Here is a 56,082-nt window from a genome sequence, read left to right as displayed (position 1 = left end):
ACCCGGTGGGCACGACCAACATCTTCGGTGACCCTGCCTCGCTCGCGGGCTTCGCGCCGAACGGGCTGCCGGGCATCGCGGCCGGGCTGCTGGTCGTCGTCTTCGCGTTCGGCGGTATCGAGATCGTGACGATCGCCGCGGCCGAGGCGCGCGACCCGCAGAAGGCGATCGTCACCGCGACGCGCTCGATCGTGTGGCGCATCCTCTTCTTCTACGTCGGCGCGGTCGCGATCATGGCGCTCGTGCTGCCGTGGGACGCCCCCGAGCTGCTGAGCGGCCCGTTCGTCGCGGTGCTCGACCTCGCGGGGCTGCCGAGCGCAGCCCGGCTCATGGAGGCCGTGGTCGTCGTGGCGCTGCTGTCCGCGTTCAACGCGAACGTCTACGGCACCTCGCGCATGGCGTTCTCGCTCGCGGGCCGCGGCGACGGCCACCCCGCGCTGACCAAGGTCTCGCCGACCGGGGTCCCCTGGGTCGCGGTGCTGCTCTCGGTGTTCTTCGGCCTCGTGTCCGTGGGGCTCAACTGGCTGCTGCCGGGCGAGGTCCTGGGCATCCTGCTCAACGCGGTGGGCTCGGCGCTGCTCGTCGTCTGGGTCTTCATCGCGGTGTCCCAGCTCCGGCTGCGCCGTCGCCTCGAGGCCGCAGCGGGCGGCGCGGACCGGATGACGCTGCGCATGTGGGCGTACCCGTGGCTCACGTGGGCGACGTTGGCGGGGTTGGCGGGGCTCGTGGTGCTCATGCTGTTCGACGACGCCGCGCGCGTCCAGCTCGTCTCGACCGTGGTGCTCGTGGGCGTGATCGTGGCGGTGTACGGGGTGCGGTCGTGGCTCCGGAAGCGGACCGCCTGACCCCTGAGGCGCCGAGAACGAGGTTGCGGTCGTTCTGGGCCCCAGAACGACCGCAACCTCGTTCTCGACGTGGCGTGGGGCGCGGGTCACCAGTCCCAGATGCCCTCGCCGATCACGAGCTTTCCGTCCTGGCCGATCACGTAGGTCGTCGAGTAGCGCAGGTCCCGTTCGTAGCTGTAGGGGGTGGGCTCGGTCTCGGCGAACCATCCGCCGCCAGGGGGCATGGTGCCCGTGCGGGTGACCTGGCCGTCCCGGACCTCCACGGTGATCGACGGCCCGTCGTCCGTCGCCGTGAACGTCGGGTCGGTCGTCACTGCCCACGCAGCGCCCGTGACCTCGTCGGCACGGTAGGAGAAGTCCGCGAGCTCGCACCCCTCGGGCTCGGCCTCGGGTGAGGCGACACATGCGTCGAGGTCTGCCCGAGCCGCTGCCTCGGCCGCGTCGAGCGCTTCCGACGTGAACGAGTAGCCGAGGACCTCGTCATCGGGCCCGTCGGACCAGACGTCCCCAGGCCCGCCGACGGTGAACGTCAGCGTGGGTGCGCTCTGGAGCTCTCCGACGTCGGGCAGTGTGACTTCCCACCGGCCGGGGAGCGCGCGGAACGCCGGTGAGCCGCTCGGCGCCAGGTCGACGTCCACGCCGTTCACGACGACGGTGCCCAACTGTTGGTTCGCGACCGATGCGAGGTCGACGACGGGGACCTCCGGAGCGACGAGCTCCCAGCGGTCGAACACGAGGAGCTCTGCTCCCGTGCGGCGGACCGTGAACGTCTGGGTCGACTTCCGGCCCTCCTGGTCGTAGGTGGCGGTGATGGTCGCGATGTCCTCGAAGCGCTCGATGTCGGTGATCGTGGCGCCGGTCGGCCGTTCCGCGACCCCTCCGTACACGTCGTTCGTGAGCAGGGTGCGCTCGCTGTTGGGCACGTCCGGGTCGGCGAGCGCGAGGGCAGCCTGGGCGTCGCCGCGCTCGAGGGCGTCGAGATAGGCCTCGACGGGGGCGGAGGGGGAGTAGACGGTGCTCGCGACGACGTTCCGTGCGACGGCGGCGCCGACCACCACGATGATCCCTGCGCCGACGGTCCCGAGGACGATCAGCGCCTTCTTGCGGTCGACGGCCGGGAGCGTGGGCGGACCCGCCTCGGGAGTGGTGGGGAGGCTCGACGGCGCCGAGCCCGCAGGCACGTCGTCCGCCCCGGGGTGCGGGTCGGCTCCGGACGGGGCGCTCTGGACGGCAGGCGCGGGAGGGGCGGTACCGTCACCTGCGGTGCCGCTGTCGCTGCCACCCGGGGGCTCGGTGGTGGTGCGGGTGGTCGACAGGAGGTTCACCAGTCGAGGCGGGAGCACCGCGACCACCCACGGGGCGAACCGGCGGGCCACGACCTCGACGAGCAGACCCCACGCTGCGGCGACGAGAGCCGTCCAGACGGCGAGATGCAGTGCGGCCTCGCCTGCTGCGGAGCCGAGGAGTCCTGCGGACGCGCTCCCGACAGCGCGCACCCCCGACACGAGGGTGGCGAGCAGCGTGACCGCTGCGAGGACCAAGGGGGTCGCCCAGGCGGCCGACCAGGGCAGGGGGTCGCGTGCGACGAGGCGCAAGCGGGTGCCGGCGGCGACGACCGCGATGACGGGAATCAGGACGGCGAGCCAGGCCCAGGCCGGCACGCCCTCGCTGGACAGCGTGGCGACGTACCCCGCTGCGGCGCCGCCTCCAGAAGCGCTCGCCTGGATGCCGCCGAGCGAGGCGACACCCAGTCCCAGGACCAGGACGTTGGGCAGGACGGTCAGGACGCCGGTGATCGTCTCACCCAGGCCGAGCCGTGCGACCCCGGCGATGAGAAGGATGATCAGGGTGAGGCCGACCGCGGGGACGGCACCGACGAGCAGCGCGTCGGCCGAGCGTCGGACGACGGCCGGCACGGGGATGCCCAGAGCAGTGAGCCCCGGCTGTGGCGAGCGGAGCGCGAGGCCGAGCGCGGCAGCAGTCGTGCCCACGAGGATGCCGCCCGCGAAGACTCCGAACGCGTTGACACCGGTCGTGAACGCATACTGGAACAGTCCGTCGCCCGTGCTCTGTGAGAAGCGGAAGACTGCCGCGAGGATCGCGCCCCCGAGCCCGAGGACGCCGCCCGTCACGAGGGACTCGAGCCACAGCGTGCGGGGTGCCCGAGGGGCGACCGCGTCGGTCGTGCGGCGCCGGACGACCGTCCACAGCAGGATGCCGGCCATGATGACGGCGGTGATCGACAGCGGCGCGAGGAAGACGCTCGCGGATCCCTGGCCGACCAGTGAGGCGTTGAGCGGGCCGAGCAGCGCCATGCCGACGAACAGGAACGGAAGCGTCAGTACCGCGCCGAGTCCGTCGACCGACACGTCGCTGCCCCCGCTCCAGGACGAGGCGTCGGTGGTCGCCATGCTGATCCCGAGCGCGACGACGGCGAGCAGAGCCACGACGAGTCCTGCCGCGTAGCCGATGCCCGCGCGGGCCGCAGCGGCCGTGAGCTGTTGACGGGTCAGAGGGAGCGTGGGCGGTGGCGCATGCCCGGCGGGCTCTCCCGTGGTCGCTCCCTCGGCGGACGAAGGGTTCGAGGCGATCGTCTCTTCTGGCATTGTCCTGGCGTCCCCCTGGGGCGCCGTCGTGGTCTCGATCGACCGAACCCAGAGACGCCCCCTGCTCTCTGGTGAATGTGGCGCCCCATTCGTAGCAGGTCGACCCCCCACGTAGGCACTTGTCCACAGGTTGGCTCCGCTCGCCCAGGCGATCAGAACCGTTGACACCCACCCCCTCGTGGGTGTGCGCTGGAATCTCGCGCCGAAGTGCACCGGGAGTCTCGGGGAGAACCCATGTCTCGCATCGCCGGCTGGATCACGCACCGTTACGCCAAGTGGGTCGTCATCGCGTTCTGGGCGGTCGTCCTGGCACTGACCGCGCCGCTGGCCGGCAAGCTCACGGGAGCGCAGGACAACGACGCCAAGTCCTGGCTCCCGGCGAACGCCGAGTCGACCCAGGTGCTCGACGTCGCGAGCAGCTTCACCTCGCCCAACACGATCCCCGCGGTCCTGGTCTACGTGCGCGAGTCGGGCCTCACGCCCGAGGACCTCGCGGCGGTCTCCCAGGACGTCGCGACGTTCGGTGAGCTCGACACGCTGGACGGGGACGTCGTCGGGCCGGTCCCGTCGGAGGACGGGCAGGCCGCCCAGGTGATCGTGCCCCTCGACCTGGGCAGCGAGGGGTGGAACCTCGCGGCCGACGCGGTCGCGGACCTGCGCGCGACCGCCGAGGACGGCGCGAACGGCATGGACGTCTACGTGACCGGTCCGGCCGGGTCGGCCGCGGACTCGTCCGCCGCGTTCGAGGGCATCGACTCGACGCTGCTGTACGCGGCGGCGGGGGTCGTGATCGTGATCCTGCTGCTGACGTACCGCAGCCCCACGCTGTGGCTCCTGCCCGTGCTCTCGGCGGGCGTCGCCCTGACCGTGTCGCAGGCCGTGATCTACGTCCTCGCGGACACCACGGGCCTGACCGTGAACGCGCAGAGCGCGGGCATCCTCACGGTCCTGGTCTTCGGGGCGGGGACGGACTACGCCCTGCTGCTCGTCGCGCGCTACCGGGAGGAGCTCCGTCGTCACGAGGACCGGCACGAGGCCATGGCGCTCGCGCTGCACCGCGCGGGCCCGGCGATCGTCGCGAGCGGTGCGACGGTCGCGATCGGCATGCTGTGCCTGCTGTTCGCGCAGATGAGCTCGACGGCCGGGCTGGGGCCGGTCGCGGCGGTCGGGATCGTGGTCGCGCTGCTGGTCATGCTGACGCTCCTGCCCGCGCTCCTGGTCGCGACGGGCCGGTGGGTGTTCTGGCCGCGCGTGCCGCACCTGGGCGACGACGAGCCGACCGAGCACGGCGTCTGGGCGCGGCTGGGCAACCGCATCGCGAGGCGCCCGCGGCGCGTGTGGGTCGTGACGTCGATCGTCCTGGCCGTGCTGGGTCTGGGGATCACGCAGCTCGACGCGAACGGGCTGTCGAGCGCCGAGTCGTTCCGGGGGGAGCAGCCGTCGATCGTGGGGGAGCAGGTCCTCAGCGAGCACTTCCCGGCCGGGTCGGGGTCTCCCGTGGTGGTCGTCGCGGACGCGTCGTCGCCCACGGCCGTGGCTGCGGTGCACGACGCGTTCGCGGGGACCGAGGGGATCGACGCGTCGACCGTGACCGAGCCCGTGACGAGCGGCGGCTACGCGTACATGGAGGGCACGCTCACGTCCGAGCCGGACTCCCGCGCCGCCTACGACACGGTCGACCGGGTCCGGGACGCGGTCCACGCCGTCCCGGACGCCGACGCCCAGGTGGGCGGGGTGAGCGCGATCACGCTCGACGTCCAGCGCGCCTCGGCCGCGGACAACATGCTCATCATCCCGATCATCCTGCTGACCGTGCTGGTCATCCTCGCGCTGCTCCTGCGTGCGATCACGGCGCCGCTCATCCTCGTCGCGACGGTCGTGCTGTCGTTCACCGCAGCCTTGGGCGTGAGCGCGCTCGTGTTCAGGTACGTGTTCGGGTTCGAGGGCGCCGACACGTCGCTGCCCCTGTTCGTGTTCGTGTTCCTCGTCGCGCTCGGGATCGACTACAACATCTTCCTCATGACCCGGGTGCGCGAGGAGTCGCTGCGCGTCGGGACGCGGCGAGGTGCGCTCGTCGGGCTGGCCGCGACGGGCGCGGTCATCACGTCGGCCGGGCTCGTGCTCGCGGGGACCTTCGCGGTGCTGGGCACGCTGCCCGTGGTCGCGTTCGCGGAGATCGGGTTCGCGGTCGCGTTCGGCGTCCTGCTCGACACGCTCGTCGTCCGGTCGGTGCTCGTCACGGCCCTCAACCTCGACGTGGGACGGCACATGTGGTGGCCGAGCGCCCTGGGCCGCAAGGAGGACGTGCCGGTCGAAGAGGCGCCCGCGCTCCCGTCGGGCGCACCGGTCCGCGAGTAGCACCCGGCCAGGAAGACCCACGCCCGACGGCGGAGCGCACCTCCCGAACTCCCGTAGGGACCCCACACGGGTTGCGACCGACCCCTATCGACCGCTGGGCCGGACCGAGACTCGTCGCCCGCTCAGGGCCTTTCCGACCTTCGGGGGGCGCGAGGCACGAGTAATGGTCCTGGTACCGACGGGGGCGAAGAGGTAGGAGGAGGACACTGCGCCGATGAGCGCGCACAGGATTGGGAGCAACCACAGCGTGCCGGACCACCGGAACTCCATGCCGGCGTACGCCGCGAAGGCGACGCTGACCGCAACCGCACCAAGGGCTCCGATGGTGACTGCTGGCAGGATGGATCCGAGGCTGCGAAGGACCAAGACCCATCGCAAGAGGACGGGTCTGGCCCCCAACGCTCCCATTATGCGAAGTTGTGGGGCGCTGTCTTCTGCCCATGCGGCAACGAGCAGGAGAACGACGAAGAGCACGAGGGACGACCCGAAGAGCACTGTTCCCCGGACGAACGATTCGAGCGCCTTGACGTACGGTGGGCCGCTCTCGACAAGAACCTCGGTGCCATAGGCGAGATCAGAGGGAAGTTCGGCGCGAATCACGGATTCGTCCAGGGATCCAGTCTGGGGGACAGCGACATAGTGGCCCGTCGGGTCCGTATCCTCGAAGAGACCCCATTCTTGCATCGCCGCCGGAGAGATCAGCAGCGCCGGTAGTCGTGAATGGTTGGCAAATCCATCGACCGCCAACGGGTGGATCTCTCGTCGAAAATCTTCCGAACTCTCGGAATAGCCAGGCGGTGCGACCAGCGCGACAAGGGCCGTGGACCCGGCGAGAAGGAGCCCGTCGCCCTTCTCAAGAGCCTCGCGCTCCGCAGCCGACAGCTCGCGATTCATCAAGGCAGCGGCATCTGCGCTGTCGACGGCTATCGTCGACCGACCGTCCATGATCGACATCGCGTCGATGCACGGGTCGACGCCCTGTTCTCGGGCGCATTCTGTGAACGGGCTGTCGATGTAGACCGGCACGGCCCACCCGGCCTGATCGACAGCAAAGGCAGCGCGTCGGTCCTCGATCAGCCGGACGTTGGCTCCTGCTTCCAGCGCCGAACGCTCGGAGTCCGTGAGGACACGACTCGTACCGAGGACGGCGTCGCCAGCGCGCACTGCCGGCACATAGGACGCGATAGCTCGTTCCTGCGCAACATCGACAGTGACGAGGCTCGCGCAGCTCAAGGCAACGGAGGCGGCGATGGTTACCATTCCAACGAGCCGTACCCCGCGCGATCTACGGCGCATGCGCCGCGCTATCACGGAAGGAAAACCCCCGAAGTGAGAACGTGCTAACTGCTGCGCGCCCACGGGCTTCTCCGGCGCAGACGCCCGGCGTGGGAGTGGAACGGTGCCTGCGCTGACCAACAGGACGACGAGCGATGCCCCTGCGGCGATGACCGCTGTCGACCCCCACGCGATCGCGAGGGGCCCCATGTCCTGGTTCAGCGAGCGGGAGAACCACCAGACGCCCGAGACCGTCACGACATATCCGGCCACGATCCCGACCGCACAACCCAGCACAGCAGAAATCGCGGCATGAATCACCCATACGGCCCGGATTGATCTCACATCGACCCCGACGGACGTGAGGACACCGTTCTGGCGCCGCCGAGCTTGGGCCAGGGAAGCGGTCGCGGCTGCCAGTAGCCCGAACCCGACGAGGGACACCCCACCGAGGAACACGTCGGTATCAACTAGGCTGGTTGCCGCTTGAGGGCTGAACCCCGACGGTGTGACCACAGTGAGACCAAGGCTTCGCAGATAGTGTGCGGCCGTGGCCACATCAGAGCTTTCGATCAACCACCTCGGTGTGCCGACGTCGATCCCGGACTCGATCTGATTCACCTGTTCAGCGGTCACGGACTCTCGCTCAACGAGAAAGAACGGGGAACTCGTGTCTCCTGCGTAGCGAACCTCATCGGTGTAGGTCAGCGAGATCGTTCCACCATCGGACGCGATCTCGACCTCATCGCCAAGCGCCACGTCGAGCTGCGCTGCTGCAGTCGGCGACAGTGCGAGCTGTCCCTCTCCGGCGAGCTGTCGATCGAACTTCACGATGCCTTGCGTGAGTGGGTCGCGGAACGGGACCACTCGGCCGACCAGGGAGTGCGCGCCGCTGTCGCCGGAGAGTGTCGTCTGCACGTCGGTGTCCACGAGAACGCGTTCGATCCCGTTGTCGTGACTTGGTTCAGGGTGGACGATCGATGAGATGTCACCGCCCCCGAAACGTGCCTGGAGGTCGGCGTCGCCCATCGCGATGCTGGCGATCTCCCGTGCCGAGAACTGCGCGGTCGCTCGAACGGAGAGGATGCCCATGGAGGAGGCGACGACGAGCCCCACGACGGTCAGGAGCAGTGCAGTCTGGGGCCAGAGCTTGTAGACGTTGCGCAACCCGAGAGCCACGGGCGTGGAAGCGATCATTGAAGGATGCCATCGTGAAACGTGAGAACCTGGTCCGCGCCGGCCGCCACCAACGGGTCATGAGTGACGACGATGCAGCATTTGCCTGTTGCAGAAAAGTGCTTGAACTGATCGATCACGATCCTCGTGTTCGTCTCATCGAGTGCTCCGGTCGGCTCGTCTGCCAGGACCACGGAATGGGGTCCAGCCAAGGACCGTGCAATGGCGACCCGCTGCTGTTCGCCACCTGAGAGAGTTGCCGGGAACATGTTACGCACGCCGTCGAGACCGAGACGTTCCAGCCATTCGTCAGCCGTGGCGTGCGCGTTCTTGATCCCCGCAAGTCGAAGACCGAAGAGGACGTTCTCCCATGCCGTGAGGGACTCGACAAGATTGAGGTCCTGATGGATGGTGGTCACGGTCGATCGTCGCAATCTCGAACGTTCAGACGCGCTGAGTGTCGCTATTTTGCGTCGTCCGACAAGGATCCTCCCCTGCGTTGGTGACACCTCGCCGAGGATTGCGCGCAGAAGACTGGTCTTGCCGCTTCCGGACGGGCCGACTATTGCGGTCACGCTCCCAGAAGGGAAGACGTGTGTGAAGTCGTGCAGGATTCGGCGCGACACTCTCCCGTGCCCCAGGATCAGGGTCGCGCCATGGAACTCAACGTCGACACGCATGGCGCGACCCCCTCGTCTCTCGGTCTTAGACTTCTGCGAGTTCGTAGGAGAATCCGCGGGCACCGAACAGGCAGTAGCCGCCTGTGGACGACTGGTAGGCGCGAACCCAGGCCGTCTTGGTGTCGGGTGCTGCGGTGCAGTCCATCTTGCCCCGCGCCTTGGTCGTGGTGCCCATGGTCGTGCATGAGATGCGGGGCTTGCTCTGACCGGCACCGTTGGTCAGAGTCTGGCCCGAGCAGTTGGCCCAAAGGCCTGCGGCCTGGGCGGGTGCAACGGACAGCGCGGTTCCGACGAGAACCCCGACCAGAACTGTAGCGAACGTCTTCTTGCGATTCACTGTGCCTCCTGCGAACTGGCCGATATCTTGCGCATTGGCCTGTGGAGACTATAGGGACATTTCGGTCGACGGGCAAGGTAAAGTTTGGATGTTCTCGGATCGTGGGATCGAGTGTGATGAATCGGTGCGGTGAGGTCGCGGCCGGGTCCGGCCCGTATGCCTCGACCGTCGTCGCCAACGTGCGCGCGATGGAGGCAGCGCTCGCGCTGGCCGACCGACTGGACGATACCGCGATCCCCGCCGTGCAGAACGGCCTGCTCTCCGGGCAGCGCGGTTGGGAACAGCACGCAGGTCGATACCGCGACGGGCTGGTCTGGGTGGGGACGAGCAGCATCAGCCCGCGAGGAGCCTCGCACGTCGCGCCTCAGCCCGAGCTGGTCGCGCCTGAGATGAGCGACCTGGTGGACTTCATGCACCGGGACGATCTGCCTGTCCTGGTCCAGGACGCCGTCGTCGACGACCTGGCGGCGCAGATCTCGCAGGCGAAGGAGCAGCTGGGGAGCCTGCGTCCGCAGGCCGCGGCGTGGAAAGTCGTGCCTCACCTGGTCGCCCACCCCGTCGTCAACGCGGCGTTCCTGACCGGCAGGTTGGGGATGAACGCTGTGACCGCGCAACGCGCGTTGGTCCAGCTCTCCGACGCCGGTGTGCTCCACGAACGCACCGGCAAGCAGCGCAACCGCATCTGGCAGCACGACGGCATCCTGGCCGTGCTGGACGTGTTCGCGCAGGGCATCCGACGGCGCTGACCCTCGCCAGGGAGGCGGATGCCAGACGGCGGAGCGCACCTCCTGGGGGAGCGGCGCCGTCGGGCGGGTCGCGTCAGACCACGTCCTCGCGCTGCAGCAGGCGCAGCGTGATCCAGCCGAGCAGGACCGGGACCCAGCATGAGACCACGCGGTAGAGCAGGACCGCGGGCAGGGCGACGGTCGAGGCGATCCCGAAGTTCACGAGCCCGCCCGTGAGCGCGGCCTCGACCACGCCCACGCCGCCCGGGGTCGGAGCCGCGGACGCGAGCGTCTGCCCGACCATGGTCGAGAACGCCGCAGCGATCGGGTCGTTGCCGGCTCCCAGGGCCAGGAGGCAAGCCCACAGGGTCGCGGCCGACGACAGGGTGGTGCCCATCGCCCCCAGGACCGCGAGGCCGAGCCGCCGCGGGTCCTTCGCGAGGCCGCCGAGCTGGCGGAACGCCGGGAGGACGTCGTCCCGCGCGTACCGCTGGACGGTGTGCCGGAACCGTGGCACCACGAGCAGCGTGACGCCCGTGAGGACGACCGCGACCCCGGCCGCGAGCAACGCCCACCGGGCCCAGTCGGGCACGTGCTGCCCGATGCTGCGCCCCGCGACCAGCGCCAGCACCGCCAGGAGCGCGACGTGGACCAGGACCTGCACGATGCTCTGGAGCGCGACCGTGCCGGTCGCGAGCGCGGTGCTCATCCCGGACTTCGACAGGTAGCGCACGTTGAGCGCGAGCGACCCGACGCTCGCCGGGGTCGCCGTGCCCGCGAACGCGTTCGCGAGCTGGACCCGGGTGGTCCGCAGGAACGGCAGGTGCATCGGCGAGCACGCGGCGAGCGAGGCCGCCGCCGCGAAGAAGCCCGTCGCGGCGAGGAGCGCCGCCAGGATCGCCCACGCGGGCTGGGCGTCGCGCAGCGCCTCGCCCATGCGGGGGATCTCGCTGATCTCCGGGATGACGACGTACGTGAGGCCGCCGATGAGCACGAACCACACGAGGACGCGCAGGGCGTGGCTCTGGGGCGACCGGGCCGCCTTCGGGGAGTCGGCGGCGTCGGGTGCCTGCGTGATGACGAGCTCCTTGCCGAGGAGGGGGCGGGCGTCTCGCGACCCTACCGACGTGCGAGGGCTCGCGCACCGGTGTCCCGCTCCACGGTCCGGTAGTCATGCTCCGCGGTCCGGCGGTCCGGCCCGGCTCAGTCGTTCGGCGTGACCTCGGGCAGCGGGTGCGGGCCGTCCTCGGGCACCCAGCCCTTGGGCGGCCGGATGGTCGGGACGTCGCCCACGATCGGCACCGGGCGGCGGTGGAACGGGAACCCGTAGCGGGTCACGAGGCCCGCGAGGGTCGTGAGGCGGTTGCGCGGCCCGATGAGGCTCATGATGTGCACGAACAGCCACGCCAACCACGCGGTCCCGCGGGTCAGTCGGAGCTTCCCGGCGATGTCCGCGACGGCCGCGCGGCGCCCGATGACGGCCATGGTGCCCTTGTCGAGGTACCGGAGCGACGTCGTCGGGCGGCCTTGGACGAGGGCGCGGATGTTGCGCCCTGCGACCTTGCCCGACTGGATCGCGGGCTGGGCGAGCTGGGGCAGGCCTCCGGGCGAGATCGCGACGTCGCCCGCCGCGAAGTGGTCCGGCAGGCCTTCGACCTGCAGGTCGTCGCCCACGCGGATGCGGCCGCCCTCGCCCAGGGGCAGGTTCCAGCGGGCGACCTCCTCGTGCGGGGCGACGCCCGCGGCCCAGATCGTGAGGTCGGAGCGGATGAACGCGCCGTCGGTGAGCTCGACGCCGTCGGGCAGGACCTTCGCGACGCCCGCACCCAGGTGCAGGTCGACGCCGCGCCGCTGGAGCTCGCGCGCCGCGTAGGCGCGGAGCTTGGCCGGGAACGGCTTGATGAGCTCGGTGCCGCGCTGGACGATCTTGACGCTGAACGCGTCGCCGTGGATCTCCGGGTACGCGGGCGCGAGGCCCGCGGTGCGGAGCTCGGCGAGCGCTCCCGCGACCTCGACGCCCGTCGAGCCACCGCCCACGACGACGACGCGCAGGCCGTCGTCCGTCTCGGGTGTGGCTGCGGAGTTCTCGAGGCGGACGAACAGGGTGTCGCGGATCTTGAGCGCCTGGGAGCGCGAGTACATGGCGAACGCGTGCTCCTTGGCGCCGGGCGTCCCGAAGAAGTTGGTCGTGACGCCGTTGGCCAGGACGAGGTAGTCGTAGCGGATCTCCTCGTCGTTGAGCAGGCGCAGGGTCTTGTGCTGGGGGTCGAGGCCCACGAGGTGCTCGTGCACGACGCGCACGTTGCGCTGCCCCAGGCGCAGCGCGCGCAGGAAGTACGTGACGTCGCCGGGGTTCAGGCCGCCCGTGGCCACCTGGTAGAGCAGCGGCTGGAACGTGTTGTAGACGCGGCGGTCGATCAGCGTGACGCGTACGGGGGCTCCGGCGAGCGCCTTGACGGTCGCGAGCCCGGCGAACCCGCCGCCCACGACGACGACGTGGGGGAGCTGCGCCCCGGTGGGTGCGGGGTGCGCGGCGCTGCCGTCGTTCACTGTGTGCCTCTCGATGTGCGGGGTGGGTGCGGTGTCCGAGCGTATGTCGCGCGCGGGGTGGTGGCGAGACGGGTGCTCCGGCCCGAGCCTGGTGGTCCCGCCCCTGACGCGAGGGCCCGTCTGGGGCCGGACCGCCTGTCTCGTGGCGGACGCGTGACGGGAATCACGGGCCCGAGGATCTGGGGTCGTGTGGACAACCTGGCGCACGGGCGCGTAACTTCGAACTGACCGGTCAGTCTAAAAGAGTGACCGGACTCGGAACTCTCGGAGGAACCCCCATGAACCAGCCCGTCGCACGGCACGGCAGCGACGAGGCCACGCACCTCGCGCAGGCCCGGGCGCACGCCAGCAGGCCCGACGACGTCGCGCACCTCCCGCACGGGACCCTCGCCGCCGCGGACATCGCCGACGACCTGACCCTGCGCAGCCCGCTCGGCGGCGAGGTCGCCGAGGTCGCCGAGACCGCAGCACCCGCCGACGGTGCGCCGCACCCGGCCGCGACCCCGCACGCGATCAGCGCCTACGACCTCCAGCTCCACGGCCCCCGCGGCCTCGTCTACGGACCCGTCGACCTCGAGATCCCCGTCGGCGAGGTCGTCGTCGTCCAAGGACCCCAGGGCGCCGGCCGCTCGAGCCTCCTCCTGACCCTCGCGGGCCGCATGGCCCCCGACCACACCCCCGACGGCTGGCTCGTCGTGCTCGGCGAGAACCTCACGGGCCGCCGGGCACGCCGCACCGCGGTCCAGCGCCGCGCAGCGATCGCCGGCTTCCACGGGATCGACGAGCTCGACGACGCCGTCACGGTCGGTGACTCGGTGCGCGAACGCCTCACCTGGCTCGCCCCCTGGTACCGCCGCACGCCCAAGGTCACCCCGGAGGTCTACGAGCGCGTGGCCCGCCCCGTGTTCGGCCCGCGCGAGCTGCCCCCGCTCGACTCGATGGTCTGGGACCTCGACGAGGTCGACGCGATGCTCCTGCGCATCGCGATCGCCATGGCACAGGGCCCCGAGCTCCTCGTGGTCGACGACCTCGACCAGGTCCACGACTCGGACCGCCGCCAGATCGTCTGGGAACGTCTCGAGGCGCTCGCGGCCACGGGTGTGACCGTGATCGGCTCGGTCGCGTCGGCGGGCGAGGTCGGCGCGATGCGCTGGAACCGAGCCCCGCACGTCGTGCGGCTCGCGACCGGCCCCCAGCTCGTCACCACCTGACCCACCACCCGGGCGACGGTCGTCGCCCCGCCCACGCTCCGCCGTCGGGCCCCCTCTCGCACGTACAGAACGGAAAACACCTCTCGTGATGTCCTGGACCTCCACCGGTACGGAGCTGCGGCGCTTCCGCCGCGGCCTCCTGCCCAAGCTCGCCGTGGGCGCGATGATCTTCGTCCCCCTGCTCTACGGAGCCATGTACCTCTGGGCCTTCTGGGACCCGACCGGCAACCTCGACAAGCTGCCCGTCGCGATCGTCAACGCCGACGCCGGCACCGAGGTGGACGGTGAACGGCTGGACGCGGGCGAGGAGGTCACGTCCACCCTGGTCGACTCGGGCGACCTCGAGTGGGCGCGCGTCGACGCGACCGAGGCCGAGAAGGGCGTCAAGGACGGCACGTACTACTTCGCGCTGACCATCCCCGAGGGCTTCTCGGAGGCCGTCGCGAGCGCCGCGGGCGACGACCCGCAGTCCGCACGGCTCATGGTCACGTACAACGACGCCAACTCGTTCCTCGCGACGACCCTGGGCCGCAGCGCCATGACGCAGGTCCAGGGCGCGGTGCGCGAGGAGATCGGCGCGCAGGCCGTCGACAAGGTCCTCGTGGGCCTCGGAAGCGCGCGCGACGGGTTCGCGCAGGCCTCCGACGGCGCGCTCACGCTCACCGCGGCCAGCGGCCGGCTCACCGACGGCGCGACCCAGGTCGCCGACGGCGCCACGACCGCCGCCGACGGCGCGGGCACGCTCGCGGACGGGATCGACCGCCTCGCCGACGGCGCAGGGTCGGCCGTGGCAGGGGCCGGGCAGCTCGCGACCGGTGCGGGCGCGCTCTCCGACGGCGCGTCCTCCGCGAGCGCCGGAGCCTCGCAGCTCGCCGCGGGCGCCGCGACCGCGGCCGACGGCGCCTCCGCCCTCGCCTCCGGTGCCGCCACGACGCAGGCCGGCATGGTCCAGCTCGCCGACGGCTCGCAGCAGCTCGTCGCGGGCTTCACGGCCCCCGACGGCCTCGTCGCCGGGGCGGAGAAGGCCGCCGCAGGTGCCCAGCAGGTCGCCGACGGCGTCACGCAGGTCCAGGGGCAGGTCACCTCGCTCACGGGCAGCGTCCCGACGCTCCGCGCGCTGCTCCAGCAGAACGCCGCCGTGCTCGGCGCCTCCGCCGACCCCCAGGCGCAGGCGCTCGCGGCCGCGAACGAGCAGGCGCTCGGCCAGCTGCCCTCGGACGGCGAGCTCGCGCAGAGCGAGGCCGGTCTCCAGGCGCTCGTCGACGGGTCGCAGCAGGTCGCGGCCGGGCTCCCCGCCCTCTCGGAGGGCGTCAAGGCGGCCTCGGCCGGTGCCCAGCAGATCGATGCCCAGCTCCACCCGGGCTCGGGCACGCAGACCGTGCGCGACGGCGTCGACGGCGTGGCCGCCGGGGCGTCGACCCTGAGCAGCGGGCTCTCGACGCTGCGTTCCGGGGCGTCCGACCTCGCGGCGGGCAACGCGTCGCTCGCGTCCGGCGCGGGCACCCTCGCCGCCGGGACGTCGTCCCTGTACTCGGGCGCGCAGCAGCTCGCCGACGGCGCGCAGTCGGCCGCGACCGGGGCGGGCGCGCTCGCCGACGGCACCCAGACCCTCGCGGACGGTGCCACGCAGGTCGCCGACGGCGGGTCCCAGCTCACCGACGGTGCGCAGACCCTGACCGACAAGCTCGCCGAGGGGTCCGAGGCCATCCCCGACGACGGCACGGCCCTGCGCGAGCAGCGCGCCGACGTCATCGCCGCCCCCGTGACCGTCGCGGACCACGACCTGGCCGAGGCCGAGGGCTTCGGCGAGGGCTTCGCGCCGTTCTTCATCCCGCTCGCCCTGTTCGTGGGTGCGCTCATCACGTGGCTGCTCATGCGGCCGCTGCCCTCGCGGGCTCTCGCGACCCCGGCGTCCGGCCTGCGCACGACGCTCGCCGGGTTCCTGCCCGCGCTGTGCATCGGGTTCGCCCAGGTGGCCGTGATGCTCGCGGTCATCCACTGGGGCGTGGGCCTCGACATGACCCACGCGCTCGGGACGCTCGCGTTCACGACGCTCGTCGCCGCGACGTTCCTCGCGCTCCAGCAGGCGCTCATGGCGCTGCTCGGTCCGGCCGCGGGCAAGGTCGCGATCCTGGCGCTGCTGATGCTCCAGCTCGCGTCCTCGGGCGGCACCTACCCGGTGCAGACCACGCCCGCGTTCTTCCAGGCCATCCACCCGCTGCTGCCCATGAGCTACGCCGTGGACGGGCTGCGCCAGACGATCACGGGCGGGGTCGACGGACGGCTCTGGTTCGCGGTGGTCTACCTCGGCGTGCTGCTGCTAGCGTCGCTGGCGATCAGCGCCTGGCGGGCGGGGCGCATGCGCACCTGGACCCTCGACCGCCTGCACCCGGCGCTCGAGATCTGACGACGAAGAGGCTGGACGAACGATGACGACGACCAAGGCGGACCCGACGGCGGACGGACCGGACGCCGTCGGGCCCCTTGGGCCGGGCGCCACCGCGGAGTCCGGCGCCCCGACCGGGACCCGGCGCGAGCAGGCCTTCGCGGCCCGCCGCGCCGGGACCCGGCAGCAGATCATCGACGCGGCCGTGAGCCTCATCGCCGACCAGGGCTTCACGGCCACGTCCGTCGAGGACATCGCGTCCGCGGCGGGCGTGGCCAAGGGCAGCGTCTACTACAACTTCGGGTCCAAGTCCGACGTGTTCGAGGCCGCGCTCGCGGGCGGCCTCGAACGACTGACCCTCACGCTCTCCGAGGCCCGCGGGGGGCTGCGCGGCAAGGAGGCGCTCGCGGCGCTCATCGCGTCGCTGCTCGAGCAGATCCGCGCCCACCCGGACTTCGCCAAGCTCCTCGCGGCCGAGGTCTTCCGGGTCGGGCGCGAATGGCAGGAGACCGTGGGGCACATCCGCGCACGCGTCATCGAGTTCTACGCGGCCGCGCTGCGCGAGGAACGGCCCGGCGCGGACCTGTCGCTGCTCGCGGCCTCGGTGTTCGGGGCGACGCTCGTCGCAGGGCTCGAGTGGCTCGTGTTCCAGCCCGAGCGCGAGTTCGACGAGGTCCTGGCCGCGGTGCTGGAGCTGATCGCGGGCGTGTAGGGCGGCGGACGGTGCCGGCGGGGGCGCCAGAGTGTTGGTCCCGGTACGAATGTCCACTATCTTCCTCGCAGCGCCACCGTCGGCGCCCTGCGGAGAAGCGAGCGCACATGGCCAGGAAGTTCAACCGACCCCCCAACTGGCCCGTGCCCCCCCAGGGGTGGAAGCCCCCGCGGGGATGGGAACCGGACCCTGCCTGGGGCCCGCCGCCCTCCGGATGGGTCCTGTACACCCGCGCCCCGATGCCTGCCTGGGGGTGGTGGCTGATCGCCCTGGGCGTCGTGCTTCTCCTTGTCCTGTGGTCCGCGGTCGAGAAGGCGTTGGGCCTCGCGCCGCTCACGTGCGAGTCGGCGATCGACGAGGTCGTCGCCATGACGGCCGGCCAGCCGGCGTCCGGGCAGGTCCTTGACATCACCGACGCGTCGTTCCTCGAGGACCGCCAGGACGAGCTCGACGACGGCGTGTTCACGGTTGCCGCCGGCCGCGAGACCGACGAGGTCCTGGTCTGCCGCGGGGCCGGCGAGTGGGGCGACGGGTCCTACGGAGCGATCGAGTTCGGCTACACGGCTGACGCCGCCGGCAACCTCTTCACGTACGTCGCGCCCGTGGGGTGACCCGACACGCCCGGCGGCAGGGCGCTCGCTCCGCCGTCGGGCCGGCACGGCTCAGCCCAGCAGCAGCTTCCAGCAGCCCACACCGATGACCCCCGCGATCAGCGGCGCGGCGACGGGTACCCACGCGTAGCCCCAGTCGGACGGCCCCTTGTGCTGGAGGGGCAGGAGCGCGTGCACGATGCGCGGCCCGAGGTCACGGGCCGGGTTGAGCGCGGGCCCCGTGGGTCCGCCGAGCCCTGCGACGAGCCCCCACACCAGGAAGCCGAGCGCGAGGTGCGCCAGGCCGGGCTCGGTCGTCGTCAGGGGCGAGTTGATGATCGCCAGCGCGCACGAGAACAGGACGACCGAGCCGAGCAGCTCGTTCGCGAAGCCGTTCACGCGGCTGTGCGCGGCGTTGACGGTCGAGAAGGTCGCGAGGACGTCGGCGGAGCTCTCGGTGCGGTCGTAGTACGGCTTGTGGGTCGCGACGATCGCGAGCTGGCCCGCCATGGCCCCGAGCATCTGCGCGACCACGTACGGCGCGACGTCGGCCCACGGGAACATGCCCCACGTCGCGAGCCCGATCGTGAACGCCGGGTTGATGTGGTTCCCGCTGATCCCGCCGAACATCAGGGCCGGGATCATGACGCCGAACCCGTAGCCCATCGCGATGAGGCTCCACCCGCCGCCGTACCCCTTGGACCCCTTGAGGTGCACGTTCGCGACCGTGCCGTTGCCGATGATGATGAGAATCGCCGTGCCGATGAACTCGCACGCGGCGCGCACCGCCAGGGAGTAGTCCGGATCCATGCGCACACCCTGCCAGGGGCGGGGCGCGCGCGGGCCGCACGACACCCCGCGAGACGGGGGCCTGGCGCGCGGCGGGTGGGTCGGGGACACTTGCCGGTCATGGAGGATCTTGCGACGGTCGGGACCACGGTGCACCAGGCCCGACGGCGTCGCCCGCCGCGATCCGTCGGCGCACCCAGGGCGGTGGTCGTCGTGCTGGGCGGGATCCTCGCGGCCTGGGCGCTCGGGGCGTGCACGGCGACGGAGTCCTGCGTGTCCTGGGCGGACTTTCCGGACGACGCGTCGCGGACCGAGCAGGCGACCCTGGTCGTCGATGCGACCGTGGTCGAGCAGGCGGGCACACGATCGATGTTCGGCGACGAGGCGAACGTGTGGGAGGTCGAGGTCGACGCGGTCCTCACGGGGGACGTCGACCCGGGCGAGCGGATCGAGGTCGTCTCGACACCGCCGACGTGCTCGAGCGAGACGTACCCCGAGGGCGACCCGCTCGACGTCGAGGGCGAGGTGCGCCTCTACCTGCAGGATGCCGCGTCCTTCCAGATCCCCGGGTCGGGGACGGGGTGGGCGCTCATCACCCCGTTCGACGGGGTCGGCGAGGTCCCGGAAGTCCCCTGAAAAGGGACGGCGCGGTAAGTATCGTGTTAAGTCGCCGCTTTCCTCTGTCGCGACCAGGCATCTGCCCCTACGCTCGCGTCAACCGAACTCCCCGCAGCGTCGCGTCGAGTGTGCGTCCGCCTGCGTTGGGGGACCAGTGGAGGAGAACGAGTGTGAGAACACGTCCGATCGTCCCGTCCGTCGCCGCGCTGAGCCTGGGGCTCGCCGCGCTGTTCGTCCCGCAGGCCGCAGCCGCGCCGCCTGCGCCACCTGCCCCGCTCGAGGATCGTGTCTCGGGCGCGGCCGTCATGGAGCACCTGGAGCAGTTCCAGGCCATCGCGGAGGCCAACGGCGGCAACCGCGCCCTGGAGACCCCCGGCTACGAGGCGAGCGCCGCGTACGTCGAGCAGGTCCTGACCGACGCCGGGTACACGCCCGAGCGCCAGTACTTCTCGTTCGACGACCAGCGCACCGACGCGCTGTCGCTCACGGCGGGGGGACACGCGGTCACGGAGAACATCTTCCCCGCGGAGTTCGCGCCGGACACGCCTCCTGAGGGCGTCACGGGGCCCGTGGTCCAGCCGGCCGACGCCCTCAAGCAGGGGTGCACGGCCGACGCGTGGGCCGGGGTCGCGGCCACGGGTGGTGTCGCCCTGGTCAGTCGCGGTTCGTGCAACTTCTCGCTGAAGGTCCAGTTCGCGGCCGAGGCGGGTGCCGCGGCCGTCCTGATCTACAACAACACGGCGGGTCCCATCAGCCCGACGCTCGGTGAGCCGAGCGACGTGTGGGTGCCGACGGCCGGCATCACGCAGGCGGACGGTCAGGCCATCATCGCCGGGGTCGCGGGGGGCGAGACCGACGCGACGTACGTGCTCCAGACCTCGACCGTCACGCACACGACGTTCAACATCCTCGCCGAGACCGGCACGGGTCGTGCGGACAACGTCGTGATGCTGGGCGCGCACCTCGACGGGGTGCCGGAGGGGCCGGGCATCAACGACAACGGGTCGGGCTCGGCGGCGATCCTGGAGACCGCGGTCCAGCTCGCGAAGCACGGCGGCCCGCTCGACAACCAGGTGCGGTTCGCCTGGTGGGGGGCCGAGGAGGTGGGCCTCGTCGGGTCGACGCACTACGTCGACGACCTGGTCGCGAACGACCCGACGGCGCTCGACCAGATCGCGACGTACCTGAACTTCGACATGGTCGGCTCGCCGAACTACGTGATCGGGGTCTACGACGCCGACGAGTCCACGTACCCGGCTCCGGTCGAGGTCCCGCCGGGCTCCCCGGAGACGGAGGACGTCTTCACGGACTACTTCGACTCGATCGGGCAGGCGTGGGTCGACTCGGAGTTCTCGGGTCGTTCGGACTACCAGGCGTTCATCGCGAACGGGGTGCCGGCGTCTGGCCTGTTCACGGGGGCCGACGACGTCAAGACCGAGGCCGAGGTCGCGCTGTTCGGCGGCACGGCGGGGATCTGGCAGGACCCCAACTACCACTCGGCGGCCGACGACATCGACAACATCGACCCCGTCGCGCTCGACATCAACGTCAAGGCGATCGCTCACGCGACGGCGTCGCTCGCGGCGGACACGTCGGCGATCAACGGTGTGGTCTCGCCCGTCGACCCCGAGCTGACGGGGCTCAGCGCGACCGCTCGCTGCACGGGCAAGGTGGCCTCGCTCAAGGTCGTCGCGACCAACGGTGAGGACCGGCCGCTCGACGTGCTGGTCACGACGCCGTTCGGGACCAAGACGTTCAACCACGTCAACCCGGGCAAGATCGCGCACCAGACGTTCAGCGCCCGGTCGGGCACGCTGCCCGCAGGCAGCGTGACGGTCAGGGCGTGGGACGACGCGGGGTCGCAGGAGACGTACACGCTGGACTACGCGGCCCTCACCTGCTGATCTCGTGAGACCGAGGGACCCTGTCCCGGTGGTCCCGCACGACGGCGCCCCCTCCTCCGGTGAGACTCTCGCCGGGGGAGGGGGCGCCGTCGTGCACGGGACGGTCAGGACGGCGGGGCCCGGTCGCCCTCCGCGGCCGCGGCCGCCTCGCGCGCCGCGACGTTGCGCTTCGACAGGAGCGAGTTCCGGTACCCGAACGACGCGTAGATCACGAGCCCGATCACGACCCACACGAGGAACCGCAGCCACGTGAGCGTCGTCAGGTTCGTCATGAGCCACAGGCACGCGACACCCGAGACGATGGGCAGCACGGGCGACCACGGGACGCGGAAGCCGCGCGCGATGTCGGGGCGGGTGCGACGCAGGATCGGGATGCCGAAGCTGACCAGCACGAACGCCGACAGGGTCCCGATGTTGATCATCTCCTCGAGCAGCTCGACCTGCGCGAGGCCCGCGATGAGCGCCACCACGACCCCCATGCCGACCTGGAGCCGCACCGGGGTGTGGAACCGCGGGGACGTCCGGGAGACGCCGCGCGGCAGCAGGCCGTCGCGGCTCATCGAGAACATGACGCGGGTGAGCCCCAGGAGCAGGACCATGATCACGGTCGTCAGGCCCAGGAGGATGCCGACCGAGATGACCTTCCCGGCCCAGTCCGCGCCGACCAGGATGAACGCCGTGGTGAGCGACGGGTCCTCGGAGGCCGCGAGGTCCGTGTAGGGGACCATGCCCGTGACGACGAGCGTCACCAGGATGTACAGGACCGTGACGACCGCGAGCCCGCCGAGGATGCCGCGGGGGATGGTGCGCTGCGGGTCCTTGGCCTCCTCGGCGGTGGTCGCGACGACGTCGAACCCGATGAACGCGAAGAACACGAGCGCCGCGCCCGCGAGCAGCCCCATGACGCCGTACGTCGTGGGTTCGAGGCCCGTGAGGAAGCCGAACAGCGGCTGCTCGAGCGCCGACTTCTCCGGCGCGGGCTGCGACGGCGGGATGAACGGCGTGTAGTTCTCGGCCTTGACGTAGAAGAAGCCGACGACGATCACGAACAGCGTGATCGCGACCTTGATGATCGTGAACACGCTGTTGATGCGGCTGCTGAGCTTGGTCCCGATCGCGAGGAGCGTCGTGAACACCCCGACGATGAACACCGGTCCCCACTCGAGGTCCACGGGCCCGATCGGGATGGTCAGCGGCAGGTCGACGCCGAACAGCCCGAACGCGTCCGACAGGTAGATGCCCCAGAACTTCGCGATCACGGCCGACGCGAGCAGCATCTCCAGGATCAGGTCCCACCCGATGATCCACGCGACGAGCTCGCCCATGGTCGCGTAGGAGAACGTGTACGCGGACCCGGCGACCGGCAGCGCCGACGCGAACTCGGCGTAGCACATGACGGCCAGCGCGCACACGATCGAGGCGATGACGAACGAGATGATGACGGACGGCCCGGCGAAGTTCGCGGCGGCCGTCGCACCGACCGAGAAGATGCCCGCCCCGACCGCGACCGCGACCCCCATGACGGCGAGGTCCCAGGCGGTGAGGTCGCGCTTGAGCGAACGTTCCGGGTCGTCGAGCGATGCGAGGGACTCCTCGACGGACTTGAGTCGTAGAACACCTTTGGCCATCGGCCCAGTCTGTCCGGCGTGCCGACTTCACGCGCGCCGGGGCGACTGCCCGACGGCGCGGCCCGGGTCCGCGGGGTGCCGTCGCCCGGCCGGGTCCCGCGCGGGGCGACGGGAACCACCCGCCCGGTGCGGCGCCGTCGGGCCGGGGGACCGCGCCGACCTGGGAGAATCTTCCGGTGACCCCAGCACTCCCCGCCCCTGCCCGTCCCGGCGCGACCGGTGAGCTCCTCGCCGTGTGCCGCGTGCACGTCCTGCTGCCCGACGCGGGCACGGTCGGCGTGACCGCGATCGACAAGCGACCCGTCGAGGGGCCCGTCAAGGTGCGCCCGCTGGGCCTGTACGCCGACGTCCAGGCCGACCGTGCGCACCACGGCGGCGAGGAGCAGGCCGTGTACGCGTACTCGCAGGAGGACGCCGACCACTGGTCGGCCGAGCTCGGCTACGAGGTCGTGCCCGGCCTGTTCGGCGAGAACTTCCGCACGCGCGGGGTCGCGGCGAGCGGGGCGCTGATCGGTGAGCGCTGGCAGGTCGGGAGCGCTGTCCTGGAGGTCACGCAGCCGCGGACGCCGTGCGCGACGTTCGCGCGCCGCCTGGGCGAGGACCGCTGGGTCAAGCGCTTCACCGACGCGAACCGCACGGGTGCCTACCTGCGGGTCGTGACGCCGGGCGAGGTGCAGGCCGGGGACACGGTCGAGGTCGTGCGCTCGCCCTCGCACGGCGTGAGCATCGCGGACTGGTTCGGGTCACGGGCGGCCGGGACGGCGGCCGACCTCGCGGCGCGGCTGCTCGCGTCGCAGGAGGCGGGCGAGGTCCGGCTCTCGGCGGAGATGCTCGAGCGCGCCGAGCGGGCGGTCCGCTGACCCCTCGCCGGGTGCGGGGCGAGAGGCCGCCGCGGGGCGGGGCGGCTCAGGCGCGCTGCGGCTCGTTCGGGGGCCACTCGCCGTCGTCCGAGCCGTCGTCGGCCGCGAACAGCAGCTCGTGGAGCCGGACCTGGACCTCCTCGACGCGCGGGACGTCGGGCAGCGTCATGCCGGGCTTGGCGGTCGCGTCCGAGATGATGAGCGTCCCGCAGCCGAACAGGCGGTCGACGAGGTCCTTCTCGTACGTCACGTCGTTGATGCGGTAGAGCGGGATGTCGCGGCCCGTGCGCGTGAGGATGCCCGTGCGCGTCGAGATGCGCTTGGTCGTCACGGTGTAGCTGGTGGTCAGCCAGCGCAGGTGCGGCACGACGACCCAGACGACCGCCGCGACCGCTGCGACGCCGAGCGTCCCCCACAGGATCACCGGGTGCTCGGGCGAGAACCAGAGGATGGCCGTCGCGGCGGCGACGATCAGCACCAGGACGAGGACCGGCAGGAACAGGGCCTTGGGGTGGGTCCGCAGCTCCATGACGACGCTCTCGCCCTCGGCGAGGTTCTTGTTGACGCTCATGGGGAGCATCGTGCCACCTCGGGCGAGTCCTCCGGGACGGCGGTCCGGGGGCGGCCCGGGCGTCCACGCCCGGGGGAGCGGTGCTGAGAGAGGTGCTCCCCGACCAGGGTCCAGGGCGCGATCGCGAGCGGGGCGAGCCCGTACCGCTCGTAGAGCCGCACGTGGTTCGCCGACGCGGCCTGCACCACGACCGTCTCGCCCAGGGGCACGGTCGCGCGCACGTGGGCCGCGACGACCGCGAGGCCGCCGTGCGGCAGGCGTGAGGTCACCGAGTCGACGGTCCAGCGGGTGGACCTGACCGTCGCGAGGTCGGCGGCGGCCTGTTCCGTGCCGAGCCGTCGCCGCGCCTCGGCACCCACGGCCCAGATCCGGGCGAGGATCGGCGTCAGCAGCGCGAGGGCCGTCAGGAGGCTGGTCACGAGCCAGGCGCCCAGGCAGCCCAGCACCACCCAGGTCATGGCGGGTGCCCACCAGACGAGCACCTCGGGGAGGAGCAGGATCGCGAACACGGCGACCTCCAGGCCGACGACGGCGACGACGATGCGTCCGGCGATCGCCACCTGGGCGCCGAAGGAACGGCGTCCGACCCGTGCGACGACGAGACGGTCGTGATGCCTCATGCCGGGCAGCACCAGGACGGTCGCACACCAGTAGAGCCAGGTCGCGGCGGACAGCAGGCGGGCACGGCGCCCGCCGTCCCGGGCACGTGGAGCGAATCCGACCGCTAGGGTCCAGGCCACGCCGGGGACGTCGCGGAGCCTGACCTTCGACAGGGGCGTCGTCCCGACGCGGGGTGCGGTCGTCGTCACCCGCACACGGTAGTGGCCCGGCGAACGGGGACGTGCTCAGCCCGTCGGCTGGTTCCACCCCTCCAGGGTGCGCAGGCCGTGCCCGTGCCCGAGCACGCTGATGCTCGCGGTCCCCAGCTCGAACCGGGCGGCCGCGTCGGGTTCCATCTCGAGCCACACGGCCGTGAGCACGCGCAGCAGGTGGCCGTGCGCGACGAGCAGCACGTCGCCCCCGTCGCGCAGCACGGGTTCGACGCGCTCGACGACGGCGCGCGCCCGGGCGGCGACCTCGTCGAGCGTCTCGCCGTGGCGTCCGCCGGCGTCGCCCGGGGCCGCGGCGCGGGGACCGACGTGCACGCCGTCGCGGAAGATCAGCCAGTCCCGCCCGATCTCCCGGCTCACGTCGTCGGCCGTGCGCCCCTCGACGGGGCCGTAGTCCCACTCGGCGAGGTGGGGGTCGGTGACCGCGTCGGCGTGCCCGGCGAGCTCGGCGGTCCGCCGGGCGCGGAGCAGGGGGCTGCACAGGGTGAGCGCGAAGTCGCGTCCGGCGAGGGTCCGCCCGGCGGCCCGCGCCTGGTCCTCACCGAGCGCCGTGAGCGGGATGTCGCTCGTGCCGGTGTGCCGGCCGGTACGGCTCCACTCGGTCTCGCCGTGCCGCAGGAGCACGAGCTGGGGGTCGGGCATGGTGGCCTCCGTGGTGGGCGTGGTCCTCCGAGCATCTCCCAGGCCCGACGGCGGAGCACGCGCAGGGTACCGGGTCTCGCCGAGGGGAGGGGGGAGCGGCGACTGTGATCCTGTCGGGGGTCGTCTCGGGGCGGGGTATGGCTCTAGGCTCGTCCGTCATGACCACCTACTCGATCCTGACGGCGACCGCTGCGCTGCGAGGCGAACCGTTCGAGGCCGAGAGCGACGAGGCGGCGCTCGACGTCGTCCGGTCTCGCAAGCGGAGCGGGAACCTGCCGCTCACGTCGTTCTCGTTGCAGACCTCGGACGACCGCACGGTGGCGTCGTGGACCGGGTCGCACGAGGTGGTCTGAGCCGCTCTCAGGCGACGCCGTCGATCCCGACGATCGACAGGAACACCACGAGCGAGCCGAGCAGCACGGCGGCGATCCCTGCCGAGACGAGCAGGACGGTGCGGGGACGGACGGGCATGAGGCTCCTGCCGGTGCGGGGTCACGCCCGGGGGGCGTGGCGGACCCGACCATCGTAGGCAGCCCGCGCGGAGGCGACCGCCGCGCCCGGACGGGCCGACGAGGACCGGCCCCCTTGCCCGGGGGCCCGGGCGGGCGGAGGCCGTCCTGCCCTCGCCCGCCCGGCGCGCCGGTGGGTCAGGCCTCGGTGGACGCGAGGTCCTCGGCGTGGGCTGCGCGCCGTGCGAGCGTCCCGTCGCGCCACGTGAGGTAGCCGCCGTCGAGGTTGCGCACGTCGTAGCCGAGCTGGGTGAGCAGGCGCGCGGCGGTGTGCCCGCGCTGCCCCACCTGGCAGTGCACGACGACGGGTGCCCCGGCCGGGATCTCGGCAGCGGCTCGTTCGCGCAGCTCGTCGAGCGGGACGTTGAGCGCGGGGCGCGTGCCCGTCTCGGCGAGAGCGTCGTCACGGCCGACCTCGACCGTCCCGCGCGCGTGCTCGCCCGGCGTGCGGACGTCGACGACGGTCGCGCCCTGCGCGACGAGGTCGTCGAGCTCGTGCCACTGGACGCTGCGGGTCTCGCCCGTGCGCAGGTTGTCGGCGACGTACCCGAGCATGTTGACGGGGTCCTTGGCCGAGCCGTACGCGGGGGCGTACGCGAGCTCGAGGTCGGCGAGGTCGGAGGCCGTGAGGCCGCCTGCGACGGCGGTGGCGATCACGTCGATGCGCTTGTCGACGCCGTCGCGGCCGACGCCCTGCGCCCCGAGGACCTGGTCGGTCTCGGGGTCGACGAGGATCTTGAGCGCCATCTGGGTCGCGCCGGGGTAGTAGCCCGCGTGCTGGGCGGGGTGCGTGTGGATGGCCCGGTAGGGCCGTCCCTCGGCGCGCAGGCGCTTCTCGCTGCGTCCGACGCTCGCGGCCGTCAGCCCGAACACCCCGACGACGGCGGTCCCCATCGAGGGCCGCATGCCGCTGCGGCGACCCAGGATCACGTCGGCGACGTGCCGCCCGTGCCGGTTGGCGAGGTTCGCGAGGGGGATCAGGGTCGTCGGCTCGGGGCCCGCCGACCCGGCACCGGCGGTGTCGTGGGGCGCGAGGGCGTCGCGCTTGGTCGCGGCGTCGCCCACGGCGAACACGTCGGGGACGGTCGTGCGCAGGTCCTCGTCGACGACGATGCCACCGCGGGGGTCGATCCGTGCGCCGGCGAGGACCGCGAGCTCGACGTCGGGGCGGACGCCGATCGCGGCGACCACGAGGTCGGCCGGGACGGTCCCGCGCGGGGAGCCGTCGGGGGTCGCCAGGTCGGCCGTGTCCGGACCGAGCGCGCTGACCTGGGTCGAGGTGCGGACGTGGACGCCGTGGGCCTCGAGCTCCTGGCGGACGCGGATCGCCATCTCGGGGTCGAGCGGGGCGAGGACCTGGTCGCCGAGCTCGACGAGGGTCACGTCGAGTCCGCGGTGGACGAGGTTCTCGGCGACCTCGACGCCGACGAACCCGGCGCCGATCACGACGGCCGAACGGGCGGGTGCGTGGGCTGCTCCCGTCGTCGAGCCGGCCGTGCCGTCGATCGCGGCGACGATCCGGTCGACGTCGGACACGTCGCGCAGCACGAGGGCGCGGTCCATGCCGGGGGCGGGCGGGACGACCGGTCGGGCGCCGGGGCTCAGCACGAGGCGGTCGTAGGTCTCGACGGTCTCCTGGCCGGTCGTGAGGTCACGGACCGTGACGGTGTGGGCCGAGGCGTCGACGCCGGTCACGCGGTGGCGGACGCGGACGTCGATGCGGAAGCGGGCGGCGAGCGACTCCGGGGTCTGGAGCAGGAGCGCGTCGCGGTCCTCGATGACTCCGCCCGCGTAGTAGGGCAGGCCGCAGTTGGCGAACGAGACGTGCTCTCCGGCGTCGAGGACGACGATCTGGGCGTCCTCCGACAGGCGGCGCAGGCGGGTGGCGGCGGACATGCCGGCCGCGACGCCTCCGACGATGACGATCTTCATGCTTTCCTCCTGGGGTTCGGGAAGCAGCATACCCCCGGGGGTATAGTGGAATCACATCCACCAAGGAGGACGAGCGTGTGCAGAGCTGTGACCTGCAAGAAGTGCGGAAAGACGACGTGGGCCGGCTGCGGCCAGCACGTCGACCAGGTCATGCGGGGAGTCCCCCGCACCGACCGCTGCGAGGGCCACGCGGCAGAGCCCAAGGCACCCGCGGCCGGTGGCTTCCTGTCGCGCCTGTTCAAGCGCTGACCCGCCCCACCACCCGCCCGCGGCCTGCGCGCCGCACCCACCCGACCTGAGGAGAACCACCATGTGCAGCCCCGCCCGCTGCGGCACCTGCCGCAAGATCACCTGGACCGGCTGCGGCCTGCACGCCGAGGAGGTCCTCGCCGAGTTCGAGCCCTCCGAGCGCTGCACCTGCCCATGACCCCGGTCCCGCTGCCCGTGCGGACCCGGCGCCCGGCCCGGGCGACGTGGGGACGGCGTCGGCTCGTCGTCGGCGCCGTCCTCGTCCCGGGCCTGCTCGCGCTGCTCGTGCAGGCGGGCGGCGGCTGGACGGCCGCCGTCACGCCCGCATGGCTGGGACTCGTCGTCGCGGTGGCCGTGACCGGGGCGCTCACGCTCGCGAGCTACGTCCCTGCGAGCGGCGAGACCTGGCGGGATACCCTCGGGTGCTCGCCGTGCGCGGTCGTCTCGGGCGGCACCGTCCTCGCGGCGGCGTTCCTGCTGGGCCAGGCGCCGCACCAGGTCGGGATGGTGTTGCCCGCGCTGGCCGTCGTCCTGTTCGGGCTGGTGCAGCGCACGAGCAGCACCCGCGACGTGTGCATGCGATGAGAGGAAGAGTCATGGAGCTCGACAAGGACGAGATGAAGAAGGTCTCGAACCGGCTCAAGCGCGCCCAGGGGCAGCTCGCCGCGGTCGTGCGGATGGTCGACGAGGGCGGTGACTGCGCCGACCTCGTGATGCAGCTCTCCGCGGTGTCCAAGGCGCTCGACCGTGCCGGGTTCGCGATCATCGCGTCGGGCATGAAGCAGTGCCTCACGGACGACGAGAACGGCCCGGCCGACGTCCAGAAGCTCGAGAAGCTCTTCCTGTCGCTGACCTAGTGCGAGGGCATCTCGAGGCAGCCGCCGTCGGCGATCGGGCCGCCTGACTCCAGGGCGAGCGCGCCCGGCCGGACGTCTCCGAACACGCACCCGCCCGGGACGCTCACGCCGATCCCGAAAGCGGTCGCGCCGTCTCCCCAGACGTCCGTGTCGCCCGTGGTCTGGACCGTCGTGAAGCCGGCAGCGGTCAGGGCGTCGACGACGTCCTGCGAGCGGAACGTCGCGCCCGACCCGGTCAGCGCGGTCAGCGCCGCCTCGACCGCCGGGACCGAGCGCGCCGCGAGAGCCGCGTCCTGCGGGCTGGAGCTCCGTTGCCGGTACGCGTCGTTCGAGCGCATGAGCGCCTCGGGGTCGTACGGCAGGCAGCCGGTCGGCATGTCGTCGTCGGTCGCCGGGCAGGCTCCGGTCGGAGACGGCGAGACGGTCGGGGAGGCCGAGGACCGGTTCGGCGAGCGGTCGACCCCGGCGTCCAGCTGCAGCCCGACCGCGCCCAGCACGAGGACCGCCCCGAGCGTGCCGACCGCCAGGATCGTGACCAGGCCCCCGAGCACCCAGCGTCCCGCGCTCACGAGGCCACGACGAGACGGGTGATCGCGGCGACCGCCTCGTCGTCCCAGGTCGCGCTCGGAGAGTCCGTGCGGGTCATGACGACGAGTGTCGTCGGCTCGACGGCGGGCCGCCACAGGACGCCCGCGTCGTTGACGACGCCGTAGCCTCCTGCGCCGGTCTTGTCCGCGAGCTCGTAGGTGCCGTCGAGTCCGGCGCGGAACCGCTTGCCGGACGTGGTGCTCCGCAGCATCCAGTCCCCGAGCCGTGCCGCGGTCAGGGCGCCGGCCCTGCGCTCGAGCAGCAGTGCGCCGTAGATGCGCGCGACGTCGTCCGGCGTCGAGGTGTCGCGGTCGTCTCCCGGCGTCGCCTCGTTGAGCTGGGGCTCGATCCGGTCGAGGCGCGTCGCGCGCGCGCCGAGCGAGGCGGCGAAGCTCGTGACGGCCGTCGGGCCGCCGATCTCCCGCAGCAGGAGGTTGCCCGCGGTGTTGTCGCTGAAGCGGAGCGCGGCGTCGGCGAGCTGCGTGGGGGTCATGCGCCACGTCGTCGTCGCGGACGTCACGGGAGAGTTCTCCACGACGTCCTCCGGGCCGAACGCGATCTCGCGCGCCCAGTACGCGTCGTCGTAGGCCCTGTCTGCGAGCAGCGCCCCCACTGCGAGCGGCTTGAACAGCGAGCACATCGGGAAGCGCTCGCCCGCACGGTAGCCATAGTCCGCCCGGCCGCCGCCACGCACGCTCACCCCGACCGTGAGCGCCCGCGACCGTTCGAGGTCGCGCAGGGCCTCGTCGAGGTCGGGTCGTGCGGCGGTCGGCGCTGACCCGGAGGCCGTGGCGGCGACCACGGGGTCCGTGTCCTGCGGGGAGCAGGCGGCCGTGAGCCCCGCAGCGGCGAGCAGGGCGAGGACGGATCGGCGGGAGACCAGCGGGGCGGTCGCGTCTCGAGGAGTCATGCCACGAGTCTCGGAGCGGTGATCGATGCAGACAAAGCACGAAATCCCCCTATCGATGCGAGAGTGGCATCCATGGGTCGATCACTCGATGTCCTGGCGGCGTGCGAGGTGTTCGTCGCCGTCGCCGACCGGGAGAGCTTCACGGCCGGCGCCCTGGCAGCGGGCGTCAGCCAGTCCGTCGCGAGCCGACGCATCGGGGCCCTCGAGGCCCATCTGGGCGGACGGCTCTTCGACCGGACGTCGCGGCGGGTCGCGCTCACCGCGTTCGGCCGCGGCGTCCTGCCCGGAGCGGCCCGGCTCGTCGGTGCAGCCGCCGACCTGGTCGACGACGCCAGGCGCTCTCGTTCGCGCCCGCTGAGCGTGGGCGTCCCTCCGTCGGTGCCACCGCTCGTGCTGGCGGAGCTGTGCGCGGCCGGTGCCGCCGGTCGGCTCCCGCTGGCACCCGTCGCGGGCAACCCTGCGGAGCGCGCCGAGGCCTTCCGGTCCGGAAGCACCTCGCTCTTCCTCGAGAACGTCCCCCCGGACCGGGCACGCTGGACGGCGTCGCTGGGGGTCGGGTCCCACCCGGACGACGACGCGACGGGGACCTTCCGCCTGGGTGAGCTGCGTCCCTCGCGCGGACGACCGATGGGAGCGCTGCGACGGCTCTGGCTCCAACCCGAGGACGACGTACCCCACGTCCGCGACCGGTTGGAGCGGGCCCGGGACGAGGCGGGGCTCGCGCCCGTGCAGGTCCGCGTCGCGGAGTCGACCGTCCGCGCACTGTCCGAGATCCTCGTCTCCGACGACCTGGTCCTGTGCACCCCGTCCGAGGCCCGCACCTACGACCTGCGCTGGCGACCGCTCGGCGACCAGCGGCTGGTGCGGGCGCACACTCTGGCCGCAGGGGACGAGAGCCTGGCCGAACGCTTCCTCGCCTCCTGCTCGCCGGCGGTCGCGACGTTGCTCGGCGCCGACGGCACGGGCGTCGCCCGGGAGCCCCAGACCGAGCAGGAGCCCGCCCGTGGGTGACGGCTCGGTGGTCAGGGACGCCGTCCGGGTGCTCGAGGCCGCGGGCCTGCGGGCATCGGTCCTCGTGCAGGACCTCGGGACCGGCAGGGAGCTCGCGATCGAGCCGGACGTTCCCTACCCGCTCGCATCGGTCGTCAAGCTCCCCCTCGCGGTCGCGGTCCTCGAGCGGGCGGCGGCGGGGAAGGTCGACCTGTCGATGGTGGTCACGATCGACGGCCCCGAGCGGACGCCGGGGCCGACAGGGCTCTCGCAGTTCGCCCACCCTGCGAGCGTCGCTGTCGAGGACCTGCTCTACCTCGCGACGTGCCTGAGCGACGACACCGCGGCCGACGCCTTGTTCGCGCTGTGCCCACCGGACGCCGTCACAGGCATGCTGCGCACGCTCGGTATCACGGACGTCACGCTCAGACACCCGATCCACGAGCTCCACCGCACGCTCGCGAGCCGCCTCGGCCCGGGCGAGCTGCATCTCGCGCTCTCGCTGGCCATCCGGTCGACGACCGAGGGGCGCGGGCACCTCGTCCCCCAGCTCGACGTCACGCAGGCGAACGCGGGCACGGCCCGTGGTCTCGTCCGGCTGCTCCAGGAGGTGTGGACCGGACAGCGGCTCGCTCGCACGACGGTCGAGAGAACCCGGGCGCTCCTGGCCAGGAACGTCCTGCGGAACCGGCTCGCACCGGACCTGGAGAGCGACGTCTCGACCTGGTCGTCGAAGACCGGGACGTTCCTGCACCTGCGGCACGAGGTCGGGGTGCTCGAGCACCCCGACGGCGCCACCTTCGCGATCGCCGTGCTGAGCGAGTCCACCGTGCCCGCACGGATCCAGCCCGCGGCCGAGCAGGCCCTCGGGTTCGTCGCCCGCTCGCTCCACGACGAGCTGCGCTCGCACCGCTGACCGTCGCTCCCGCAGGCGGGCCCCCGGGCCCCGGGGGATGATCGCGGGGGAGAGCAGGACGCCCGGGGCGAGCGGCGCCGTCGGGCAGGAGCGAACCCCCTCAGGAGCGACCCATGAGCGACGACGCGACCTACGGCAGCCCCGCCTTCGACTGGTCCCTGCTGACCGTCCCCACCCCGCTCGCGCTCGTGCGCGGCCAGCTCGGCTTCTCGTGGCTCGAGGTCCTCGGACGGCTCGTGACCCTCGACCAGGACGAGTTCGAGTGGGAGCCCGGGCCCGACGCCCTGCGCGTCGTGCGCCGCGGGGAGGAACGCTCGCCCCGCACGCTCGGGGTCGGCGAGTGGGTCATGGAGTGGCCCGAGGGGTCGGACTCCCCGCAGCCGCGGACCATCGCGTGGCTCGTCGCGCACCTCACCGAGGCGTTCTTCGAACGCTGGGAGTGGACGTTCGGCGACCGCATCGCCCGCCGCGACGCCGTCGCGTTCTCGGGCGAGGTGGACCCCGCGATCGAGGGGCTCACCCGGTGGGTGGACCTGTGGCGCGACGGCGTCGACTCGCTGCCCGACGACGAGGTCTTCACGGTCGGCCTCGGTCAGGCGACCGAGATCGACGCCCAGGCACCGTTCGGCCACCTCGTGCTCCACATGAACCGCGAGCTCATCCACCACGGTGCCGAGATCATGGTGCTCCAGGACCTGTACCGGGCGCGGCACGCGGGCTGAACCGGCCCACCAACGGACCCCGCGCGGCCGGCCGGCACGCCCCGCGTCGGCAGGATCACACCGTCCCGGGGAATCCTCGGGGCGTCCTGGTCGTTGATCCCGGTCATGAGCGAAAAGGTGAAGGTCGACATCTGGTCCGACGTGGCGTGCCCCTGGTGCTACGTCGGCAAGCGCCGCTTCGAGACGGCGCTGGCCGGGTTCTCGGGCCGCGAGGACGCTCCCGAGGTGGAGATCGAGTACCACTCGTTCGAGCTCGCTCCGGACACCCCGGTCGACTTCGAGGGCACCGAGGTCGACTTCCTGGCCAAGCACAAGGGCATGCCCGCGGGCCAGGTCGAGCAGATGCTCGGGCAGATGACGACGGTCGCGGCGGCCGAGGGGCTCGCGTACGACTTCGACGCGCTCCAGCACACCAAGACGCTCAAGGCGCACGAGCTGCTGCACTTCGCGAAGTCCCGCGGCAAGCAGGTCGAGATGAAGGAGCGCCTGCTCAAGGCGTACTTCGAGCAGGGCCGCCACGTGGGCCGCATCGACGAGCTCGCGGCGCTCGCGACCGACGTCGGCCTGGACGCCGACGAGGTCCGCGCGGCCCTCGAGAGCGGCGAGTTCGAGGACGCCGTCGAGCAGGACATCGAGCAGGCGCGGGCCTACGGCATCAGCGGCGTCCCGTTCTTCGTGTTCAACGGCAGGTACGGGGTCTCGGGTGCTCAGGACCCGGCCGTGTTCACGCAGGTCCTCGACCAGGTCGTCGCGGACGCCGCGGAGTCCGTGGCCTGACACCCCGTCCCGGGGCTTCGTCCGACCTCCTCCCGATCACGTCCACCTACCACGTGGAATGCGACCGAGATCACAGGAGGAGCGGTAGCGAATGCGACCGGGTATCAGCCAGACTGTCGGAAACCCGCAGCGTCGCTGGTCCCGGTGGCCTCGCGACCGTCCGCCCGTCGAGACGGCGCCCCGCCCCACCACCCACGAGCACCGCAGCACGTGACATCAGGAGATCCCATGACTGACACCGTCCAGGACAACCCTTTCCACTCGATCGCGAACCCGCGTCGCACGACGCTCATGACGGTCTCGGCCGCGGAGGCCGCTGCACCGTTCACGATGGTCGGCAACGACGACTCCGCGGTGTGCGTCGACGGGGTGTGCGCTCTTCCCGAGTGACCCTCGGCCGCCGAGCACGAGCCTCTGTGCGCTCGAGAACGGGGTTCCGGTCGTCCTGAGGCTCAGATCGACCGCAACCCCGTTCTCGGCAGGGCCATCGACGTTCTCGGCAGCGCCGTCGACGGGACGCAGGCTCAGCCCCGGTGGTGGCGCCCCATCGGCACGAGGGTCGGCGTCCCCGTGATCGGGTCGGGCACGACGAGCGAGTCCAGGCCGAACACCTCGCGCACCATCCGGGCGTCGACGACGTCGCCCGGCGCGCCCTCGGCGTGGACCCTGCCGTCGCGCATCGCGACCAGGCGGTCGGAGTAGCGGCACGCCATGTCGAGGTCGTGCAGCACCATGACGACCGTGGTGCCGCGCGACTCGTTGAGGTCCACGAGCAGGTCCAGCACGTCGATCTGGTGCGCGATGTCGAGGAACGTCGTCGGCTCGTCGAGCAGCAGCAGGTCGGTGCGCTGCGCGAGCGCCATCGCGATCCACACGCGCTGCCGCTGCCCGCCCGAGAGCTCGTCGACGGACCGCTCGGCCAGGTCGAGCGTGCCGGTCGAGGCGAGCGCGTCGGCCACGGCCTCGTCGTCGCCCGCGGTCCAGCGCCGGAACCAGCCCTGGTGGGGGTAGCGGCCGCGGCCCACGAGGTCGGCGACCGTGATGCCGTCGGGGGCCACGGGGCTCTGCGGCAGCAGGCCCAGCGTGGTCGCGACCTGCTTGGTGGGCAGCGTGCGGATGTCCTCGCCGTCGAGCAGGACGGCCCCGCCCACGGGCTTGAGCAGGCGTGCGAGGCCGCGCAGCAGCGTCGACTTGCCGCAGCCGTTGGAGCCGACGATCGACGTGATCTTTCCCGCCGCGACCGTGAGGCTCAGGTCCTCGACGACGCGTCGCTCGTCGTACGCGAGCGACACGTGGTCGGCTGCGAGCGTGTGCGTCCCGGCGGTGCGCGCGTCGGCACGGTGCCCGACGGCGTCACTCGCCTCGGGCGCGCCCCCGGGGGTCTCGGGGTGGTCGGTCATTCTCAGCCTCCGCGTCCGGAACGGTTGGTGCGCACGAGCAGCCACAGCAGGTAGGGGGCGCCGACGATCCCCGTGACGACGCCCACGGGCAGCGTCACGTCGGGGATCGCGAACTGTGCGACGAGGTCGGAGCCGAGCACGAGCAGAGCCCCCACGAGCGCCGCGGGCACGAGCGCGAGCCGGCCGTCGCCCAGGGTGCGGCGGGCGATGGGGGCCGCGACGAGCGCGACGAACGCGACGGGGCCCACGACCGCGACGGCCGAGCCCGCGAGCCCCACGGCCACGAGGATCAGCAGGAGCCGGGAGCGCTCGACGCGGATGCCGAGCGCGGCCGCGGCGTCGTCGCCGAGCTCGAGCGAGCGCAGTCGCGGGGCCAGGAAGGCCGTGAGCGGCACGAGCACCGCGAAGCAGACGAGCAGCGGGTTGAGCGTCGACCAGTCGGAGCGGGCGAGCGAGCCCGTGATCCACACGAGCGCGGCCTGCGCGTCGCGCACGTCGCTCGTCGTGAGGACCCACGAGACCACGCTCATGCACAGGGCCGCGACGCCGATCCCGATCAGGACGAGCCGGTACCCGGCCACGCCGCCGCGCCACGCGAGCAGGTAGATCGCGACGGCCGCGACGAGCGACCCGGCGAGCACGAGCCCCGTGAGCGCGAGCCCGCTGATCCCCAGGACCACGACGCCCACGACGCCCGCAGCGCTCGCGCTCTGCGTGATCCCGATGATGTCGGGGCTCGCGAGCGGGTTGCGCACGATCGACTGGAACAGCGCGCCCGACAGCCCGAGCGCGGCCCCCACGACCAGCGCCGTCAGGAGGCGGGGGAGGCGCAGCTCGACGACCACGAACTGCGTGAGGACGTCGGCACGGCCCAGGACCGTGTCGAGGATGCCGGACAGCGGGACGGCCGCGTCACCCAGCGTCAGCCCGACCGCCGCGAGCACCACGAGCGCGACCGACAGGCCCGTGACCAGGCGTGCCTCGCGCACCCGCCCGCGGTGACGCGAGGCCCGGGCGACGTCGACGCCCGGGCGATCGGCGCCGTCGGGCACGCCGTGCGGGACGGTGACCGGGGCGCTCACAGCGACACCGTCTTCCCGCGCCGGACCAGCGCGATGAACAGGGGCGCCCCCACGACGGCCGTGACCACACCGACCTGGAGCTCGCCCGGCCGGGCCACGACGCGGCCGATCACGTCGCACCCGATGAGCAGCACGGGCGCCGCGACGGCTGCGTAGGGCAGCACCCACCGGTAGTCCAGCCCGACGACGTAGCGCGCCACGTGCGGGACGACGAGCCCCACGAACGCCACGGGTCCCACGGCCGCGGTCGCGGCCCCGCACAGCAGGACGATCGCGATGCCCGCGACCACGCGCGTGCGGGTCACGTCCTGGCCGAGGCCGCGCGCGACGTCGTCGCCCAGGGCCAGGCCGTTGAGCGACCGCCCGAGCGCGAGGGCCAGCACGAGGCCCACGACGACGAACGGCAGGACCTGCCACACGACCGTCGAGCCGCGCGCCGCGAGCGAGCCGACCTGCCAGAAGCGCATGAGGTCGAGCGCCGCGCGGTCGACCAGGAGGACCGCGGTCACGACCGACGTCAGCGCCGCCGTGACGGCCGCACCGGCGAGCGCGAGCTTGACCGGGGTCGCGCCCTCGCGCCCCACGCTCGCGACGCCGTAGACCACGGCCGCCGCGACCGCCGCGCCGGCGAACGCGAACCACACGTAGCCGCCGACCTGCGAGACGCCGAAGAGCGAGATCGCGCCGACCACGAAGAGCGAGGCCCCCGCGCTGATGCCGAGCAGGCCGGGGTCGGCGAGCGGGTTGCGCGTCAGGCCCTGCATGAGGGTGCCCGCGGCGCCGAGGGCGGCCCCCGCGACGAGGCCCACGAGCGTGCGGGGGACGCGCTTCTCGATCACCACGAGGTGGTCCGGGCTGGTCGGGTCGTAGCTCGTGAGGGCGTCCACGACGACGCTCAGCGGCAGGGCGTTGGCCCCGACCGCGAGGCTCAGCGCGCACACCGCGGCCAGCGCCACGACCAGCAGCACGAGCCCCACGACGAGACGCCGAGCACGGGCCGGGCGACGAGAGGTCGCCCGGCCCGTGCCGGCGTCGGTGCTGTGGGTCGTGCTCATGAGCAGTGCGAGACTACGACACCTTCTCGGCCGCGGCCGCGAGCTGCGGCACGTACTGGTCGAGCATCCACGGGATGGACAGAGCCGTGGGGGCGCTCGACGCCATGACGAACGACTCGCCCACGATCGGGGCGAAGCGGCCCTCGGCCACGGTGGGCATCGCGGCGATGACCGGGTCGGCGACGAACGTGTCGACGTCGGCCTGCGTCGCGAAGTACATGATGAGGACGTCGGTCTCGATCTTGGAGACGTTCTCGTAGCTCAGGGGGTACCAGAAGGTCCCCGACTCGGGGTCGGCGTCGAGCTCCTCGACGCTCGGCGACAGGGTCATGCCGAGGTCCTCGACGACCTGCACGCGCGGGTCCTCGGCGCGGTACACGTTGAGCTGGTCGGCCGTGTTGGCCGCGGCGTACAGGAAGGACTTGCCCTCGATGACCGGGAACTCGGCGGCCTGCGCCGCGATGCCGGCGTTCGTCTCCTCGATGAGCGCGTCGGCCTCGTCGGACAGCCCCAGGGCGTCACCGACGATGTCGAGCTGGTCCTGCCAGGACAGTGCCCAGGGCTCGTCCGGGTACGCGACGACGGGGGCGATCTTGGAGAGCTTGTCGAACTCCTCCTGCGTCATGCCCGAGTAGGGCGCCAGGATGACGTCGGGCTTCGCGGCGACGACCTCCTCGAACGGCACCTCGCTCGTGTCACCGCCGGAGAGGAGGGTCGGGGTCTCGGCGCCCATCTCGTCGAGCTTCTCGGCGACCCAGGGGAGCACGCCGTCCTCGTTGCCGCCGTACGCGTAGGCGGGCATCGCGACGGGCACGACGCCGAGCGCCAGGACGGCGTCCTGCGTCGACCAGCCCCAGGTCACGACGCGCTCGGGCTTCTCCTCGATGACGGCCTCGCCGAGCGCGCTGTCGATCGTGACGGGGAAGGCGCTGTCGGAGGCGCTGTCGGCGGCAGGGGACGAGGTGTCGTCGGTGGACCCGCCGGAGCAGGCGCCCAGGGCGAAGGCGGTGGCGACGGTCGCGGCGACCAGCGCTGCGGGCCGGAGCCGTCGAGAGATGGTGCGAGACATGATGCTCCTCGGTCGGTGCTGCACGGGATGATGTGCCAGAGGTAAGGCTAACCTCATCACCTGGGAGCGGCCGACGGGAGGCCGGGGGCCGGGCCAGTGGGATGGTTCACAACGGGATGTCACCTCCTGGCCAGACGTGCGGGGCCGAGAACGAGGTAGAGGTCGTTCTGACAGGCTTCGCGAACTCAACTCCGTGCTCGACCGCACGGAACCTCGTGCTCAGTTGCCCCGGTGGTCCTGGATCGAGAGCCTCGGGCCTCGCCGCGGTGCGTGCCCCAGGCCCGACACCTCGAGCAGCCGCACGACCCGGTACCGGTGCGGCGCGTAGGGCGCGAGCAGCCGCAGCATCCCGGCGTCGTCGGTCCGCTCGCCCGTCAGCGCCCACCCGACGGCCTTGGCCAGGTGGAAGTCCCCGACCGACACCGCGTCCGCGTCCCCGAGCGCCCTTTGCGCGACCTCCGCGGCCGTCCACACCCCGACCCCGGGCACGAGCTGCAAGCGCGCCTGCGCGGCAGGGGGCTCCATCGCGGCGCACTCCTCGAGCCTGCGGGCGACGCGCGCGCACTCCACGACGGTCCGTGCCCGCCGAGGGTCGACGCCCGCCCGGTGCCAGTCCCACACGGGGATCGTGGCCCAGGTCCGGGCGTCGGGGACCACGCGCATCCCCTCAGGGGCGGGTCCGGGCGCGGGCGTGCCGTGCCGCGCGAGCAACCAGCGCCACGCATGGTGCGCGGTCACGACCTGCACCTTCTGCTCCAGGACCGCCGGAACCAGGGCCTCGAGCACCCGCCCGGTGCGGGGGACGCGCAGCCCGAGGTGCCTGCGGTGCGCGTCCGCGAGGCGGGCAGGAGGCTCGAAGGAGGCTGCGTCGTCGGGCTCCCCGAGGAGCGAGGGGAGGGACTCGGCGAGCTCGCCCGCCCCGGGCCCCCACGCCTGCCCGACGACGTCGCGCACCCCCGCCTGCACCAGGCGGTAGGTCACGGGACCGGTCGGGAAGAGGCTCGTGCGCCAGGTCCCGGCGAGCGGACCGCTCGGCACGACGCGGAACGTGGGGTCGTAGGGGCCGCGGGAGAGCTTCGCGAGGGTCGAGCGCAGGTCGAGCGGGCGGTCGGAACGCAGCGCGAGGGGGAGCGGGTCGGGGGAGCCGTCGACCGCCCGGGCCCCGGCGAGCGCTGGGGCGGGGAGCGGGGACGCGGTCATCGCTCCAGTGTCGCACCGGAGGCTGGGTGCCCCGGCGGGGCCGAGAACGGGCTTGAGGTCGCCACCGGCGTGGTGACGACCTCAAGCCCGTTCTCGGCAGCTCGCGAGGTTCAGTCGAAGAGCGTCGACTCGGTCCAGGCGTCCGCAGCGGCCTTGCTCGCGGCGGTGGCTCCGACCTTGGCGGCCGGGCGGCCCGCAGCGACCGGCCGCTTGGCGGGCGCGACCGCGAGGTCGTCGGTGCCCGCGAGCGTCGCCCGCTCCTCGCCACGTCCCGCGGCCCAGTCCTGCGCCGCGAGCCCGGCGAGCTGGTCGGCGCGCTCGTTGAAGTGGTTGCCGACGTGCCCGCGCACCCACCGGAACCGCACGGGCCCGGGGCGGGCCGTGATCGCGGCCTCGATGCCCTGCACGAGCTCGAGGTTCTTCACGGGGGTGCCGCCGGCGGTCCGCCAGCCCTTGCGCTTCCAGCCCTCGAGCCACTCCGACGCGCACTTGATGGCGTACTGGGAGTCGGACTCGATGAGGAGCGGCTCGGCGCTGGGGTGGGCGCGTACCGCTTCGAGCAGAGCCATGAGCTCCGCGATCTGGTTCGTCCCGGAGGCTGCGCCGCCCGAGTCGAAGGTTCCGTCGTGGTTGATCCACGCCCAGCCGATCGCTCCGCCCGGGTTGACCAGGCACGAGCCGTCGGTGCTGACAGTGATCACTTGTGCGTCCTCGCTCATCGGAGTCGGAAGTCCGTCGCGCCCATTGTCCCCGACTTTCCGGGGCGCCAGGACCGTCGTCTGCCCCGCACGCCCGACGGCGGAGCGCACCGGGGCGCGCGAGGCGCGGCCCGCCGTCGGGCCGGTCGGGACGAGCGTGACCGGAACCTCATCCACGCTCCGGCGCGCCCCGCGACCGGGCCCGGGAGCACGACGCCCCCGCCCCCACCGGTGACCCGGGGGAGCGGGGGCGACGCGTGATCAGGGAGCGGTCAGCTGACGCCGAGCAGGTCGATCACGAAGACGAGCGTCTTGCCGGACAGGCGGTGGCCGCCGCCGGCGGGGCCGTACGCGAGCTCCGGGGGGCAGACGAGCTTGCGGCGCCCGCCGACCTTCATCCCCGGGATGCCCTGCTGCCAGCCGGCGATGAGGCTGCGCAGCGGGAAGTTGATGGACTGGCCGCGGCTCCAGGACGAGTCGAACTCCTCACCGGAGTCGTACTCGACGCCCAGGTAGTGGACGTTGACGGTCGAGCCGGGCTGCGCCTCGGGGCCGTCGCCGACGATCAGGTCGGTGACCTCGAGCTCGGTGGGGGCCGGCCCCTCGGGGGCGTCGACCTCAGGACGGGTGCGTTCGGTGTTCTCGGACATGCTCCGATCCAACCACGGGACGCCCCCGCAGGGGCTGTCGGAACTCCCGGGAACCGCAGAACCGTGCGGAGAAGTTGGGGGTCCCGAAACCCACGGGCGGCCTTTCCTTGCCATGATGGACGCATGACTCCCCCCGCGACCCCGACCTCCGGCGTGCCCGCGAACGCAGGTGAGGACCGCCGTCGGACCCCCCAGGACATCCGCCGCTGGCGCCGCTTCCTGGCCGACGAGCGCGCCGAGGCCGCGACCTACCGCGACCTCGCGTCGCGCCGCACCGGCGAGGAGAAGGAGATCCTGCTGGCCCTGGCCGACGCCGAGAAGCGGCACGAGGACCACTGGCTCGCGCTGCTGGGCGACGACGTCGGCAAGCCGGTGCGGGGCGACTGGCGCACGCGCTCGCTCGGCTGGTTCGCACGCCGGCTCGGCGGGGTGTTCGTGCTCGCGCTCGCGCAGCGCGCCGAGGCCCGGTCGACGTACGAGACCGACGTCGACGCGACCGCCCGCATGGCCGCGGACGAGCGCATCCACGAGGAGGTCGTGCGCGGGCTCGCGACCCGCGGACGCATGCGCATGTCCGGGACCTTCCGCGCAGCGGTGTTCGGTGCCAACGACGGCCTGGTGTCCAACCTCGCGCTGATCCTCGGGATCGGGGCGTCGGGGGCGTCGAACGCGACCGTGCTGCTGTCCGGTCTCGCGGGCCTGCTCGCCGGCGCGCTGTCGATGGGGGCGGGCGAGTACGTGTCGGTGCGTTCGCAGCGCGAGCTGCTCGACGCGTCGACGCCCAGCCCGTTGGCGTCGGCCGCGCTGCCGCACCTCGACGTCGACGCCAACGAGCTCGCTCTCGTCTACCGGGCGCGGGGCCTGTCACCCGAGGAGGCCGAGGAGCACGCGTGCGAGGTCCTCTCGACGTACACGGCCGCGACCGTGATCGCACCGGCCGCCGAGGACGACGAGTTCGAGACCCACGGCTCCGCGATGGGCGCCGCGGTGTCGTCGTTCCTGTTCTTCGCGTCGGGCGCGCTCATCCCCGTGCTGCCGTACCTGTTCGGGCTCCAGGGCGGTGTGGCGATCCTCGTGGGGAGCGTGCTCGTGGGGCTCGCGCTCCTCGGCACGGGCGCCACGGTCGGTCTGCTGTCGGGGGCGTCGCCCGTCAAGCGTGCGCTGCGCCAGCTCGCGATCGGGTTCGGGGCCGCGGCCGCGACGTACGCGCTGGGTCTGGTGTTCGGGGCGACGGTCGCGTAGTCGGGTCGCAGCACGAAGGCCCGACGGCAGAGACGCGCTCCGCCGTCGGGCCCCGGGATCCCGCGAGGCGCGCTAGACGACCAGGCCCAGCAGCAGGATCACGACCAGCGCCACGACGGACAGCACGCACTCCATGACGGACCAGGTCTTGAACGTCTGGCCCACGGTCATGCCGAAGTACTCCTTGATGAGCCAGAACCCGGCGTCGTTGACGTGCGACAGGAACACCGAGCCGGCGCCGATCGCGAGGACCAGCAGCGCCGCGTGCGTGGGCGGGAGCCCGGTCGCGAGCGGCGCCATGATCCCGGCGGCCGTGATGGTCGCGACCGTCGCGGACCCCGTCGCGACGCGGATGAGCGCCGCCACGAGCCAGCCCGCGAGGAGGGGCGAGAGGTTCGCGTCGGAGATGCCGCTCGCGATGACCTCGCCCACGCCCGAGTCGACGAGCGTCTGCTTGAAGCCGCCGCCCGCACCCACGATGAGCAGGATGCCCGCGATGGGCGCGAACGACTTGTCGACGAGCGAGCTGATCTCGTCGCGCGTGCGGCCCATCGCGCTGCCGAACGCCACGAGCGACACGAGCGCCGTGACGAGCAGCGCCACGAGGGGCGTCCCGATGAACTCGAGGCCCTTGCCGACCGGCGTCTCCAGGGTGCCCGTCATCTCGACGACGGTCCGGGCGAGCATGAGGATCACGGGCAGCAGGATGACGGTGACGGAGACCGCGAAGCTGGGGCGGGGCGCGTCCTCGTCGCGCTCGGTCACGCCCAGGACGGTCGTGGGCGGCGCGAGCCTGACCCACGCGGCGAGGGGCTTGGCGAGCAGGGGGCCGGCGACGATGACGGTCGGCACGGCCACGAGCAGGCCGAGACCGAGCGTCAGGCCCAGGTTCGCGCCCAGCGCGTCGATCGCGAGCAGCGGACCCGGGTGCGGGGGGACCAGGCCGTGCAGCGCCGACAGGCCCGCGAGGGCCGGGATGCCGACGAGGATCGGCGACACCTTGGAGCGGCGCGCGACCATCATGACCACGGGGATCAGCAGGACGACGCCGACCTCGAAGAACAGCGGGATGCCGATCACGAACGCGATGAGGGCCATGGCCCACGGCAGGCGCTGCAGGGGGGTGCGCGCCAGGATCGTGTCGACGATCTGGTCCGCGCCGCCCGAGTCGATGAGCATCTTGCCGATGATCGCGCCGAGCGCGATGAGGACGCCGACCCCCGCGACGGTCGACCCGAGCCCCGCCGAGAAGCTCACGAACGCGTTCACGAAGTCGATGCCCGCGACGATCGCGAGGACCGCCGAGCCGATCATGAGGGACAGGAACGGGTGCAGCTTGAGCCAGACGATCAGGACGATGATCGTCGCGATCCCGATCACGGCCGCGAGGATGAGCTGGGTGGTCCCGGCGTCCGTCGTGGGGGTCTCGGTGGCGGCGCGCAGGGCGCCCGCGGCGAGCGGGTGCGAGGCGAGGGAGAGCATCATCGCTCCTCGGTGTCGTGGTGGTCGCCGGCCGGGGGGTGCGGAGTGGTGGAGGGCTGGGGCACGGGGAGAGCGGTGCTCGTGAGGATCCGGTCGACGAGCTCGGCGGGTGCGAGGCCGACGTCGAGCGTGATCCCGTCCTCGTCGTCGGCGAGGGGCTCGAGCGTCGCGAGCTGCGACGGCAGGAGCGAGGTCGGCATGAAGTGCCCGCTGCGCTGGGCCATGCGCTCCGCGAGGAGCTCGGGGCTCCCCGTCAGGTGCACGAACCGCACCCGCCCGTGGGCGGTGCGCAGCAGGTCGCGGTAGGAGCGCTTGAGGGCCGAGCAGGTCACGACCGCGGAGCGGTCGTCGGCGGCCTGCTGGTCGAGCCAGTCGCGCATGGCGCGCAGCCAGGGCCAGCGGTCCTCGTCGGTCAGCGGGGTGCCCGCGCTCATCTTGTCGATGTTGGCCTGCGGGTGGAACTCGTCGGCCTCCGCGTACGGGCGGCCCATGCGTTCCGCGAGCAGGGTCGCGACCGTGGTCTTGCCCGAGCCGGCGACGCCCATGATGACGAGGTGGACCTGCGGAGGGGGGTCCCCCAGGGTCGGGGTCGTGCTGACGTCTGTGTCCATGAGGGTTCCTTGGCTGTCGACTGCTGCGTCGTGAGCGGACCTCTACGGCCGCCGTTCGAGCATGCACGATTGGTATCACCTTTGGCAAACAATGGTGTGACCAATGGGCGAAGCCGTAGGCTCGACCCATGTCCGCGACGGTGCTCCACAGCTCGGTGACCGACCTCCTCGGTCGACGCATCACCGCAGGTCACCTCCCTGCGGGCAGCACGCTGACCCTCGACTCGATCGGCGAGGAGTTCGGCGTCTCCCGCACCGTGACCCGCGAGACCATGCGCCAGCTCGAAGCCCTCGGGCTCGTCCGCTCCGGGCGACGCATCGGCCTCGTCGTCCTCCCCGAGCAGGACTGGAACGTCTACGACGCCCGCATCATCCGCTGGCGCCTCGCCGGACCCGGCCGCGACGCGCAGCTGCGCTCGCTGACCGAGCTGCGCTGCGCCGTCGAGCCCCTCGCCGCCGCCGGGGCCGCCCGCCACGCGACCGCCGAGGCCCGCACCGAGCTCGTCGAGACCGCCACCCGCATGCGCGAGCTCGGCGAGGCCGGCCGTCTCGAGGAGTTCCTCCAGCTCGACATCCGCCTGCACGCCCTGCTCCTGCGCTCGTCCGGCAACGAGATGTTCGCGGCGCTCACCGACGTCGTGGGCGAGGTCCTCGCCGGGCGCACCCACCTGGGACTCATGCCCCAGGCGCCCGTCGCCGAGGCCCTCGACGAGCACGAGGCCGTCGCGCGCGCCGTCGCCGCGGGCGACCCCGTCGAGGCGGAGCGTGCCATGGCCGCGCTCGTGGGCGAGGTCCGGGCCGCGCTCGGGGCGTGAGGCCCGGACCGCCGGGCCGTCGCCCCGAGGAGCCCGACGGCGTCGCGCGCCCCGCGCGAGCGCGCGTCACGTCCTGAGACGGTCGCCCCGGGACACGGTTTCCGCGCGGCGTCGAGGGTAGCCTCGTCGCTCGTGCCCCGCCTCGACGGCATCCTTGCCGACACGACCCCGCTCCGCGTCTCCCCGCCGTTCCGCCGGCTGTGGTGGGGGCTCGGGGTGTCCAACCTCGGTTCCCAGCTCACGGTCGTGGCCGTGGGGCTCCAGGTCTACGCGCTCACGGGCTCGACGCTCGCGGTCGGGGTGCTCGGGATCTTCGCGCTCGTCCCCCTCGTCGCGCTCGGGCTGTACGGCGGTGCGCTCGTGGACGCGTACGACCGCCGTCGGGTCGCGCTGCTCGCGTCGTGGGCGCTGTGGGTCGTCACGGGGCTGCTCGCGCTCCAGGCGTGGCTCGACGTGGGGTCCGTCGGGTTCCTGTACGGCCTCGTCGCGCTCCAGTCCGCGGCGTTCGCGATCAACAACCCCGCACGCTCGGCGATCATCCCGCGCCTGGTCGAGCCCCGGCTCCTGCCCGCCGCGAACGCCCTGCAGACCATCTCGTGGAGCATCGCCCTCACCGTGGGGCCGCTGCTCGGGGCGTTCCTCGTGGCGCTGTGGGGGTACGGGGTCGCGTACACGATCGACGTGGTGCTGTTCGCGGCGGCGCTGTGGGCCGTGTGGCGCCTCCCGTCGATCCCGCCGGTCCTTGCTGACCGCCTGCCGGAGGAGGCGGGCGCCCCTGGCCCGGGTGGTCGCGACGACGCGGCTGCCGCGGGGGCTGCCGCGGGGGCGCCCCGCCGCAAGGTCGTCGGCATCGGCTCGGTGATCGACGGCCTGCGCTACCTCGCGACCCGGCCCAACGTCCGCACGACGTTCCTGGTGGACCTCGCCGCGATGATCCTGGCCTTCCCCCGGGTGCTGCTGCCCGCGGTCGGCGTGCTGTTCATCGGCGGCGGCGAGACCACGACGGGCGTCCTCAGCGCGGCCTTCGCCGTCGGCGCGGTGCTCGCCGGGGTGTTCTCCGGGGCGCTCTCCCGCGTGCGCCGGCAGGGGCTCGTGATCGCGTGGGCCATCACGGCGTGGGGGCTGTCGATCGCGGCGTTCGGCGCGGTGCTGCTCCTCGTCGGGTCGACCGAGCCGTCCCAGGTGCTCGTGGGCGGTCTGGTCGCGGCGTGCGTCGCGCTCGCCCTCGCGGGAGCCTCCGACGCCGTGAGCGCGGTCTTCCGCCAGACCATCCTGCAGACCGCGACGCCCGACGACATGCGAGGTCGCCTCCAGGGCGTCTTCATCGTGGTCGTGGCGGGTGGGCCCCGGCTCGGCGAGGTGGTCCTCGGGGCCCAGGCGAGCTGGTTCGGCGAGGCGTGGGCCGCGGTCGCGGGCGGCCTGGCCTGCATCGTCGTGGTGTGGCTGATCCTGCGCACCCAGCCGCGCTTCCTGAGGTACGACGCGCTGCACCCCGAGCCCTAGGGCGGCGCGCATCGATCCTCCGAAGTCGCACGTGACCTGCCGTGACTCTCGCCACGGTCGCTCACCGCGCGACCACGCCTTCTCCTCACTATCGTCGAAGGACAACCTGACACGGAGGGGGGCGTCATGACCAGCAACGACGCGGGAGCGGCTGGGGACGCACAGGCCCAGGCGCAGGCCAAGCGGCTGAACAAGAGAGTCATCGGGATCAGCCTGGCCGCCGCACTGGGCGGCTTCCTGTTCGGGTTCGACACGGCGGTCATCAACGGTGCCGTCGACGCCCTGTCCGACCAGTTCGAGCTCAACGCGGCGATCACCGGTTTCGCGGTCTCGTCGGCGCTCATCGGGTGTGCGGTCGGTGCCTGGTTCGCGGGGCCGATCGCGAACAAGATCGGCCGCATCAAGGTCATGCTCATCGCATCGGCGCTGTTCCTGGTGTCGGCGTTCGGTTCCGGCCTGGCGTTCGCGGTCTGGGACCTGATCATCTGGCGCGTGGTCGGCGGTCTGGGTATCGGTGCCGCGTCGGTCATCGCGCCCGCGTACATCGCGGAGGTCTCCCCGGCGCGCATCCGTGGGCGGCTCGGGTCCTTGCAGCAGCTCGCGATCGTGACCGGCATCTTCGCCTCGCTCCTGACGGACGCCGCGCTGGCAGGGGCCGCGGGTGGCGCGTCGAACGTCCTGTGGCTGGGTCAGGAGGCGTGGCGCTGGATGTTCATGGCGGCCGCCGTGCCGGCCGTGGCGTACGGCCTGTTCGCGCTGCGCATCCCGGAGTCGCCGCGCTACCTGGTGGCCAAGGGGGAGACCAAGAAGGCGGCCGAGGTCCTGCGGGAGTTCACGGGCGTCCAGGACGTCGACCACAAGATCGCGGACATCGAGAACTCCCTGAAGTCCGACACCAAGGCCTCCCTGAAGGACCTGCGCGGCAAGCGCCTGGGCCTCAAGCCGATCGTCTGGGTCGGCATCCTGCTGTCGGTGTTCCAGCAGTTCGTCGGGATCAACGTGATCTTCTACTACTCGACGACGCTCTGGCGGTCGGTCGGGTTCTCGGAGGACGACGCGCTGCTGACGTCCGTCATCACGTCGGTCACCAACATCGTGGTGACGATCGTCGCGATCCTCCTGATCGACAAGATCGGTCGCCGCATCCTGCTCCTGGCGGGGTCCACGGGCATGTTCGTCTCCCTGGGCATGATGGCGCTCGCGTTCACGCAGGCGACGCTCACGACTGCGTCCGACGGCACCACCTCGGCCTCTCTCGAGGGTGGCTGGGCCACGGTCGCGCTCATCGCCGCGAACGCGTTCGTCGTGTTCTTCGGGGCGTCGTGGGGCCCGGTCGTGTGGGTGCTGCTGGGCGAGATGTTCCCCAACCGCATCCGGGCGAGCGCGCTCGCGGTCGCGGCTGCCGCGCAGTGGGTCGCGAACTTCGCGATCTCGACGACGTTCCCTGTCCTGTCGGACATCGGGCTCAGCTTCGCGTACTCGTTCTACGCGTTCTTCGCGCTGCTGTCGCTGTTCTTCGTGTACTTCAAGATCCCGGAGACGCGGGGCAAGGAGCTCGAGGACATGCGCGACGACTTCGTGATCAAGCGTGGGCACATCGTCGAGACGACGTGACGCCCGGCGTCCCTGCCGTGACGTGAGCAGATGCCCCTGACCCCCACGGGTCGGGGGCATCTGCCCGTCTCCCGGTGGGTCGTGCGCTAGGCCAGGCCCGTGTCCCGCGCGACGATCGCGGCCTGCATGCGGGTCGTGACCTGGACCTTCGCGAGCACGCGCGACACGTGCGTCTTCGCGGTGGCCTCACTGATGAACAGCTCGTCGGCGATGCCCTGGTTGGACAGCCCGCGCCCCAGGGCCGCGAGGACGTCCGTCTCGCGCGGGGTCAGGTCCGCGAGTCGCGGGTCGCCCGCGTGCCCCGTGCCCGACGGCGCAGCTCCCCCCGGCAGGTGAGCGGCGCCGTCGGGCCGGGGTGCGGACGCGAACGCCGCAAGCAGGCGGCGCGTGACCTCGGGGGCGAGGACCCCGTCGCCGGCCGCGACCCGGCGGACCGCGTCGATGAGGGCCGCGGGCTCCGCGGTCTTGAGCAGGAAGCCCGCGGCGCCCGCGCGCAGGGCCTCGTCGACGTACTCGTCGAGGTCGAACGTCGTCAGGACCAGGACCTCCGCGAGTCGTTCCGAGACGATCGTGCGCGTCGCCTCGATCCCGTCGACGCCGGGCATGCGCAGGTCCATGAGGACGACCTCGGGGCGCAGGGCGCGGGCGTTCGTGATCGCGGCGGCGCCGTCGGAGGCCTCGCCCACGACCTCGACGTCCGGGGCGGAGTCGAGCAGGAACCGCAGGCCCGCGCGGATCGCGGCGTGGTCGTCGGCGAGCAGGACACGGATCATGCGGAGGCTCCGGGGGAGTCGTGGCGGGTGGTGGGCGACGGAGACGTGGGCGGTCCGCACAGCGGCAGCTCGGCCCGGACGGTCCATGCGTCGCCCTCGTCGGACGGCCCGGCCCGGAACGTTCCGCCCAGGGCCTCGGCGCGTTCGCGCATCGTGAGGAGACCCGTGCGGGCGCTCAGGCTCGCGGGCAGCGGGCCGGGGCTGGCGGTCAGGGTGCTCGTGACCTCGACGGCGAGGACCTCGCCCAGCCCGAGCACGACCCGCACCCGGCTCCCCGGGGCGTGCTTGGCAGCGTTGGTCAGGGCCTCCTGCACGATCCGGTGTGCGGCCTGGTCGTGCGCGGACGAGAGGTGCGCGGACCGGGCGCCGTCGGGGTCCTGGACCTCGACCGTGAGGCCCTGAGCGCGTGCGGAGGAGAGCACGTCGTCGAGCCGCGCGAGGCGCGCGGGAGCTGCGACCGCCTCGCCCGCGAGCACCGTGCCGTGCGGGGCGTCGTGGACCGTGGTGCTGTCGCGCGGCAGGTCCGAGCGCAGCAGCAGGATCATGGCCCGCATCTCCTCGAGCGACGTGATGCTGCTCGACCGCACGAGCTCGAGCGCGGCCCGGTCGCGCGCGGCGTCGGGGGGCGACGCGAGCGCGGCCCCCGAGTGGATCGCGATGGCCGACAGGTGCGACGCGATGACGTCGTGCAGGTCGCGCGCCATGGCCGCGCGCTCGGCCCGCACGGCCTCGTGCTGACCGAGCTCGGCGATCTGCTCCAGGTCGGCGGCCCGCTGCGCCTCGAGGTCGGCACGCTGCGCCTCCAGGTCGGCCCGCTCGGCGGACAGGACGGCGAGGTCCGTCTTCTGGCGCACGTTCGCGGCCCACCACAGGGGCGTCGCGATGATGGCAGCCGCCTGGATCCCCCCGAGGGCGAAGCCCTGCACGTCCCGGAAGTACTCGCCCGTGGCCACCGCGGCCGCGACGACGAGCAGCGTCACGACGACGTTGACGACCGTCCGCAGCCGCTTGCTCCCGTAGAGCCCGCACGCGAAGAGCAGCTCCCACAGGACCAGGAGAACGCTGAGGCTGCCGCCGATCATCAGGTCGGCGACGACCACCAGGGTGCCGCCCGCGAGGGCGAGCGCGGTGTGGCGGCGCTTGGCGAGCAGGATCAGGCAGCCGACCGCGAGGGGCACGACGTGCCACCACCGGCTCTCGGGCTGCACGAACGCAGACACGGACCAGACCGAGACCACGCCGACCGCGATGAGCGCGACCCCGATGAGGAACGTCCCGGCCGCATCGTAGGGGTCCCCGGCCGGACCGTCGTCGCGGAACCCGGCGTCGATCCGGCGCGCGACCTGCCGGACGCGCGAGGCGGGAGCAGCCCCGTGGGTGGCGGTCTCGGCCTCGGTGTCGGCAGCCGTGGGCAGGGGGTCGGGCACGGACCCATCACAGCACAGGCGCCCGTGCCACGGATCGCTCGAACGATGTACGGCGCGGCGCCCACCGGCGACAGGATCGCCCGTTCGCCCGACGCCGCCGACCCCCGCCCCGCGTGAGGGTGTCGACATGGAACTCCTTCCCCTCCTCGGCGCGCTCGTAGTCCTGGCGCTCGTCGACTCGACGAGCTTCGGGACCCTGCTCATCCCCGTCTGGCTGCTCATGACCCCGGGGCGGGTGCGCGTCGCCCGCCTGCTCGTCTACCTGGGCACGATCGTCGGTTTCTACCTCGTCGTCGGGATCCTGCTCGCGCTCGGCGCGGACGCGCTCGCCGACGGGTTCGGTGCCGTGCTCGACACGCGGCCCGCCCGGATCGTCGAGCTGCTCCTCGGGATCGCGCTCGTCGCGTACAGCTTCCGCCTCGACCGACGCACCAAGGGCTCGTCGGACGGCCAGGGGCGTGTCCTGCGGTGGCGAGCCCGCGCCATGGGGGCGACGAGCGGGGAGGTCGCGACGCCGTCGGGCAGCACGCCCCCGCCCGACGGCGCCGCGCGCCCCCTCCCAGCGGCGCACCAGGGCGTCACGACCGCGCCCGGGTCCGTGACGGCCCTCATGGGCCTGGCGCTCGCGGCCGCCGCGATCGAGCTGGCGTCGATGCTGCCGTACCTCGCGGCGATCGGGATGCTCACCCGCGCGGGCCTCGGGTGGCCTGCGACCGCGGTCGTCCTCGCCGCGTACTGCGTCGTGATGGTGCTGCCCGCGCTGGTGCTCATGGCGGCCCGCGTCGCAGCCGGGCGGCTGGTCGAGCCGTTGCTCGACCGGCTCAACGCGTGGATGACGAAGAACGCGGCGTCGACCACGGCGTGGGTCGTGGGGATCGTCGGGTTCCTGCTCGCGCGCGACGCCGTGGTGTGGCTCGGGTGGATGGGGTGAGCGTTTGCCGGAACGGCAAACGCGCTTGCGCGAGGGGTTGGCGAGGGCTCATGGTCGGGGAGGACGGCCGACCCTGCGGCCCGCCCCGACCCGAGGAGCCCGCGTGACGCGCGACCACCAGCACGGCCAGCACGGTGACCATGAGCACGGCCACCAGCAGCACCACCACGACCAGGCGTTCTGGGACGAGCGCTACGGCTCGGCCGAGTCGGTGTGGAGCGGCAACCCCAACCCGCAGCTCGTGGCGCAGACGGCCGACCTGACGCCGGGCCGTGCGCTCGACGTGGGCGCGGGCGAGGGGGCCGACTCGGTGTGGCTCGCACGCCAGGGGTGGGACGTCGTCGGGCTCGACATCTCCCCGGTCGCCCTCGGGAAGGCCGCCGCGCACGCCGTCATCGCGGACGTCGCCGACCGCATCGAGTGGCGCCAGGCCGACCTGCTCGAGTGGCAGCCGGGTGACGAGCGCTTCGACCTCGTCACGGCCCACTTCATGCACCTGCCGGCCGACCTGCGCCGCCAGGTGTTCCCGCGTCTCGCACGGGCCGTCGCGCCGGGCGGGCGGCTCCTCGTCGTCGGGCACCACCCCGAGGACCACGAGACGGTGCGCCGCGACTTCGACGAGCACTTCTTCTACACGGGCGCCGACCTCCTGGCCGAGCTCGACCTCGACGGGTGGGACGTCGAGACCGACGACGCGCCCACGCGTGAGGCGACCGGGCCCGACGGGGAGCCCGCCACGATCCGCGACACGGTACTGCGGGTGCGGCGGCCGTCCTGACACGTTCGGCGAGGTGGACCTCCGCAGGTTCTACCTCGGCGACGCCCACGACGCGTGTGCGGGGTGGTCACCTCGCCCCGTCACGGGCGGAGTACACGACAGATCCGACCAGCACGACGGTCCCCGTGGCGACCCACATCGTCGGCGACTCCACCGGGAAGTTCGGCAGCGCCCACCACCGTGCGGTGGCCGACGAGTCCGTCGTACCGAGGATCCAGCTCACCATGCCGAAGGTGAGCAGCGGGAGCCAGGCCACCGCACGCGGGAGGAAGCACCCGCACAGCGCGCCCACGCCCAGCGCGAACAGGGCGTTGCGAACGAGGACGAGGTTCGATTCCCGTCATCCCAGATGGAACCGCCCCACGATCCATGCAAGGTCGCGGGCCGTTCTGTGATGGCTACGCTGGATCCGCCCGTTGGGCAGGTCGATGTCGGCTTCGGTGGCCCTCGTCCGGCAATGGCGTTGGATGCCGCCGAGCGGCGCTAGTGGCGGGGCGGACCGTGCCCCAGCCCGCGACTTCGTCGCGGGTGCTCGTGGCCCTCATGCACGAGGAGTCCTCGCACCTGGCGCGCGTGCTGCGCGACGAGGCCCTGCGCGAGGGACGAACGTCGTGATCGACTCCGTGCTGTCCAAGCCGGCACCCGCGGTCGAGCTCGGCGAGAAGTTGGCGACCGCGGGGTACGAGGTCGAGGTCGTGGACCTCGAGGTGCCCCACGAGCTTTCCCAGGCCCGCATCGCCCAGCGCTGGCGCCAGTCCTACGAGGGTGCCGTCGTGACCGGGGAAGAGCTCGGCGGACGTTGGGTGCCCAGCGTCTACGCCCGCGATGTCTTCAACGGCCCCGACGGGCGCTCCCGCTCCCAGGAGTCCGCGGCCGCCCTCGCCGCCTCGTGCCCGGCCATGGTCCGCTACCGCCGCTTCTGGACCGAGGCGGAATACACGCCTATGCGCGTGGAGAACGACAAGGGACGCTCCCAGCGCGCGGGAGAACTCATCGACCACAGCCTCATCACCGCGCGCACCCGCAGCGCCACGAGCTTCGGCACCAGCACCCGGCCAACCCCGCACCGAAGCATCGCGCGAGGCCCCCAGACCGAACGCGAGTAGACGAACGATCCACCAGCGGTCAGCCAGCGCGCGAACACGCGTCCCAAGCCCCCCGGCCCCCGCACAACAGATCAGCTGTCACCTACTCGCGCAGCTGACCCGACCCGCCCACGGCGCATCAGGTACCCGATGAGCGTCAGAGCAGCAAGCGGGATGACCGGAAAGACCACGAACAGGCTCACCGCCTGAGACGCCACCGCACACTCCTGTCCCATGCAGCCGGAGTTCAGCTCACGCCACAGCGCCAGCGCCCACGCTGTGACTACGACGCATGCAACGACCTTCGCCACGGCATCACGCGGCCGCGACCCGCGCTCGCGACGCACGGACTCCACGTCTATGAATACCGCCTTGACACCAGCGGCGAGCAGCAGACCACCGGTGGTGACGCACCAGACCCACCCGGGGAACAGCACGCTCATGACCAGCGTCACATAGTCCACGGCGGCCACGCCCATCGCAGCGGCGAACGCGATCCAGATCGCCGACCACGGGCGCTTGGTCGTGACGGTGAACGGCTGCTGCCCGTCGATGTCTTGGCTAGTTACACGTGGGGATGTCGACCAGTCCATGCTTCCCTGCCTCCGATACGTCGATGCGGGCTTCGGCGGTCAGTTCCGACTCGACCCAGGGGGTTTGAATGTCGTTGCTCAGCACGGTGAAGCAAGTCCGCTCCGGCAGGGTCATCTGCGTGTCGAGGTCGAAGCCGTTGCACGCTGCGTGCATGGATCGTTGCGCGTTCAGCATCGGGTTGCCAAGCGTATCCGCGGACATCTTGTCCCACTCGGTCAAGGACCGGCACATCTCCGACAGGTACCCGACGCGTGATAGCGATACCTGCCCGTCGGAGTCCGTCTGCCACAATGCACGACCAGCGACCGTGGGATCTATGTCGTCCGTCGTCAGGCCGGTCATCTGGTAGTAGGCCGCAGCGGAGTCAGAAGCCAATGTCCCAGTGTTTAGACCGGCCGGAGTCGGCGAGGAGGACGTCGCACCGAAGAATGCAGTCGCGGGCGCTCCGACGGGGAACGGCGTCCCGACCGCGACAACGAGATCGGGGTGTGTCGAACCGAGGTATGCCGCACGCACGGACGCGAACGAGTACCCCTCGAGGCGTTCGACATGCACGTTCTCGGTCTGCTCGATCTCTGCAATGATCTGCCGGTACCGCTCACCGGTCATGACGGCGGGAGCCTGCTCGTCGAGGCATTCGCCCCTGACAGCATCGACAAGGCTTGCGTCAGCCAGCGCGGGGTATCGGTCGGTCGCGCTGGCGAAGTACCCGCTCATCGCTGTGCGGCATTCGTCGCGGTACTCCGCGACGACCCACGGCTCGTCGATGACTAGCAGGTTGTACCTGCGTTCGTGCGCGTCGGCGACGATCGCTTCGATGTCGCCCATGTGCCGCGACAGGATCGATACACCTGGACCGCCGGGATCGTAGATCATCGTGCGTACTGCGGTGTCGTCCGCGCGGAACAGTGCGTACCTCGTCTGGACGTTGTCCACTTCGAGCATCGAGCAGAAGTCTTCGACGGTCGTCGCGGGGTATTCGCACGAGTAGGTGGCGGTGTGCGCTGCGGGGCTCGTTTCGGCGCTGACGTCGGGCGGCCCGTTGGGGTCAGCCTTGAGAGCAAGGCTGACCCCAACAGTTACGCCCACCGCAGCGATAGCTGCCAGGTAGGTGATGGTACGTCGTTTCACTAGCGGTTGTAGCCCCCGTCGTTCCACGTGGCCGAGTAGTTGTTGTTCGTGTTAATGCACGGCACCCACATGTCGCCGCACGCTGCCGTAGTGAGCCACACGTAGTCGGAAAAGATCGGCTCGGTCCCGTTCGACGTGAACCGCGCATACGCGTCGACGTACTTCTGACCGGTCGCGTGACCCTTGTACCTGGTGCCGGAGTTGTAGTAGTTGCCACCGGAGACGTTCTCGATGCTCGCGCACGAGGTCAACGGGATCGTCACCACGCCGTACGAGAACTGACCGTTGTTGCAGTCAGTGCTGCCGGGCAGAGGACCGTAGTTGTACGGACCGCCGGTGATGCGGCTGTAGTTCTTGTACTGACGGAACCGGATCGTGAACTCGTGGATCTCGCGACGTACGCCACCGGCAGCGGCCGCGAGTGTTGCCTTGGAGTACCGGTTGTAGATGTACGACGAGTTCGACAGCTTGTACTTCTCGTAGCAGTCGTATACCTGGTCGTCGTTCGTCGCGGCCGGGGTATTGAACCACAGCGTCCGGCATGCCTCGCGCAGCGGTGTGCCCCGGCCCTTCAAGTGCGCGACGGGTGGTGCGGTGCCGACGGCCTCCTCGATCTCGGCGATCTCGACGCCGAACGCGGCGATGTCGGTGTCCTCGGCAGCGTCGGTGACGACGGCGGCGCTCTCGACGACGCTGCCATCGGGGATCACTGCTGCGACGTCGGTCCCGTCTACCTCGGTGGTCCACACCTCGACGTCGGAAGGGGCGACCATGCCGGAGGAGCGCATGGTCGAGTCGATGTGACTGTCGACAAGGGCCTTGGCCTGACCGGTGGTCTGGTCACCTGCAACCTGGTCGAACTTCTCGGTGCTGACCGCGGCCGGCTCTGCGGCAGGGCTGTCGGCCGGTTCTGCGAGGGCGGAGGTGGGGATGAGCGCGAGGACGAGGGTGAGGGCGAGCGCGGCGGCGGTTCTCTTTCGGTGCATTTGGTGGGTCCTGTTCGTGTGGCTAACGGCCCGAAGGACCGGCTTCCGATGAAAGCGGGAAAAAACTGGCAGGTTCGACAGTTCGGTGTCAAGTACTTGCTTAGCTACGAGAGTCGAGCCCGAGTGGACGTTCATGGAGGTGTTCTCACCAGGCTGATTTGGCGGTTCCTCGTTGAAGGTGGAGCAGGACGAGGGCTGCTGCGGTGATCTCGG

55 protein-coding genes (1 of these 55 only partly in view) are annotated in these 56,082 nt (G+C 72.1%); 26 read left to right on the top strand and 29 right to left on the bottom strand.

All coding sequences use genetic code 11. The features are described from left to right. On the top strand, positions 1-845 hold the 3' portion of the coding sequence (locus tag H9623_RS15220) for an amino acid permease (RefSeq protein ID WP_193720871.1). Its footprint begins 622 nt before the window's first position; the window shows 845 of its 1,467 coding nt (coding positions 623-1,467); its start codon lies off the left edge, out of view; the stop codon is at positions 843-845. An 86-nt stretch (positions 846-931) separates the two neighbouring features. Here H9623_RS15220 and H9623_RS15215 read toward each other — a convergent pair whose 3' ends face one another. Beyond that, a complete protein-coding gene (locus H9623_RS15215; protein WP_191804253.1) occupies positions 932-3,451 on the bottom strand; it encodes a hypothetical protein in 2,520 nt (839 codons plus the stop codon). Between the two features lie 234 nt (positions 3,452-3,685). Here H9623_RS15215 and H9623_RS15210 point away from each other — a divergent pair, with 234 nt between their 5' ends. Continuing rightward, positions 3,686-5,809, top strand: coding sequence for an MMPL family transporter (locus tag H9623_RS15210; RefSeq protein ID WP_193720870.1), 2,124 nt, complete (start codon positions 3,686-3,688; stop codon positions 5,807-5,809). A gap of 84 nt (positions 5,810-5,893) precedes the next feature. Here the strand turns inward: H9623_RS15210 and H9623_RS15205 are convergent, their stop codons facing one another. Genes H9623_RS15205 through H9623_RS15195 form a run of 3 tightly spaced genes read right to left on the bottom strand, consistent with a single transcriptional unit; the run spans position 5,894 to position 9,277 of the window. Next, entirely contained in the window at positions 5,894-8,281 is a 2,388-nt protein-coding gene (locus H9623_RS15205; RefSeq protein ID WP_193720869.1) for an FtsX-like permease family protein, read from the bottom strand. Then, the gene (locus tag H9623_RS15200) at positions 8,278-8,940 is read right to left on the bottom strand and encodes an ABC transporter ATP-binding protein (protein WP_193720868.1); all 663 of its coding nucleotides are present in this window, start codon (positions 8,938-8,940) and stop codon (positions 8,278-8,280) included. Before H9623_RS15200 ends, H9623_RS15205 begins: the two co-directional genes overlap by 4 nt. Positions 8,941-8,965: 25 nt before the next feature. After that, positions 8,966-9,277 (bottom strand): hypothetical protein, encoded by a 312-nt coding sequence (locus H9623_RS15195; protein WP_193720867.1) that lies wholly within the window; start codon positions 9,275-9,277, stop codon positions 8,966-8,968. Positions 9,278-9,465: 188 nt separating this feature from the next. Here H9623_RS15195 and H9623_RS15190 point away from each other — a divergent pair, with 188 nt between their 5' ends. Further along, entirely contained in the window at positions 9,466-10,023 is a 558-nt protein-coding gene (locus tag H9623_RS15190) for a Fic family protein (RefSeq protein WP_193720866.1), read from the top strand. A gap of 73 nt (positions 10,024-10,096) precedes the next feature. On the opposite strand, the gene H9623_RS15185 is transcribed toward H9623_RS15190, so the two are convergent. Further along, the gene (locus tag H9623_RS15185) at positions 10,097-11,005 is read right to left on the bottom strand and encodes a lysylphosphatidylglycerol synthase transmembrane domain-containing protein (protein ID WP_193720865.1); all 909 of its coding nucleotides are present in this window, start codon (positions 11,003-11,005) and stop codon (positions 10,097-10,099) included. Positions 11,006-11,205: 200 nt separating this feature from the next. Then, positions 11,206-12,552, bottom strand: a complete 1,347-nt coding sequence (locus H9623_RS15180; RefSeq protein ID WP_193720864.1) for an NAD(P)/FAD-dependent oxidoreductase — start codon at positions 12,550-12,552, stop codon at positions 11,206-11,208. Positions 12,553-12,830: 278 nt separating this feature from the next. Between H9623_RS15180 and H9623_RS15175 the strand changes: the two genes are divergently transcribed. From H9623_RS15175 to H9623_RS15160, 4 genes are all read left to right on the top strand, one after another. Next, complete coding sequence (locus H9623_RS15175) at positions 12,831-13,763, top strand: ATP-binding cassette domain-containing protein (protein ID WP_193720863.1); 933 nt, start codon at positions 12,831-12,833, stop codon at positions 13,761-13,763. Between the two features lie 88 nt (positions 13,764-13,851). Next, complete coding sequence (locus H9623_RS15170; RefSeq protein WP_193720862.1) at positions 13,852-16,170, top strand: YhgE/Pip family protein; 2,319 nt, start codon at positions 13,852-13,854, stop codon at positions 16,168-16,170. Between the two features lie 22 nt (positions 16,171-16,192). Further along, positions 16,193-16,861 (top strand): TetR/AcrR family transcriptional regulator, encoded by a 669-nt coding sequence (locus tag H9623_RS15165; protein ID WP_193720861.1) that lies wholly within the window; start codon positions 16,193-16,195, stop codon positions 16,859-16,861. Positions 16,862-17,100: 239 nt separating this feature from the next. Next, entirely contained in the window at positions 17,101-17,472 is a 372-nt protein-coding gene (locus tag H9623_RS15160) for a hypothetical protein (RefSeq protein ID WP_193720860.1), read from the top strand. A 51-nt stretch (positions 17,473-17,523) separates the two neighbouring features. Here the strand turns inward: H9623_RS15160 and H9623_RS15155 are convergent, their stop codons facing one another. After that, a complete protein-coding gene (locus H9623_RS15155) occupies positions 17,524-18,261 on the bottom strand; it encodes an MIP/aquaporin family protein (RefSeq protein ID WP_193720859.1) in 738 nt (245 codons plus the stop codon). A 99-nt stretch (positions 18,262-18,360) separates the two neighbouring features. Between H9623_RS15155 and H9623_RS15150 the strand changes: the two genes are divergently transcribed. Both H9623_RS15150 and H9623_RS15145 read left to right on the top strand, forming a co-directional pair. Beyond that, the gene (locus H9623_RS15150) at positions 18,361-18,876 is read left to right on the top strand and encodes a hypothetical protein (protein WP_193720858.1); all 516 of its coding nucleotides are present in this window, start codon (positions 18,361-18,363) and stop codon (positions 18,874-18,876) included. A 152-nt stretch (positions 18,877-19,028) separates the two neighbouring features. Beyond that, positions 19,029-20,762 (top strand): M20/M25/M40 family metallo-hydrolase, encoded by a 1,734-nt coding sequence (locus H9623_RS15145; protein ID WP_321575473.1) that lies wholly within the window; start codon positions 19,029-19,031, stop codon positions 20,760-20,762. Between the two features lie 104 nt (positions 20,763-20,866). On the opposite strand, the gene H9623_RS15140 is transcribed toward H9623_RS15145, so the two are convergent. Beyond that, positions 20,867-22,390, bottom strand: a complete 1,524-nt coding sequence (locus H9623_RS15140) for an APC family permease (RefSeq protein ID WP_193720857.1) — start codon at positions 22,388-22,390, stop codon at positions 20,867-20,869. A 176-nt stretch (positions 22,391-22,566) separates the two neighbouring features. Here H9623_RS15140 and H9623_RS15135 point away from each other — a divergent pair, with 176 nt between their 5' ends. Then, on the top strand, positions 22,567-23,250 hold the full coding sequence (locus H9623_RS15135; protein WP_193720856.1) for an MOSC domain-containing protein: 684 nt from the start codon (positions 22,567-22,569) through the stop codon (positions 23,248-23,250). Positions 23,251-23,296: 46 nt separating this feature from the next. Here the strand turns inward: H9623_RS15135 and H9623_RS15130 are convergent, their stop codons facing one another. From H9623_RS15130 to H9623_RS15120, 3 genes are read right to left on the bottom strand one after another with little or no spacing between them, the layout of a single operon-like run. After that, positions 23,297-23,821: a PH domain-containing protein gene (locus H9623_RS15130; protein ID WP_193720855.1), complete on the bottom strand. Its 525-nt coding sequence runs from the start codon at positions 23,819-23,821 to the stop codon at positions 23,297-23,299. Next, entirely contained in the window at positions 23,818-24,630 is an 813-nt protein-coding gene (locus tag H9623_RS15125; RefSeq protein ID WP_193720854.1) for a hypothetical protein, read from the bottom strand. The genes H9623_RS15130 and H9623_RS15125 overlap by 4 nt, the downstream gene beginning before the upstream one ends. Positions 24,631-24,666: 36 nt before the next feature. Next, entirely contained in the window at positions 24,667-25,293 is a 627-nt protein-coding gene (locus tag H9623_RS15120) for a histidine phosphatase family protein (RefSeq protein WP_193720853.1), read from the bottom strand. Between the two features lie 158 nt (positions 25,294-25,451). On the opposite strand from H9623_RS15120, the gene H9623_RS15115 reads away from it, so the two are divergent. Next, positions 25,452-25,646 carry a hypothetical protein gene (locus H9623_RS15115; RefSeq protein WP_193720852.1) on the top strand — a complete coding sequence of 65 codons (195 nt, stop codon included), beginning with the start codon at positions 25,452-25,454 and terminating at the stop codon, positions 25,644-25,646. Between the two features lie 294 nt (positions 25,647-25,940). Here H9623_RS15115 and H9623_RS15110 read toward each other — a convergent pair whose 3' ends face one another. Then, a complete protein-coding gene (locus H9623_RS15110; protein WP_193720851.1) occupies positions 25,941-27,734 on the bottom strand; it encodes an FAD-dependent oxidoreductase in 1,794 nt (597 codons plus the stop codon). A 75-nt stretch (positions 27,735-27,809) separates the two neighbouring features. On the opposite strand from H9623_RS15110, the gene H9623_RS15105 reads away from it, so the two are divergent. The 3 genes from H9623_RS15105 (at position 27,810) to H9623_RS15095 (ending at position 28,840) form a co-directional block, all read left to right on the top strand. After that, a complete protein-coding gene (locus H9623_RS15105; RefSeq protein ID WP_193720850.1) occupies positions 27,810-27,983 on the top strand; it encodes a hypothetical protein in 174 nt (57 codons plus the stop codon). 174 nt (positions 27,984-28,157) lie between these two features. Further along, positions 28,158-28,568: a hypothetical protein gene (locus H9623_RS15100; protein ID WP_193720849.1), complete on the top strand. Its 411-nt coding sequence runs from the start codon at positions 28,158-28,160 to the stop codon at positions 28,566-28,568. A gap of 11 nt (positions 28,569-28,579) precedes the next feature. After that, positions 28,580-28,840: a metal-sensitive transcriptional regulator gene (locus tag H9623_RS15095; protein ID WP_056652920.1), complete on the top strand. Its 261-nt coding sequence runs from the start codon at positions 28,580-28,582 to the stop codon at positions 28,838-28,840. On the opposite strand, the gene H9623_RS15090 is transcribed toward H9623_RS15095, so the two are convergent. After that, the gene (locus H9623_RS15090; protein ID WP_193720848.1) at positions 28,837-29,409 is read right to left on the bottom strand and encodes a DUF6993 domain-containing protein; all 573 of its coding nucleotides are present in this window, start codon (positions 29,407-29,409) and stop codon (positions 28,837-28,839) included. The two genes, H9623_RS15095 and H9623_RS15090, sit on opposite strands and share 4 nt — an antisense overlap. Then, positions 29,406-30,338, bottom strand: a complete 933-nt coding sequence (gene bla / locus H9623_RS15085) for a class A beta-lactamase (protein ID WP_193720847.1) — start codon at positions 30,336-30,338, stop codon at positions 29,406-29,408. The genes H9623_RS15090 and bla overlap by 4 nt, the downstream gene beginning before the upstream one ends. A gap of 72 nt (positions 30,339-30,410) precedes the next feature. Here bla and H9623_RS15080 point away from each other — a divergent pair, with 72 nt between their 5' ends. From H9623_RS15080 to H9623_RS15060, 5 genes are all read left to right on the top strand, one after another. After that, the gene (locus H9623_RS15080) at positions 30,411-31,349 is read left to right on the top strand and encodes a LysR family transcriptional regulator (protein WP_193720846.1); all 939 of its coding nucleotides are present in this window, start codon (positions 30,411-30,413) and stop codon (positions 31,347-31,349) included. Next, positions 31,342-32,244 carry a serine hydrolase gene (locus H9623_RS15075; RefSeq protein WP_193720845.1) on the top strand — a complete coding sequence of 301 codons (903 nt, stop codon included), beginning with the start codon at positions 31,342-31,344 and terminating at the stop codon, positions 32,242-32,244. Before H9623_RS15080 ends, H9623_RS15075 begins: the two co-directional genes overlap by 8 nt. 113 nt (positions 32,245-32,357) lie before the next feature. Beyond that, positions 32,358-32,966: a DinB family protein gene (locus tag H9623_RS15070; protein ID WP_193720844.1), complete on the top strand. Its 609-nt coding sequence runs from the start codon at positions 32,358-32,360 to the stop codon at positions 32,964-32,966. A 105-nt stretch (positions 32,967-33,071) separates the two neighbouring features. After that, positions 33,072-33,743 (top strand): DsbA family oxidoreductase, encoded by a 672-nt coding sequence (locus tag H9623_RS15065; RefSeq protein WP_193720843.1) that lies wholly within the window; start codon positions 33,072-33,074, stop codon positions 33,741-33,743. Positions 33,744-33,971: 228 nt separating this feature from the next. Next, the gene (locus H9623_RS15060; RefSeq protein WP_193720842.1) at positions 33,972-34,133 is read left to right on the top strand and encodes a hypothetical protein; all 162 of its coding nucleotides are present in this window, start codon (positions 33,972-33,974) and stop codon (positions 34,131-34,133) included. A gap of 134 nt (positions 34,134-34,267) precedes the next feature. Here the strand turns inward: H9623_RS15060 and H9623_RS15055 are convergent, their stop codons facing one another. The 7 genes from H9623_RS15055 to H9623_RS15025 form a co-directional block, all read right to left on the bottom strand. Continuing rightward, positions 34,268-35,143, bottom strand: coding sequence for an ABC transporter ATP-binding protein (locus H9623_RS15055; RefSeq protein WP_193720841.1), 876 nt, complete (start codon positions 35,141-35,143; stop codon positions 34,268-34,270). Between the two features lie 2 nt (positions 35,144-35,145). Further along, entirely contained in the window at positions 35,146-36,225 is a 1,080-nt protein-coding gene (locus H9623_RS15050) for a FecCD family ABC transporter permease (protein WP_191804214.1), read from the bottom strand. Next, positions 36,222-37,280, bottom strand: coding sequence for a FecCD family ABC transporter permease (locus tag H9623_RS15045; RefSeq protein ID WP_193720840.1), 1,059 nt, complete (start codon positions 37,278-37,280; stop codon positions 36,222-36,224). Before H9623_RS15045 ends, H9623_RS15050 begins: the two co-directional genes overlap by 4 nt. Before the next feature lie 13 nt (positions 37,281-37,293). After that, complete coding sequence (locus tag H9623_RS15040) at positions 37,294-38,349, bottom strand: iron-siderophore ABC transporter substrate-binding protein (RefSeq protein ID WP_193720839.1); 1,056 nt, start codon at positions 38,347-38,349, stop codon at positions 37,294-37,296. A 219-nt stretch (positions 38,350-38,568) separates the two neighbouring features. Next, positions 38,569-39,549 (bottom strand): DNA-3-methyladenine glycosylase family protein, encoded by a 981-nt coding sequence (locus tag H9623_RS15035; RefSeq protein ID WP_227748736.1) that lies wholly within the window; start codon positions 39,547-39,549, stop codon positions 38,569-38,571. A 110-nt stretch (positions 39,550-39,659) separates the two neighbouring features. Continuing rightward, positions 39,660-40,250 (bottom strand): ribonuclease H family protein, encoded by a 591-nt coding sequence (locus H9623_RS15030; RefSeq protein WP_193720838.1) that lies wholly within the window; start codon positions 40,248-40,250, stop codon positions 39,660-39,662. A gap of 269 nt (positions 40,251-40,519) precedes the next feature. Continuing rightward, positions 40,520-40,897 (bottom strand): FKBP-type peptidyl-prolyl cis-trans isomerase, encoded by a 378-nt coding sequence (locus tag H9623_RS15025; protein ID WP_193720837.1) that lies wholly within the window; start codon positions 40,895-40,897, stop codon positions 40,520-40,522. A 123-nt stretch (positions 40,898-41,020) separates the two neighbouring features. Here H9623_RS15025 and H9623_RS15020 point away from each other — a divergent pair, with 123 nt between their 5' ends. Next, positions 41,021-42,139 carry a VIT1/CCC1 transporter family protein gene (locus tag H9623_RS15020; RefSeq protein WP_193720836.1) on the top strand — a complete coding sequence of 373 codons (1,119 nt, stop codon included), beginning with the start codon at positions 41,021-41,023 and terminating at the stop codon, positions 42,137-42,139. A gap of 72 nt (positions 42,140-42,211) precedes the next feature. Here H9623_RS15020 and H9623_RS15015 read toward each other — a convergent pair whose 3' ends face one another. Together H9623_RS15015 and H9623_RS15010 are read right to left on the bottom strand one after the other, a co-directional pair. Further along, positions 42,212-43,621, bottom strand: a complete 1,410-nt coding sequence (locus H9623_RS15015) for a GntT/GntP/DsdX family permease (RefSeq protein ID WP_193720885.1) — start codon at positions 43,619-43,621, stop codon at positions 42,212-42,214. Then, positions 43,621-44,232, bottom strand: coding sequence for a gluconokinase (locus H9623_RS15010; protein WP_227748734.1), 612 nt, complete (start codon positions 44,230-44,232; stop codon positions 43,621-43,623). The genes H9623_RS15015 and H9623_RS15010 overlap by 1 nt, the downstream gene beginning before the upstream one ends. A gap of 128 nt (positions 44,233-44,360) precedes the next feature. On the opposite strand from H9623_RS15010, the gene H9623_RS15005 reads away from it, so the two are divergent. The 3 genes from H9623_RS15005 to H9623_RS14995 all read left to right on the top strand — a co-directional run bounded on the left by H9623_RS15005 (position 44,361) and on the right by H9623_RS14995 (position 48,164). Next, positions 44,361-45,047 carry a FadR/GntR family transcriptional regulator gene (locus H9623_RS15005; RefSeq protein WP_193720835.1) on the top strand — a complete coding sequence of 229 codons (687 nt, stop codon included), beginning with the start codon at positions 44,361-44,363 and terminating at the stop codon, positions 45,045-45,047. A 132-nt stretch (positions 45,048-45,179) separates the two neighbouring features. Beyond that, positions 45,180-46,550, top strand: coding sequence for an MFS transporter (locus tag H9623_RS15000; protein WP_193720834.1), 1,371 nt, complete (start codon positions 45,180-45,182; stop codon positions 46,548-46,550). A 126-nt stretch (positions 46,551-46,676) separates the two neighbouring features. Beyond that, positions 46,677-48,164 (top strand): sugar porter family MFS transporter, encoded by a 1,488-nt coding sequence (locus H9623_RS14995; RefSeq protein WP_191804198.1) that lies wholly within the window; start codon positions 46,677-46,679, stop codon positions 48,162-48,164. 86 nt (positions 48,165-48,250) lie between these two features. Here the strand turns inward: H9623_RS14995 and H9623_RS14990 are convergent, their stop codons facing one another. Then, complete coding sequence (locus H9623_RS14990; RefSeq protein WP_191804196.1) at positions 48,251-48,937, bottom strand: response regulator; 687 nt, start codon at positions 48,935-48,937, stop codon at positions 48,251-48,253. Next, complete coding sequence (locus tag H9623_RS20070) at positions 48,934-50,364, bottom strand: sensor histidine kinase (protein WP_191804194.1); 1,431 nt, start codon at positions 50,362-50,364, stop codon at positions 48,934-48,936. Before H9623_RS20070 ends, H9623_RS14990 begins: the two co-directional genes overlap by 4 nt. Before the next feature lie 127 nt (positions 50,365-50,491). On the opposite strand from H9623_RS20070, the gene H9623_RS14980 reads away from it, so the two are divergent. Both H9623_RS14980 and H9623_RS14975 read left to right on the top strand, forming a co-directional pair. Further along, positions 50,492-51,295 (top strand): GAP family protein, encoded by an 804-nt coding sequence (locus H9623_RS14980; protein WP_191804192.1) that lies wholly within the window; start codon positions 50,492-50,494, stop codon positions 51,293-51,295. A 103-nt stretch (positions 51,296-51,398) separates the two neighbouring features. Further along, complete coding sequence (locus tag H9623_RS14975) at positions 51,399-52,073, top strand: class I SAM-dependent methyltransferase (protein WP_191804190.1); 675 nt, start codon at positions 51,399-51,401, stop codon at positions 52,071-52,073. Between the two features lie 67 nt (positions 52,074-52,140). Here H9623_RS14975 and H9623_RS14970 read toward each other — a convergent pair whose 3' ends face one another. After that, on the bottom strand, positions 52,141-52,329 hold the full coding sequence (locus tag H9623_RS14970; protein WP_191804187.1) for a hypothetical protein: 189 nt from the start codon (positions 52,327-52,329) through the stop codon (positions 52,141-52,143). A gap of 355 nt (positions 52,330-52,684) precedes the next feature. Here H9623_RS14970 and H9623_RS14965 point away from each other — a divergent pair, with 355 nt between their 5' ends. Continuing rightward, positions 52,685-53,179, top strand: coding sequence for a zeta toxin family protein (locus tag H9623_RS14965; protein WP_191804185.1), 495 nt, complete (start codon positions 52,685-52,687; stop codon positions 53,177-53,179). A gap of 71 nt (positions 53,180-53,250) precedes the next feature. Here H9623_RS14965 and H9623_RS14960 read toward each other — a convergent pair whose 3' ends face one another. From H9623_RS14960 to H9623_RS14950, 3 genes are read right to left on the bottom strand one after another with little or no spacing between them, the layout of a single operon-like run. After that, on the bottom strand, positions 53,251-53,751 hold the full coding sequence (locus H9623_RS14960) for a hypothetical protein (protein ID WP_191804183.1): 501 nt from the start codon (positions 53,749-53,751) through the stop codon (positions 53,251-53,253). After that, positions 53,720-54,883, bottom strand: coding sequence for a hypothetical protein (locus H9623_RS14955; protein ID WP_191804181.1), 1,164 nt, complete (start codon positions 54,881-54,883; stop codon positions 53,720-53,722). The genes H9623_RS14960 and H9623_RS14955 overlap by 32 nt, the downstream gene beginning before the upstream one ends. After that, a complete protein-coding gene (locus H9623_RS14950) occupies positions 54,883-55,869 on the bottom strand; it encodes a hypothetical protein (protein ID WP_193720832.1) in 987 nt (328 codons plus the stop codon). Before H9623_RS14950 ends, H9623_RS14955 begins: the two co-directional genes overlap by 1 nt. Positions 55,870-56,082: the final 213 nt, after the last annotated feature.

The organism is Oerskovia douganii, assembly GCF_015142735.1.
GTDB classification, from domain to species: domain Bacteria; phylum Actinomycetota; class Actinomycetes; order Actinomycetales; family Cellulomonadaceae; genus Oerskovia; species Oerskovia douganii.
Note: the sequence above shows the minus strand (reverse complement) of the source record. Positions and strands in the feature narration are given on the sequence as shown.

Excerpts from the sequence above, each read along its gene's own strand:
- H9623_RS15215 (WP_191804253.1), bottom strand. The coding sequence starts at position 3,451 with ATGCCAGAAGAGACGATCGCCTCGAACCCTTCGTCCGCCGAGGGAGCG.
- H9623_RS15210 (WP_193720870.1), top strand. The coding sequence starts at position 3,686 with ATGTCTCGCATCGCCGGCTGGATCACGCACCGTTACGCCAAGTGGGTC.
- H9623_RS15205 (WP_193720869.1), bottom strand. The coding sequence starts at position 8,281 with ATGATCGCTTCCACGCCCGTGGCTCTCGGGTTGCGCAACGTCTACAAG.
- H9623_RS15200 (WP_193720868.1), bottom strand. The coding sequence starts at position 8,940 with ATGCGTGTCGACGTTGAGTTCCATGGCGCGACCCTGATCCTGGGGCAC.
- H9623_RS15190 (WP_193720866.1), top strand. The coding sequence starts at position 9,466 with ATGGAGGCAGCGCTCGCGCTGGCCGACCGACTGGACGATACCGCGATC.
- H9623_RS15175 (WP_193720863.1), top strand. The coding sequence starts at position 12,831 with ATGAACCAGCCCGTCGCACGGCACGGCAGCGACGAGGCCACGCACCTC.
- H9623_RS15170 (WP_193720862.1), top strand. The coding sequence starts at position 13,852 with ATGTCCTGGACCTCCACCGGTACGGAGCTGCGGCGCTTCCGCCGCGGC.
- H9623_RS15165 (WP_193720861.1), top strand. The coding sequence starts at position 16,193 with ATGACGACGACCAAGGCGGACCCGACGGCGGACGGACCGGACGCCGTC.
- H9623_RS15160 (WP_193720860.1), top strand. The coding sequence starts at position 17,101 with ATGCCTGCCTGGGGGTGGTGGCTGATCGCCCTGGGCGTCGTGCTTCTC.
- H9623_RS15155 (WP_193720859.1), bottom strand. The coding sequence starts at position 18,261 with ATGGATCCGGACTACTCCCTGGCGGTGCGCGCCGCGTGCGAGTTCATC.
- H9623_RS15150 (WP_193720858.1), top strand. The coding sequence starts at position 18,361 with ATGGAGGATCTTGCGACGGTCGGGACCACGGTGCACCAGGCCCGACGG.
- H9623_RS15140 (WP_193720857.1), bottom strand. The coding sequence starts at position 22,390 with ATGGCCAAAGGTGTTCTACGACTCAAGTCCGTCGAGGAGTCCCTCGCA.
- H9623_RS15130 (WP_193720855.1), bottom strand. The coding sequence starts at position 23,821 with ATGAGCGTCAACAAGAACCTCGCCGAGGGCGAGAGCGTCGTCATGGAG.
- H9623_RS15120 (WP_193720853.1), bottom strand. The coding sequence starts at position 25,293 with ATGCCCGACCCCCAGCTCGTGCTCCTGCGGCACGGCGAGACCGAGTGG.
- H9623_RS15115 (WP_193720852.1), top strand. The coding sequence starts at position 25,452 with ATGACCACCTACTCGATCCTGACGGCGACCGCTGCGCTGCGAGGCGAA.
- H9623_RS15110 (WP_193720851.1), bottom strand. The coding sequence starts at position 27,734 with ATGAAGATCGTCATCGTCGGAGGCGTCGCGGCCGGCATGTCCGCCGCC.
- H9623_RS15100 (WP_193720849.1), top strand. The coding sequence starts at position 28,158 with ATGACCCCGGTCCCGCTGCCCGTGCGGACCCGGCGCCCGGCCCGGGCG.
- H9623_RS15095 (WP_056652920.1), top strand. The coding sequence starts at position 28,580 with ATGGAGCTCGACAAGGACGAGATGAAGAAGGTCTCGAACCGGCTCAAG.
- bla (WP_193720847.1), bottom strand. The coding sequence starts at position 30,338 with ATGACTCCTCGAGACGCGACCGCCCCGCTGGTCTCCCGCCGATCCGTC.
- H9623_RS15080 (WP_193720846.1), top strand. The coding sequence starts at position 30,411 with ATGGGTCGATCACTCGATGTCCTGGCGGCGTGCGAGGTGTTCGTCGCC.
- H9623_RS15070 (WP_193720844.1), top strand. The coding sequence starts at position 32,358 with ATGAGCGACGACGCGACCTACGGCAGCCCCGCCTTCGACTGGTCCCTG.
- H9623_RS15065 (WP_193720843.1), top strand. The coding sequence starts at position 33,072 with ATGAGCGAAAAGGTGAAGGTCGACATCTGGTCCGACGTGGCGTGCCCC.
- H9623_RS15060 (WP_193720842.1), top strand. The coding sequence starts at position 33,972 with ATGACTGACACCGTCCAGGACAACCCTTTCCACTCGATCGCGAACCCG.
- H9623_RS15055 (WP_193720841.1), bottom strand. The coding sequence starts at position 35,143 with ATGACCGACCACCCCGAGACCCCCGGGGGCGCGCCCGAGGCGAGTGAC.
- H9623_RS15045 (WP_193720840.1), bottom strand. The coding sequence starts at position 37,280 with ATGAGCACGACCCACAGCACCGACGCCGGCACGGGCCGGGCGACCTCT.
- H9623_RS15040 (WP_193720839.1), bottom strand. The coding sequence starts at position 38,349 with ATGTCTCGCACCATCTCTCGACGGCTCCGGCCCGCAGCGCTGGTCGCC.
- H9623_RS15035 (WP_227748736.1), bottom strand. The coding sequence starts at position 39,549 with ATGACCGCGTCCCCGCTCCCCGCCCCAGCGCTCGCCGGGGCCCGGGCG.
- H9623_RS15025 (WP_193720837.1), bottom strand. The coding sequence starts at position 40,897 with ATGTCCGAGAACACCGAACGCACCCGTCCTGAGGTCGACGCCCCCGAG.
- H9623_RS15020 (WP_193720836.1), top strand. The coding sequence starts at position 41,021 with ATGACTCCCCCCGCGACCCCGACCTCCGGCGTGCCCGCGAACGCAGGT.
- H9623_RS15015 (WP_193720885.1), bottom strand. The coding sequence starts at position 43,621 with ATGCTCTCCCTCGCCTCGCACCCGCTCGCCGCGGGCGCCCTGCGCGCC.
- H9623_RS15010 (WP_227748734.1), bottom strand. The coding sequence starts at position 44,232 with ATGGACACAGACGTCAGCACGACCCCGACCCTGGGGGACCCCCCTCCG.
- H9623_RS15005 (WP_193720835.1), top strand. The coding sequence starts at position 44,361 with ATGTCCGCGACGGTGCTCCACAGCTCGGTGACCGACCTCCTCGGTCGA.
- H9623_RS14995 (WP_191804198.1), top strand. The coding sequence starts at position 46,677 with ATGACCAGCAACGACGCGGGAGCGGCTGGGGACGCACAGGCCCAGGCG.
- H9623_RS14990 (WP_191804196.1), bottom strand. The coding sequence starts at position 48,937 with ATGATCCGTGTCCTGCTCGCCGACGACCACGCCGCGATCCGCGCGGGC.
- H9623_RS14980 (WP_191804192.1), top strand. The coding sequence starts at position 50,492 with ATGGAACTCCTTCCCCTCCTCGGCGCGCTCGTAGTCCTGGCGCTCGTC.
- H9623_RS14960 (WP_191804183.1), bottom strand. The coding sequence starts at position 53,751 with ATGGACTGGTCGACATCCCCACGTGTAACTAGCCAAGACATCGACGGG.
- H9623_RS14950 (WP_193720832.1), bottom strand. The coding sequence starts at position 55,869 with ATGCACCGAAAGAGAACCGCCGCCGCGCTCGCCCTCACCCTCGTCCTC.